Annotated in this window: 41 protein-coding genes (2 of these 41 cut by a window edge); 21 read left to right on the top strand and 20 right to left on the bottom strand. The window is 70.3% G+C overall.

Annotation, left to right across the window (positions count from 1 at the left end; translation table 11 throughout):
* The 5 genes in view from ICC28_RS05945 to ICC28_RS05925 are tightly spaced (at most 50 nt apart) and all read left to right on the top strand, a layout consistent with a single transcriptional unit that may run on beyond the window.
* Positions 1-1604, top strand: the 3' portion of a protein-coding gene (locus tag ICC28_RS05945; RefSeq protein ID WP_188287339.1) for an NAD(P)/FAD-dependent oxidoreductase. Its footprint begins 142 nt before the window's first position; 1604 of the gene's 1746 nt are visible here — the last part of the coding sequence; the start codon falls outside the window, past its left edge; its stop codon occupies positions 1602-1604.
* Positions 1605-1638: 34 nt separating this feature from the next.
* Positions 1639-3309: an NAD(P)/FAD-dependent oxidoreductase gene (locus tag ICC28_RS05940; protein WP_188287338.1), complete on the top strand. Its 1671-nt coding sequence runs from the start codon at positions 1639-1641 to the stop codon at positions 3307-3309.
* 50 nt (positions 3310-3359) lie between these two features.
* Complete coding sequence (locus ICC28_RS05935) at positions 3360-4100, top strand: ABC transporter permease (RefSeq protein ID WP_188287337.1); 741 nt, start codon at positions 3360-3362, stop codon at positions 4098-4100.
* Between the two features lie 22 nt (positions 4101-4122).
* Positions 4123-4860 carry an ABC transporter permease gene (locus tag ICC28_RS05930; RefSeq protein WP_188287336.1) on the top strand — a complete coding sequence of 246 codons (738 nt, stop codon included), beginning with the start codon at positions 4123-4125 and terminating at the stop codon, positions 4858-4860.
* A 37-nt stretch (positions 4861-4897) separates the two neighbouring features.
* Positions 4898-5641 (top strand): ABC transporter ATP-binding protein, encoded by a 744-nt coding sequence (locus ICC28_RS05925; RefSeq protein WP_188287335.1) that lies wholly within the window; start codon positions 4898-4900, stop codon positions 5639-5641.
* A 60-nt stretch (positions 5642-5701) separates the two neighbouring features.
* Here ICC28_RS05925 and ICC28_RS05920 read toward each other — a convergent pair whose 3' ends face one another.
* The 7 genes from ICC28_RS05920 to ICC28_RS05890 form a co-directional block, all read right to left on the bottom strand.
* The gene (locus tag ICC28_RS05920; RefSeq protein WP_188287334.1) at positions 5702-7384 is read right to left on the bottom strand and encodes an NAD(P)/FAD-dependent oxidoreductase; all 1683 of its coding nucleotides are present in this window, start codon (positions 7382-7384) and stop codon (positions 5702-5704) included.
* Positions 7385-7736: 352 nt separating this feature from the next.
* Positions 7737-9416 carry an NAD(P)/FAD-dependent oxidoreductase gene (locus ICC28_RS05915; RefSeq protein WP_188287333.1) on the bottom strand — a complete coding sequence of 560 codons (1680 nt, stop codon included), beginning with the start codon at positions 9414-9416 and terminating at the stop codon, positions 7737-7739.
* 57 nt (positions 9417-9473) lie between these two features.
* A complete protein-coding gene (locus ICC28_RS05910) occupies positions 9474-11210 on the bottom strand; it encodes an NAD(P)/FAD-dependent oxidoreductase (RefSeq protein ID WP_188287332.1) in 1737 nt (578 codons plus the stop codon).
* A gap of 213 nt (positions 11211-11423) precedes the next feature.
* Positions 11424-12935 (bottom strand): MFS transporter, encoded by a 1512-nt coding sequence (locus ICC28_RS05905; protein WP_188287331.1) that lies wholly within the window; start codon positions 12933-12935, stop codon positions 11424-11426.
* Positions 12936-13037: 102 nt separating this feature from the next.
* Positions 13038-19694, bottom strand: a complete 6657-nt coding sequence (locus ICC28_RS05900) for a type I polyketide synthase (protein WP_188287330.1) — start codon at positions 19692-19694, stop codon at positions 13038-13040.
* Between the two features lie 2 nt (positions 19695-19696).
* Positions 19697-25684 carry a type I polyketide synthase gene (locus tag ICC28_RS05895; protein ID WP_188287329.1) on the bottom strand — a complete coding sequence of 1996 codons (5988 nt, stop codon included), beginning with the start codon at positions 25682-25684 and terminating at the stop codon, positions 19697-19699.
* Positions 25677-25970, bottom strand: coding sequence for an acyl carrier protein (locus ICC28_RS05890; protein WP_188287328.1), 294 nt, complete (start codon positions 25968-25970; stop codon positions 25677-25679). Before ICC28_RS05890 ends, ICC28_RS05895 begins: the two co-directional genes overlap by 8 nt.
* 355 nt (positions 25971-26325) lie before the next feature.
* Between ICC28_RS05890 and ICC28_RS05885 the strand changes: the two genes are divergently transcribed.
* From ICC28_RS05885 to ICC28_RS05875, 3 genes are all read left to right on the top strand, one after another.
* Positions 26326-27090, top strand: coding sequence for a thioesterase II family protein (locus ICC28_RS05885; protein WP_188287327.1), 765 nt, complete (start codon positions 26326-26328; stop codon positions 27088-27090).
* A 116-nt stretch (positions 27091-27206) separates the two neighbouring features.
* On the top strand, positions 27207-27482 hold the full coding sequence (locus ICC28_RS05880) for an acyl carrier protein (RefSeq protein ID WP_188287326.1): 276 nt from the start codon (positions 27207-27209) through the stop codon (positions 27480-27482).
* 25 nt (positions 27483-27507) lie between these two features.
* Complete coding sequence (locus ICC28_RS05875) at positions 27508-28851, top strand: NAD(P)/FAD-dependent oxidoreductase (RefSeq protein WP_317453963.1); 1344 nt, start codon at positions 27508-27510, stop codon at positions 28849-28851.
* A 127-nt stretch (positions 28852-28978) separates the two neighbouring features.
* Here the strand turns inward: ICC28_RS05875 and ICC28_RS05870 are convergent, their stop codons facing one another.
* The 8 genes from ICC28_RS05870 to ICC28_RS05835 all read right to left on the bottom strand — a co-directional run bounded on the left by ICC28_RS05870 (position 28979) and on the right by ICC28_RS05835 (position 37934).
* On the bottom strand, positions 28979-29269 hold the full coding sequence (locus ICC28_RS05870) for an acyl carrier protein (protein WP_188287325.1): 291 nt from the start codon (positions 29267-29269) through the stop codon (positions 28979-28981).
* Positions 29270-29370: 101 nt separating this feature from the next.
* Entirely contained in the window at positions 29371-30189 is an 819-nt protein-coding gene (locus ICC28_RS05865; RefSeq protein ID WP_188287324.1) for a 4'-phosphopantetheinyl transferase family protein, read from the bottom strand.
* A complete protein-coding gene (locus ICC28_RS05860) occupies positions 30189-30491 on the bottom strand; it encodes an acyl carrier protein (RefSeq protein WP_188287323.1) in 303 nt (100 codons plus the stop codon). The genes ICC28_RS05865 and ICC28_RS05860 overlap by 1 nt, the downstream gene beginning before the upstream one ends.
* A 17-nt stretch (positions 30492-30508) precedes the next feature.
* Positions 30509-32185: an acyl-CoA dehydrogenase family protein gene (locus ICC28_RS05855; RefSeq protein WP_188287322.1), complete on the bottom strand. Its 1677-nt coding sequence runs from the start codon at positions 32183-32185 to the stop codon at positions 30509-30511.
* Between the two features lie 484 nt (positions 32186-32669).
* Entirely contained in the window at positions 32670-33710 is a 1041-nt protein-coding gene (locus ICC28_RS05850; RefSeq protein ID WP_188287321.1) for an acyltransferase domain-containing protein, read from the bottom strand.
* A gap of 7 nt (positions 33711-33717) precedes the next feature.
* Complete coding sequence (locus tag ICC28_RS05845; RefSeq protein ID WP_015657270.1) at positions 33718-34548, bottom strand: AfsR/SARP family transcriptional regulator; 831 nt, start codon at positions 34546-34548, stop codon at positions 33718-33720.
* A gap of 118 nt (positions 34549-34666) precedes the next feature.
* Positions 34667-36370 (bottom strand): fatty acyl-AMP ligase, encoded by a 1704-nt coding sequence (locus ICC28_RS05840; protein ID WP_188287320.1) that lies wholly within the window; start codon positions 36368-36370, stop codon positions 34667-34669.
* A 679-nt stretch (positions 36371-37049) separates the two neighbouring features.
* Complete coding sequence (locus ICC28_RS05835) at positions 37050-37934, bottom strand: NAD(P)-dependent oxidoreductase (RefSeq protein ID WP_188287319.1); 885 nt, start codon at positions 37932-37934, stop codon at positions 37050-37052.
* A gap of 175 nt (positions 37935-38109) precedes the next feature.
* Between ICC28_RS05835 and ICC28_RS05830 the strand changes: the two genes are divergently transcribed.
* Positions 38110-39315 carry an NAD(P)/FAD-dependent oxidoreductase gene (locus ICC28_RS05830; protein ID WP_188287318.1) on the top strand — a complete coding sequence of 402 codons (1206 nt, stop codon included), beginning with the start codon at positions 38110-38112 and terminating at the stop codon, positions 39313-39315.
* Between the two features lie 121 nt (positions 39316-39436).
* The gene (locus tag ICC28_RS05825) at positions 39437-40333 is read left to right on the top strand and encodes an RNA polymerase sigma-70 factor (protein ID WP_188287632.1); all 897 of its coding nucleotides are present in this window, start codon (positions 39437-39439) and stop codon (positions 40331-40333) included.
* 395 nt (positions 40334-40728) lie between these two features.
* Here ICC28_RS05825 and ICC28_RS05820 read toward each other — a convergent pair whose 3' ends face one another.
* Complete coding sequence (locus ICC28_RS05820) at positions 40729-41274, bottom strand: ABATE domain-containing protein (protein ID WP_188287317.1); 546 nt, start codon at positions 41272-41274, stop codon at positions 40729-40731.
* A 105-nt stretch (positions 41275-41379) separates the two neighbouring features.
* Here ICC28_RS05820 and ICC28_RS05815 point away from each other — a divergent pair, with 105 nt between their 5' ends.
* The 3 genes from ICC28_RS05815 to ICC28_RS05805 all read left to right on the top strand — a co-directional run bounded on the left by ICC28_RS05815 (position 41380) and on the right by ICC28_RS05805 (position 43310).
* Positions 41380-41679 (top strand): hypothetical protein, encoded by a 300-nt coding sequence (locus tag ICC28_RS05815; RefSeq protein WP_188287316.1) that lies wholly within the window; start codon positions 41380-41382, stop codon positions 41677-41679.
* A 79-nt stretch (positions 41680-41758) separates the two neighbouring features.
* Positions 41759-42868 carry a DNA alkylation repair protein gene (locus tag ICC28_RS05810; protein WP_188287315.1) on the top strand — a complete coding sequence of 370 codons (1110 nt, stop codon included), beginning with the start codon at positions 41759-41761 and terminating at the stop codon, positions 42866-42868.
* Positions 42869-42965: 97 nt separating this feature from the next.
* Positions 42966-43310: a hypothetical protein gene (locus ICC28_RS05805; RefSeq protein ID WP_223188441.1), complete on the top strand. Its 345-nt coding sequence runs from the start codon at positions 42966-42968 to the stop codon at positions 43308-43310.
* A 266-nt stretch (positions 43311-43576) separates the two neighbouring features.
* Here the strand turns inward: ICC28_RS05805 and ICC28_RS05800 are convergent, their stop codons facing one another.
* Together ICC28_RS05800 and ICC28_RS05795 are read right to left on the bottom strand one after the other, a co-directional pair.
* A complete protein-coding gene (locus ICC28_RS05800; RefSeq protein ID WP_188287314.1) occupies positions 43577-44023 on the bottom strand; it encodes a PIN domain-containing protein in 447 nt (148 codons plus the stop codon).
* Complete coding sequence (locus ICC28_RS05795; RefSeq protein WP_188287313.1) at positions 44020-44280, bottom strand: CopG family transcriptional regulator; 261 nt, start codon at positions 44278-44280, stop codon at positions 44020-44022. The genes ICC28_RS05800 and ICC28_RS05795 overlap by 4 nt, the downstream gene beginning before the upstream one ends.
* A gap of 669 nt (positions 44281-44949) precedes the next feature.
* Here ICC28_RS05795 and ICC28_RS05790 point away from each other — a divergent pair.
* Entirely contained in the window at positions 44950-46539 is a 1590-nt protein-coding gene (locus tag ICC28_RS05790; RefSeq protein ID WP_188287312.1) for a hypothetical protein, read from the top strand.
* On the opposite strand, the gene ICC28_RS05785 is transcribed toward ICC28_RS05790, so the two are convergent.
* Positions 46455-47414 (bottom strand): tyrosine-type recombinase/integrase, encoded by a 960-nt coding sequence (locus ICC28_RS05785; protein ID WP_223188440.1) that lies wholly within the window; start codon positions 47412-47414, stop codon positions 46455-46457. The genes ICC28_RS05790 and ICC28_RS05785 overlap by 85 nt on opposite strands.
* A 167-nt stretch (positions 47415-47581) precedes the next feature.
* Between ICC28_RS05785 and ICC28_RS40320 the strand changes: the two genes are divergently transcribed.
* The 3 genes from ICC28_RS40320 to ICC28_RS05770 all read left to right on the top strand — a co-directional run bounded on the left by ICC28_RS40320 (position 47582) and on the right by ICC28_RS05770 (position 49655).
* Positions 47582-48013, top strand: coding sequence for a hypothetical protein (locus tag ICC28_RS40320; RefSeq protein WP_223188439.1), 432 nt, complete (start codon positions 47582-47584; stop codon positions 48011-48013).
* 575 nt (positions 48014-48588) lie between these two features.
* On the top strand, positions 48589-48981 hold the full coding sequence (locus ICC28_RS05775) for a hypothetical protein (RefSeq protein WP_188287310.1): 393 nt from the start codon (positions 48589-48591) through the stop codon (positions 48979-48981).
* 5 nt (positions 48982-48986) lie between these two features.
* Positions 48987-49655, top strand: coding sequence for a nucleotidyl transferase AbiEii/AbiGii toxin family protein (locus tag ICC28_RS05770; RefSeq protein ID WP_188287309.1), 669 nt, complete (start codon positions 48987-48989; stop codon positions 49653-49655).
* Between the two features lie 431 nt (positions 49656-50086).
* Here ICC28_RS05770 and ICC28_RS05765 read toward each other — a convergent pair whose 3' ends face one another.
* Complete coding sequence (locus ICC28_RS05765; RefSeq protein WP_188287308.1) at positions 50087-52339, bottom strand: ATP-binding protein; 2253 nt, start codon at positions 52337-52339, stop codon at positions 50087-50089.
* A 1371-nt stretch (positions 52340-53710) separates the two neighbouring features.
* Here ICC28_RS05765 and ICC28_RS05760 point away from each other — a divergent pair.
* From ICC28_RS05760 to ICC28_RS05745, 4 genes are all read left to right on the top strand, one after another.
* On the top strand, positions 53711-54370 hold the full coding sequence (locus tag ICC28_RS05760) for a Crp/Fnr family transcriptional regulator (RefSeq protein WP_188287307.1): 660 nt from the start codon (positions 53711-53713) through the stop codon (positions 54368-54370).
* 156 nt (positions 54371-54526) lie between these two features.
* Complete coding sequence (locus ICC28_RS05755) at positions 54527-55288, top strand: hypothetical protein (protein WP_317453962.1); 762 nt, start codon at positions 54527-54529, stop codon at positions 55286-55288.
* A 51-nt stretch (positions 55289-55339) separates the two neighbouring features.
* Positions 55340-57601 carry a hypothetical protein gene (locus ICC28_RS05750; RefSeq protein ID WP_223188437.1) on the top strand — a complete coding sequence of 754 codons (2262 nt, stop codon included), beginning with the start codon at positions 55340-55342 and terminating at the stop codon, positions 57599-57601.
* 26 nt (positions 57602-57627) lie between these two features.
* Positions 57628-57671 carry the 5' end (the start) of a hypothetical protein gene (locus tag ICC28_RS05745; RefSeq protein WP_223188436.1) on the top strand. Its footprint extends 628 nt past the window's final position, so 44 of the gene's 672 nt are visible here — the first part of the coding sequence; its start codon is at positions 57628-57630; the stop codon falls past the right edge of the window.

Genomic DNA, 57671 nt, shown 5'->3' with positions numbered 1-57671 from the left:
CCATCGGCGAGTCGACCATCCCGTTCACCTCGATGATGATGCGGCTGATGGCCGAGCGGTACGACGTACCGGAGATCAAGCACCTCGCCACCTTCGAGGGCGTCTACGCCCATGTCACCACCCAGTGCGGGGTCAAGCGGAACTTCGGTTTCGCCTACCACCGCGAGGGCGAGCACCAGGTGCCCGGCGAGCGCACCCTCTTCCAGATCCCCAAGGTCCTCAACACCGAGAACCACTACTTCCGGCAGGACACCGACGCCTGGATGCTGACGGTGGCCGCGAAGTACGGGGCGCACATCCGCCAGCAACAGCCCGTCGTGGACGTCGAGTTCGACGACTCGGGGGCGGAGCTGTTGCTCGGCACCGGTGGCCGGGTGGCCGCCAAGTTCGTCGTGGACGCCGGCGGCCACCGCTCGGTGCTGGCCTCCAAGTTCGCGCTGCGCGAGGAGCCGTCGCGCTTCCGCCACCACGCGCGCTCGCTGTTCAACCACTTCACCGGGGTGCGCCCGTTCGACGAGTCCGCGCCCGCCGGTCCGAAGTTCCCCAGCCGCTTCCACGAGGGCACGCTCCACCACCTCTTCGAGGGCGGCTGGATGTGGGTGATCCCCTTCGACAACCACCCGCGGGCCACCAACCTGCTGTGCAGTGTGGGGATCCTGCTGGACCCGCGCGTCCACCCCGAGCCGGATTGCTCACCCGAGGAAGAGTTCAACCTTTTCCTGGCGAAATATCCTGACATAGCACGCCAGTTCGAGGGTGCGCGTCCGGTGCGCAGTTGGGTGCGCACGGACCGGCTCCAGTACTCGCCCCGGCAGACGGTCGGTCCGCGCTGGTGTCTGACCTCGCACGCAGCGGGTTTCGTGGACCCACTGTTCTCGCGCGGCATGTCCAACACCATGGAGACCCTGCACGCGCTGACCCACCGGCTCCTCGACGCGATCCGCGAGGACGACTTCTCCGTCGAGCGCTTCTCCTTCCTCCAGGAACTGGAGCAGGGGCTGCTCGACTTCAACGACGACCTGTGCGCCAACGCGTATGTGTCGTTCGGCGACTGGCGTCTTTGGAACGCCTGGTTCCGGATCTGGGCGCTGGGTCAGATCATCGCCACCTTCGAGGTCAGCCGCGCCTACGCCCGCTACCTCGACACCCGCGACACCGGGGTGCTCGAACCGCTGGAGCACGCCTGGTGGCGCGGCAAGGCGCTGGCGGAGGACTCCCCCTACGCCCCCGTGCTGGAGCTGCTGCACGAGACGAGCGAGCTGTGCCAGGCCGTCGGACGCGGCGAACTCGACGCAGGGGACGCGGCCGACACCGTCATGGCCCGGCTGCGGGAGGCCGACTTCGTCCCGCCCGGCTTCGGCCTCGCCGACCCCGACCGGCTGTGCCTGGACCTGAGCCCGGCAGGGGTGCTCTCCACCCTGCGCTGGGCGCGCCGCCAGGCCCCGCCGGAGATCGGCAGGCTCACCCACGAGGGGCTCACCCTGTTCCTGCGCAAGCGCCTGGGCAGAGGCGAGTTCGAACTCGGCGAGGAAATCAAGCACGCGTTGGCGGCCCGGCCGCTCCTCGGACGCCGACTGCGCGTCCCCGCTCCCGACAAGTACTGACGGGCCGCCCCGGCCCGGCAAGGGGGTGTGTGCGATGACACGCACACCGAACGAGAAGCAACTGTACGACGTCGCCATCCTCGGGTCCGGCTTCGCCGGCTCGATGCTCGGGGCGATCCTGGCGCGCAACGGGGCGAAGGTCCTGCTGCTCGACGCCAAGTCGCACCCCAAGTTCGCGATCGGCGAGTCGACGATTCCCAACATGCTCGTGACGCTGCGCACGATGGCCCTGCGCTACGACGTGCCCGAGCTCATGGCGGTCTCCACGTTCACCGGCTGCCAGAAGGTCATCTCGGCGTCCCACGGGCAGAAGATCCACTTCGGTTTCCTCACGCACCAGGAGGGCAAGCCGCAGGATCCGCGCCAGCTGACGATGTTCAACTTCCCGAAGCTGCTGCTGCATCCGGCCGCCCACATGCTGCGCCAGGACACCGACGCGTACCTGTACCACGTGGCGGTCGGCTACGGCTGCGAGACCCGGACCGGCTTCTTCGCCGACGACGTCGACTTCGACGGCTCGGGGGTCACCCTGAGCAGCTCGGCGACGGGCGAGCAGTTCCGCGCCCGGTACGTCGTCGACGCCAGCGGCTACCAGTCGCCGCTGGCCAAGAAGTTCGGCCTGCGGGAGGACCCGTGCCGGTTCCGGCACCACTCCCGCTCCATGTGGAACCACATGCTCGACACACCGAAGACCGACGACGTCTTCCGCCGTCCGCGCGAGGACAGCCCGCCGGTGCCCTGGTACGACGGCACGGTCCACCACCTCATCGACCGCGGCTGGTTCTGGCTGATCGCCTTCGACAACCACCGCAGTTCACGCAACCCGCTGTGCAGCGTCGGCCTCACGCTCGACCCGCGCAAGTACCCCCGGCCGGCGGACCGGAGCGTGGAGGAGGACTTCTGGTACCACGTGAACCGGTACCCCGACATCGCCCGGCAGTTCGAGGGCATCAAGCCCATGCGGGAGTGGGTGGCCACCGACCGGCTCCAGTACTCCTCCTCCCGCACGGTGGGCGACCGGTGGGTGCTGCTCGCGCACGCGGCGGCGTTCATCGACCCGCTGTTCTCGCGCGGGCTGCACAACACCTGCGAGGCGGTGAACGTGCTCGCCTGGCGGATCCTGCGCGCGGTCGGGGACGACGACTTCTCCGCCGACCGGTTCGCCGGGGTGGACCGCAGGCAGCAGGCCCTGTTCGACGGCAACGACAAGCTGGTGAACGCGGCCTACCAGTCCTTCTCCCACCACGAGCTGTGGTCGGCGGTCTTCCGGATCTGGGCCTGGGGGTCGAACGCGGGGACGTTCCGCGCCCTGGAGGCGTTCCGGCGCTGGCGCAAGGACGGCAAGGAGTCGCACCTGCTGGAGCTGGAGAGCGTGGAGAACCCGGGCCTGCACTGGTCCGACCACGAGGGCTACAGCGAGCTCTTCAACGCCATGGTCGACCGGTGCGACGACTACGCCGAGGGCCGTATCAGCGGCCCCGACGCCGCGGACGAACTCTACGAACGCATCCAGGAGTCGGCCTTCGTGCCGCGCCACTGGGGCTGGACGGAGCGCGAGCTGCGGTTCATCAACCCGACGATGGGCCGGATCACCAAGACCATGTGGTGGGCCGCGACACAGGCACCCGACGACGTGCGCCGGCTGATGCTCGGATTCCTCCGGGAGAGCAGCCGAGAGCTGGTCCGGGGCCGACGCATCCTCTGAGCGCGCGGCGCCCCGACGTCAACGTCCCTGTATTCGAAAGGCCTTCGGCCGTGATCACACGCAACTGTCTGCACATCACCGACAGGATTCTGCGGGAACTCAGGCGTGATTACCGCACGTTGTTCCTGTTCCTCTTCTCCCCGGCCTTCGTCATGGTGCTCGTCGCCGGTCTGATGGCCGACCACCCCGAATCCTTCAACCGGATCGGACTGCTGGTGCTGGGGCTCTTCCCGACGGCACCCGCATTCCTCTTCGCCGCCTTCGCGGTGCAGCGGGAGCGCTACAAGGGCTCGCTCGAACTGCTGCTGTCGGCCCCCGTCACGCGGGTCGACCTGTTGCTCGGCTATGTGTTCGCCTTCAGCGTCCCGGCACTGGGACAGACCGCGATCACGGTGTGGCTGAGCTACGGCCTGCTCGGCCTGGAGAGCGCCGCCGGCTGGTGGGCGGTGGCCCTGATGGACATGCTCAGCTGCGCCCTCGGCGTCGTACTGGGCCTGTTCGTGGTGAACCTCGCCCACGACGAACTGCAGCTGACCAAGGTGCTGCCCGCGGTCGCGCTGCCGCACCTCATGGTCTCCGGTCTCTTCCGTCCCTACGAGGACATGGAGGGCTGGATGCAGGTCATCGCCACCGTCGCGCCGTGGCGGTACGCCATCAGCGCGATCGAGGAACTGCAGCACCACTCGTCCGTCACCTCCGAACTGGTGCTCAACACCAGCGTGACGGTGGCCCTCGTGCTCGCGCTCGGCGCCGCGTGCATCGGCACGCTGTTCCGGCGCCGCACCGCATAGCCGTACTCCCTAGGAGGAAGACGTGTTCTCCCTACCGGCCACGCGAGCCATCGCGCTGCGCGTGCTCCGCGAGGTGTTCCGGGACACCCGCAGCCGTACCTTCGTCGCCGTCGTCCCGGGTGTCCTGGTCGTCTTCGTGCGCTACCTCTTCGACTCCGGCGAGGCGTTCAGCCCGACCGGGGCGATGATGATCGGGGTCTTCCCCGCAATGTCCATGTACATGGTCGCCAGCACGCTGGTCGTGCGCGAGCGCAACCGCGGCACCCTGGAAGCCGTCCTCGCCACCCCGGCGGGACGGCGGGAACTGGTCGGCGGCTATCTCGCGGCCTCCCTGGTGATCTGCATGTTCCAGGCCGTGTTCACCGTGGGCCTCGGCTACTCGCTGGGCGGCGTCCAGACCGAGAGCCCGTGGTGGCTGCTGGGTGTGGTCACCCTGCTCTGCGCCCTCTTCGGCACCGCTCTCGGTCTGGTGTGCAGCGCCATCTGCCAGACCGAGAGCCAGGCGTCCCAGCTCGTCCCCGGGTTCATGGTTCCGCAGCTGATCATCTGCGGGGTGTTCTGGCCGGTCGCCAAGATGTCCGACTGGCTCCAGAGCCTGGAGCGCTGGATGCCGTTCTCCCCCATCACCCGCGCCATGACCGCCGCCCGCGAGCACTCCTACGGCGGCATGGAGCTGGTGACCGAGCTGACCGCCATGTCCGTCCTGACCGCTCTCTCGCTCGTCGGCGCGGCGGCCGTCATCAAGCGCCGTACGGCGTGACCCGCCCCCGCTCCCGCCCCTGGCAACTGGAGGAACAATGACCGCACCAGCCGTACAGATAGAGGACCTGGTGGTCCACCGCGGCGGCAAACTCATCCTGGACCGGGTGAGCTGCGCCGTGGAGCCCGGAACCGTGACCGGCCTGCTGGGCCCGAGCGGCAGCGGCAAGACCACCCTGATGCGCTGCGTGGTCGGCATGCAGAAGACCGTGAGCGGCCGGGTGAGCGTGCTCGGCCGCCCGGCGGGCACCCCGGCCCTGCGCCGTGAGGTCGCCTACGTGACCCAGTCCCCCAGCACCTACGGGGACCTGAGCGTGCTGGAGAACGTCCGCCACTTCGCGGCGCTGTACGGCAAGCGCGCCGCGCACGCCGACGCCGCGATCGAGCGGGTGGACCTGGCCAAGTACACGGGCCAGCTCGTGCGCACGCTCTCCGGCGGGCAGCGCTCCCGGGTGGGCCTGGCCTGCGCCCTGGTCGCCGAGCCCAGGATGCTGGTGCTCGACGAGCCCACCGTCGGACAGGACCCGGTGCTGCGCCGGGGCCTGTGGGAGCACTTCCGGGAACTGGCCCGCACCTCGGGCGTGACGATCCTGGTGTCCAGCCACGTCATGGACGAGGCGGCCCGCTGCGACCGGGTCCTGCTGGTCCGCGAGGGCACGATCATCGCCGACAGCACCCCCGACGAGCTGCGTACCGTCGCCGGTACCGACGACCTCGACGAGGCGTTCCTGCGCCTGGTGGAGCGGCCCGCCGCGCCGGACCTGGTCCGCACCGGGTCCTGACCCGCGCCGACGAAGTGCCGCCGGTCCTCCGCGGAGGGCCGGCGGCACTGTCGTGTGCGCCTATCGCGACGAGGCCGAGGTCACCGAGGTGACGTTGTCGCGGGTCAGCAGGCGGCGGAAGTCCTCGGGGGCGGAGGTCTTCACCCACCAGAGCATCTTCAGCCGCTTGGGCAGGGTGAAGTGGTACACCCGGGCGTCCGGGTCGCCGAAGGCGTACAGCGGCGGGATGAACTTCTCCCGGCTCAGCTCGGCGAAGATGCCGTCGGCGGCCGAGACCGGCGAGAGCTCTCCCTTGCCGACCCGCTCGATGCTGCGCAGGGACCGGTCGACGGTATCCCGCAGCCCCTCGGGAACGTGGAACCAGATGCCGCCCAGCTCGAAGCGCTCCACCGGCGTCCAGTCCCGTCCGGCGCTGGACTCGCAGTCCAGGCGGGCCCGCTTGAGCGAGAGGTCGGCGAGGATCTGCCACAGCAGCCAGACACGCGAGAAGGCGTTCCAGAGCCGGAACTCCCCGGCGGCGATGCGCGCGCACCGCAGCCACCGGTCGTTGAAGGCGCTCAGCTCGTCCTGGAAGGCGGCGACGCGGGCGAACGGCGCGGTGGAGAAGTCGTCGCGGCGCACCGCCGGCACCAGCACGCCGGCCAGCGCGTGCACCACCTCGGCGGCCATGGTGACGTCCCGGGACAGGAACAGGTCGTTGCGCACGGCGGTCCGCTCCAGCGCGAACCAGCGGTCCCCGTAGGTGGTGGCGGCGGTCCGCTGCCACAGCGGCACATCGGTCCAGGGCCGTACGGCCGTGGCGCCGGCGAACTGCCGGTCCAGGTCGGGGAACTGCTCGACCACGGCCCGGAACGCCTTCTCGGGCTCGTCCGGGAGGCCCTCCCAGCGGCCGGGGTCGAGGCTGAGCGTGACCCCGGTGGCGGGGTTGGCCCCGGCGGAGTGGTTGTCGAAGCGGACGAGCTGGATCCAGCCGCCGTCGAACAGATGGTGGACGGTCCCCTCGGACCAGGCGGTGGTGCGCGGGTACTCCGCGGTGGAGCGCACCTCCTCGTACGGGGCCACCCCGGTCATGTGGGTGGCGATGACGCGGGAGCGCAGGCCGAGCCTCGGCTCGGGGTCGTCGCCGCCGTTCCTCGCCACCAGGAAGGAGCCGGGGCCGCTGACGTCCACGACGTAGCGGGCCTTCCAGACGTGCCCGTCGACGGTCTCGACGCGCCCGCCGTCGTCCTCGGTCCACGCGTCGGTCACGTGCACCCCGTGCGGCAGCACCACGGCGCCGTACTGGTGGGCGATGCGCTGGGTGTAGGCGTCGACGGTGCGCCGCTCCAGGTGCCACTCGGCGTGCTCGCCGGGGACGTTGAACTGGACGCTCTCCTCCGGGTTCTGCGCCTGGCCCCGCCGGTGGTAGAGGAAGCCGAGGCTCTTCTTGATCCCGCTGTCCCGGCGGACGTCCGCGGGCAGGTCCGGGAAGAGGCCGAAGGCGGCGATCTCCGGGATGTCGAAGCGCTTGGCCAGCAGCAGGAAGACCTCGGCGGTGTACGGCACGGTGGTCTCGCCGGAGGGCTCGGTGCGGTCCTCGGCGCTCGGCACCACGAGCACGCGGACACCCTGCCGGGCCAGGACGGCGGCGAGCAGTCCGCCCGCCATGGTGGCGCCCAGCACGGCGACGTCGTACTTCTCCCGGGGGTCCGCGGGAGGAGCGGTGCGGTCGCCGGTGGCGGGCACGGTTCGTTTGATCTTCATGGAGTCAACTCCCCTCGGTTCACGGTTCGCTCCGGTCCCTCATGCGAGGCCGTGGTCCGGACGCTGCGCCGCGCCGGGCTCCGGGCCGGCCGGGAACCGGTCGGCCCCGGCCGTGTCCACGAGGGGGAACAGGGTGTCGCGCCGCGGCCGGCGGCCGCGGGAGCGTTTCGTCGCGACCCTGGTGGCACAGCCGGCGAGGGGGCCGCGGGCGCCGGGGCGACGGTGCGCCTCGGCCGCCGGCGGCCCCTGGGGCGGTCCCGCTCCGGCCGGCACGGGCGACCGGCCGGAGCGGGGCGGGCGGATGTCGCGCCGGCTGCGACGGCGTCCGTCCGGCCGAGCGACATGCGCGCCATCAGAAGATGCGCCTGCCCTTCAGCTTCGCCTTGATCGCCTCGCGCCCGTTGCCGGTCATCATCCGCTTGACCACCGGGTCGGCCTCGGTGTGCAGCCAACGCGCGGTCTTCAGCAGCGTCTTGGGGCCGGGGATCATGAAGCGCAGGTCCCGCTCGGCGAAGCCGAAGTTCTTCGGCACGAAGTTCGCGCCCTCGATCTGCTCGTAGATCGTGTCGGCCGCCTCGCGCGCGGTGGTCCGGCCGGCCTCGTAGTCCAGCACCTGCCCGACCATGAGGTCGTACAGGCCCTTGTAGCCCTCGTGGTCCGGCCAGTACAGGCCGAGGTGCGGGGCCTTCTCCAGGTCCTTGAAGTGCTGCTCGTTGCCGTCCTTGAAGTACTTGAACAGGCCCTCGGAGAGCCGGTAGGTGCCCGCGTTGGCGCCCCAGGCCCACATCCGGTAGACGGCCGTCCACAGGTCGTAGTCGTTCCAGGAGATGAAGGAGGCGTTGACCAGCGAGTCGTTGTAGTCGAACAGGCCCTGCTGCATCCTGTCGACGTAGTCGAAGCGCTCGCGGGAGAAGTTGTCGTCCTTGACGGCCTCCAGCAGGCGCCAGGTGAGGCTGTTGATGGCCTCGGCGGTGTTGGACAGGCCGCGGGAGTACAGCGGGTCGATGAAGCCGGCCGCGTGGGAGAGCAGGAACCAGCGGTCGCCGGCGCACTGCCGGGAGGAGTACTGGAGCCGGTCGGTGGAGACCCAGTTGCGCACCGCACGCGCGCCCTCGTACTGACGGGCGATGTCGGGGAAGCGGGAGGCGATGTGGTGGAACTCCTGCTCCGGCGTCATGTCGGCCGACTTGGGGTACTTGCGCGGGTCGAGCGTGAGGCCGACGCTGCACAGCGGGTTGCGGGACCACTCGTGGTTGTCGAACCCGATCACCCAGAACCAGCCGCGCTCGAACATGTGGTGCACGGTGCCCTGGTACCAGGGCGAGGGCGGGGTGTCCTCGGGGCCGCGGTGGGTGAACAGCTCGTCGGTGGGCCGCACCTGGGTCATGTGGTTCCACATGGACCGCGAGTGGTGGCTGAACCGGCAGGGGTCCTCACGCAGGTTGAACTTCTCGGCGAGGGGGGAGCGGTAGCCGCTGGCGTCCACGACGTACCGGGCGCGGTACTGCTCGCCCTCGGCGGTGCTCAGGGTGACGCCGCTGTCGTCGAAGTCGACGTCGGCGACCCGGAAGTTCTGCCGGGAGTGGGCACCGTACTTCAGGGCCACGTGGAACATGTACGAGTCGGTGTCCTGCCGGTACAGGTGGCTCGCCTCGTGCAGCAGACCCGGGGTGCCGAACTGGTTGACTTCCTTGGGGTCCTGGTCCTGGCCCTCGTGGTGGAGCAGGAAGCTGAAGTGCTTCTTCACCCCGAACTTGGGGCCGAGCACCTTGGTGCTGTTGGTGAAGGTGGCCAGCGTCTTGATCTCGGGCACGTCGTAGCGCTCGGAGATGGTGCGCAGGCACACCAGGGTGTACGGGATGGTGGACTCGCCGATCGCGAAGCGCGGGTGGGCGGAGGCGTCCAGGAGCAGGACCTTGACGCCGTTGCGGGCGAGGACCGCGGCGAGCATGGAGCCGGCGATGCCGGACCCCAGGATGGCCACGTCGTACACCGGCGCCGGTCCACTGACCAGGGCGGGGCTGTCGGACACGGGTAACTCCTCTGGCTTGTCGGGCTGCTGGTCTTCACGAACCGGTTCGGGTGCGGGTCACTCGGGCTCGGGAACCCGGAAGGCCCGCCCGATCACCGGCCAGCCCGCGGCCATGTGCTTGAACTCCTCGGCGAGGTGGAACTCGTCGCGGTCGAACCGCTTCTTCATGAAGAGCGTGAGCCCTTCCCAGGTCAGGTCGCCGATCTCGCGGGGTGCCCTGGTCCGCGACCAGTGCAGGGTCTGCGCCAGCTTCAGCGGGTTGACCTCGGTCCAGTGGTTGTCGGGGTCGGCCAGGCCGAACACCGGCGGGATGAAGTCGGCCTCGCCCAGCAGCTCGATGATGCGGTCGGCGGCCTCGCGGTGCTCCCGGCGTCCGTGGTGGACGTCCTGGATCGTCTCGCTCATCTCCTTGAGCAGCTTCCGGGCCGGCGCGTAGTCGGGGACGGCCCCGTCGGGCGCCTGGCGCTCCAGCCGCTCCAGGACCTTCGGGTCGTGGTCCTCCAGGAAGCGGGCGTAGGCGCGGTTGATCTCGAAGGTGGCCAGCGCGGTGGCGAGCACCCAGCTGCGGAAGTAGGCGTTCCAGAGGAACCAGCTGCCGGTGGAGGTGTAGGCGTTGGCGACCAGGTCGTCGTTGAAGTCGAGGAGGCCCTGCTCCAGCTCCTGGACGTACTCGAACCGCTCCACGGCGAAGTCGTCGTCCTTGATGGCGTCCAGCAGGCGCCAGCCGAGGGCGTGGATGATCTCCATGGTGTTGGACAGGCCGCGGGAGAACAGCGCGTCGACGAAGCCAGCCGCGTGCGAGGTCAGGCACCAGCGGTAGCCGACCGTCTGCTTGGAGGAGTACTGCAGCCGCCCGGTGCGCACCCAGTCACGGACCGCGATGGCGTTCTCGAACTGGGGGGCGATGTCCGGGTACTTGGCGATGAATCTGCGGAACTCCTCCTCGGGGGAGCAGTCCGGCGTCGGGTGGATGCGCGGGTCGAGGTTGAGGCCGACACTGCACAGGGGGTTGGTGGCCCGCGGGTGGTTGTCGAAGGGGATGACCCACATCCAGCCGCCCTCGAACATGTGGTGCAGGGTGCCCTGGCTCCACGGGCTGGGGTTCTTGTGGGCGTCCTTGGGGACGGTGTCCTCGTAGGGCTTCACGTTGATCATGTGGGTGAACAGCGAGCGCGACTGGTGGCGCAGTCGGCTGGGCTCCTCGCGCAGGCCGAACTTCTCGGCCAGCGGGGAGCGGTGGCCGCTCGCGTCGACCACGAACTTCACCCGGACCGGGTCGCCGGTCGTCGGTATGACCGTGACGCCGTCGTCGTCGAACTCCGCGTCGACGATCTTCGTCTGCTGGCGGACCTCGGCGCCGTACTTGATGGCCACGGTCAGCATCCAGGCGTCGACGTCCTGGCGGAAGAAGTGGTTCTCGGTGTGGGTGATCTTCGGGATCGGGAACTCGTTGGTCTCCAGGGGGTTCTGGCGGGCGCCCTCACGGTGGTAGAGGAAGCCGAAGTTGCGCTTCACACCACAGTTGGTGGAGATCTTCGACTGGACGGACTCGAAGGTGGTGAGCCACTTGATCTCGGGCACGTCGTACCGCTCGCTGACCAGCCGCATCAGCATCGAGGTGTACGGGATGGTGGACTCACCAATGGCGAAACGGGGGTGGGTGCCCGCGTCGAGGACGAGCACCTTCGCGCCATTGCGGGCGAGGCAGGCGGCCAGCGTGGTGCCCGCCAGGCCCGACCCCAGGATGGCCACGTCGTACTGCGGCGCCGTGGGGTGCTTCGAGCGAGTCGGCATGAGCCTCTCCTTGGTCGATCCGGGCATCCGTTCCGGCCAACCTATGGCCAGAGGCTCAAGCTCCACTCACGTGCGAATCGGGGCCAACTGGACCGGCCGCGGGGCTCGTGTCCACGGCCGGTCGGAGCCGTGCGGGCAGACGGAAAACGCGACGACCGGACTCCGCCCGGAGGGGCGGAGCCGGCCGTCGCGCTGGTGGTGCCGAGCGAACCGTCAGCCCATGTGGGCCATGGGCGATCCCTCGACCTCACCCGGGTTGGGCTTCGGCGTGTTCATCAGCGCGGCGATGATCACCGCACCGAAGACCATGATCACGGCGGCCCAGGTGAAGGCCGTGGTGAACCCTTCCGTCATGGCCGCGTGCACCACGGCCGGATCCTTGCCCTGCGCGGCGCGCTCGGCCAGGTACTCCGAGGCCGCGTCCGCCGCCAGGGTGGAGAGCAGCGCCGTACCGATGGAACCGCCGATCTGCTGTGCGGTGTTGACGGACCCGGAGGCCACACCCGCGTCCTCGTCGGCGATCCGGTAGGTGGCGTAGTTCATCGCGGGCGCGATCACCAGACCCATACCGGCACCCTGGATGTACAGGGCGGGCATGACCATGGCCCAGTACGAGGAGTCCGGCTCCAGCGCGGCCAGCCAGAAGAGCGCGCAGGACGCGATGAGCATGCCGGGCACCACCAGGGCACGCGGCGGCGCCTTGGGGATCAGCTTGGTGGACAGCCCGCCGGCGAACATGCCGACGCCGAGCGGCAGCGGCAGGAAGGCCAGTCCGGTCTCCACCGGCGAGTACCCCTTGACCAGCTGGAGGTAGAAGGTCAGGAAGAACAGCGCGCCGAGCATGGCGATCATTGCCACGCCCACCGCGAGGTAGGCGCTGCCCCGGGTACGGTCGGTGATCACCCGCAGCGGCAGCAGCGGGTGGCTGGAGCGGGACTCCACCGCGACGAACGCCAGCAGCAGGAGCGCGCCGAGGGCGAACAGGCCCAGCACCAGGCCGGAGCCCCAGCCCTCGGACTCGGCCTCGCTGCACGCGTACACGATGCTGACGAGGCCGCTGGTGACCAGCAGCACGCCGGGGATGTCGAACCTGGCCCGCACCGCGGCACGCTGCTCCGGACCGAGGTACAGCACACCGAACGCGGCGATCACGGCGATCGGTGCGTTGACGTACATGCACCAGCGCCAGTCCAGGTACTCGGTGAGCAGACCACCGAGCAGCAGGCCGATGACGGCGCCGCTGGCGACGATGCCGCCGAAGATGCTGAACGCCTTGGCCCGTTCCTTCTGGTCGGTGAAGTTGACAGAGATCAGCGAGAGCGCGGTCGGGGCGAGCAGGGCTCCGAACACGCCCTGGAGGGCACGCGCGGTCAGCAGCAGTTCGATGTTGCCCGCCGCCCCGCCGAGGCAGGAGGCCAGGGCGAAGCCGGCCAGCGCGATCACGAAGGCGCGCTTGCGGCCCGTGTAGTCCGCGATGCGGCCGCCGAGCAGCAGGAGGCTGCCGAAGGCCAGGGTGTACGAAGTGACGACCCACTGCCGGTTCTCGCTCGAGAACGCCAGGTCGGCCTGCATCTCCGGCAGTGCGATGTTCACGATCGTGATGTCGAGAACCACCATCAGCTGCGCCAGGCAGATGAAGACGAGGGCCGTCCAACGCTTGGGGTTCGCTAACGGGGCCGCTCCGACGGCGGTACCGCCGGGGACCCGGTCTTCGGATGTGGTCATGGGGGGAGATGCCTTTCTCCGTCGTGTTCCGCGACCTTGCGCGGGACTGTTGCTCGGCCGAACGGCCCGCCCGCCAGGGCGGCGGACTCACCGCGACAGAATTCACCCGTTGATGGATTCATCCTGCCATGAATTATTCTCCGCGCGCGACGGCGCAGGCAAGTACCCCGTTTGGACCATCCAGCGGAAATAGAGCGACAGCAGGGACTCGTCGAGCGGGGGACAAGCGATCCCCGAGCCCTCCAGGGCCTGGACGGTGTGCGTGGCGTCGTAGTCGATGGCCTCCTCGCCGCCCACGACGAACTCCTCCACCACGCCCATCACCGGGTGGAGTTCGTTGTCCTGCACGGCGAACGACTCCTGGAGCGTGCTCCACCACTCCTCCACCGCGACGGTCCGGAAATCCCAGCCGTACCGCTCCATCGCCAGCAGCAGCTCCTTGAAAGCGGCCTTCTTGCGATTGACGAGGTGGTACGTCCGCCCGAATGCGTGCGGCTGCCCGGAGATCCGCACCAGGGCCGAGGTGACGTAGTCGACCGGGGTCATCTCGATCTCCAGATCGAGGTCCGGAGCCTTGCCCAGCTGGACACAGCCCTTGATGACCCGGGTGGTGAAGTGCGTGGTCAGACAGGCCCCGGTGCGCGAGTCGCCGAGCACCCGGCCCGGCCGGTGCACATCGACCGGGATGCCGCGCTCCTGCGCCTGGCGCACCAGCAGCTCCGCCGCCCACTTGGTCTGCACATAGCCGGTCACCAGCTTGCCGGCACCCATGATGTCGTCGTCCTCGGCGATCACGCTCCGGCCGTCGGCGGGGATGCCCCAGATGCCGTACGTCGACACGTACGACACCGGGATCTGCCGCGGGCCCGCGCAGGCCAGGCGCAGGATCTCCTCGGTGCCGCCCAGGTTCGCGGCGCGCAACTGGTCGTAGGTGTAGGAGAAGTTGACCCAGGCGCCGTTGTGGTAGACGGCGTCCAGCGAACCGGCCAGCCGCTCGAAGTCCTCCTGCGACAGGCCCAGTCGCGGCTTGGCGAGGTCACCGGGCACGACCCTGATCCGCTTCTCGGCGTCCTCGCGCCAGGGGAGGTACTGCTCCAGGTTCTGCCGGACCCGGGCCAGGCCCGCCGCCGGTTCGTCGCACCGGACCAGGCAGTGCACGACGGCCCCGGTGGTGGCGAGCAGCTCGTCCAGGAGGTAGGCGCCGAGGAAGCCGGTGGCGCCGGTGAGCAGCACATGGTGCGGGTCGGTGTAGCCGTCGCCGACCGGGCCGGCCGGCACGATGGCCGGGTCGAGCGCGACGTCCGCGGCGATGAGCTCCGGTTCCGTCATGTCCGCGGCCGGCTGCGGCGTGCCCTCCCCGTCGCCGCCCAACTCGGTGTCGAGCAGCCGCACCCAGTCCTCCAGCGTGGTCCGCTCGAAGAACTGTCCCGGCCGCACGCTGATGCCCAGATCGCCCTTGCAGCGCTTGACGACCTCCATCACCATCAGCGAGTCCAGGCCGTGCGACATCACGTCCGCCTCCGGCACCACCGTCTCCGGCGGCACCGCGAGCACCTCGCCCAGCACTTGCTGGAGATAGCCCGTCAGCACGGTCGCCCGCCCGGCCGGGGCGGCGCCCTCCAGGGCCTGGAGCACCGCCGTGGAGGTGCCGCCGCCGGTGCCCTCGTCGATCTCGACGGTCCGCAGCACGGGCCGGTCCGCCCGCGCCTCCATGACCGGCTTGTACACCGACCAGTCGGCGGCGCAGACCACGGCCTGCGGCGCGTCCCCGGCGAGCAGCGCGTCCAGCAGCCGCAGGCACTGCGGGGCGGACAGCGTGCGCAGACCGGTGGAGGTCAGGAACTCCAGGACGTCCGCGCCGAACAGGTTGGACGCCAGCTCCCACGGGCCCCAGCTGACCGTCAGCGCGGCCAGCCCCTGCGCCTTGCGGTACTCGGCGAGCGCGTCGAGGAAGGAGTTGGCGGCGGCGTAGCTGGTCAGGTGCTGCGAGCCCCAGGTGGCGGCGATCGAGGAGAAGCCCAGGAAGAAGTCGAGCTCGAGCCCCTCGGTCAGCTGGTGCATCAGCCAGCCGCCGACGATCTTGGGTCGCCACACCGCGTCGTAGTCCTGCGGATCGGAGACCGGGATGTCCCGCAGGAACTGCGGTACGGAGGTGCCCGCCGCGTGGATCACCCCGCGCAGCGGCATCAGACCGGTCGCCAGACCCTGCATCACCGGCAGCATCTCCTCGACGTCGCAAACGTCGGCGGCCACCACCTCGACCAGTACCCCGGTCGCCTCCAGCGACGTCACGAAGTCGACGCGTTCGCGCACGGAACCGGTGAGGGTCGGGTCGTTCCACTGCCGACGGGGCGGCAGCGGCGTACGGCCGAGGAGAACGATTTTGCCCGCGCCGTGTTCGGCCAGGTTCCGGGCCAGCACCTGGCCGATGCCGCCGAACGCGCCCGTGATCAGATACGTGCCCGAGCGGTCGATGCGCGGCCTGCGCCGCAGTTCCTCCTCGGTGAGCGTCAGCTTCACCAGCCGGGCCACCCGGCGGCCGCCGCCGCGCAGCGCCTGCTGGTCCTCGGCCGCGGTGTCGGCGAGCGCGTCGGCCAGCGCCGCGCCCTCGTCGCTCTCCCCGGCCTCCGGGTCGAGGTCGACCGCGCCGGCCCAGTGCTCGGGGTGCTCCAGCGCGACCACCCGGCCGAGTCCCCACAGCGTTCCGGCGAACGGCTGGGGCACGCCCTGCTCCGGCAGCGCGGGCACGGCCCCGCGGGTGACCAGGCTGAGCCCGGTCCTGGTGCAGGCCGACCGGGCCGTCAGGCCCTGGACCAGGGCGACGGCGGCCAGTTCGGCGCGGTCCCGGAACGCGGTGAGCGACTCGGCGTCGGCGGCGTCCGGGCGCGGCGCGTCCAGGCCGGTCATCAGCACCACCCGGTGCGGGGTGACCCCTTCGGGCAGCCCGCGCAGCCAGTCGTCGAGGTCCGGCGCGCCGGACTCCTCGATCCGGCAGTGCGCGCCGCGGGCCCGCAGCGCCGTCGCCAGCCGGCGTGCGGTGCCGGTGCGGTCGGGGATCAGCAGCCAGCCCTGGCCGGACAACTCCGGCTCGGCGGGGGCCGGTTCGCTCTCCTGCCACTCCAGCCGGGTCAGCAGCTCCTCCGGGTGCCGCCAGGGCGCCGGGGCGGCCGCGGCCGTCGCCGGTTCGCCGACGACCTGGAGTTCGCGGATGCCGCCCAGGTAGGCGCCGTCCTCGGCGAACAGGTCGATGCTGCCGCAGGCCGTGCCGGGCTCCTTGCCGGGCTGGGCGATGGCGCGCACGTACCGGGCGTTGTGCAGCGAGTCGAGCGTGGCCTCGACGACCCGGCGGGTGAAGCCCGCCTCGGTCAGGCCCGCGTCCCAGGAGAGCGCGGCGACGGCCGCGTCGAAGACCGCCACGGCGTGGTCGGCCAGTTCGCCGCTGTCCTGGTCGAGGGCGACCAGCACACCCGCGTCGCCGCGGTGCGCGGAGATGACGGACCCGATCAGGGCGTCCGACAACGAGGCCGTCTCGTAGTGGAGTTCGTCGCCGTACTCGTGCCCGGCGAGGGTCGGCGCGGTGCCGCCGGAGTGGCGTGAGCGGGTGCTCGCCCGGCGCCGCAGCACGGAGTGCGCGTGCAGCGTCCAGGGCGCTCCCGCGGCCGCCTCGGCCGGACTCTGGCTGAGCAGGTCGACGATCGCGCAGCCGTCGTCGTCCGTGGTGACGGTGATCTGGAGCACCCGGCCGTCGCGGTTCATCGGGATGCGCTGCCGGACGTCGAGCTTCTCGATGCAGCTCCACGCGCCGCCGAGCGCGTCCCCGGCCGCCTCCCGCGCCACCCGGCCCAGCGAGCCGACGGGCAGGAAGCGGAAGCCGTCCGAGCCGGTGCGCGCGTGGCGGTCCCAGTTCGGGTCGTCCAGCTGGAGTTCGTAGGTGGGTACGGCGCTGTGCAGCCGTACCCCGATGTGCGGCAGCCGGACGCCGCTGGCCTTCGGGGCGGTCTCCCGGCGCGGCTCGTACCAGTACCGGTCGCCGTGCCACGGGGTGACCGGCAGGGCCACGCGTCGAGGAGTGCGGCCGGAACCCGAGTGCACCGCCGTCCAGTCCACGGTCTCGCCGCGCAGATGCAGCAGACCCAGCGCCCGCTGGACGGCGGTGCGGTCCTCGGGTGCGCCGGCCCTCGGCCGGTACAGCGACGGCACGAAGGTGCAGTCGCCGTCCAGGCCGGTGCGCTCCCCGATGCCGCTGAGCACCGGGGCGGGGCCGATCTCCAGGAAGGTACGGGCGCCCTCGGCGTGCAGGGCGGTGAGGCCGTCGTGGAAGCGCACGGTGCCGGCCGCGTGCCGCACCCAGTACTCCGGCCCGCTGTCCTCGGCGGTCCAGGGGCGGCCGGTGTGGTCGGAGACCAGCGGCAGGGTCGGCATGCGGTAGGTCAGCGACTCGGCGACCTCGCGGAAGTCCGCCAGCATCGGCGCCAGCAGCGGGGAGTGGAAGGCGTGGCTGACGGTCAGCCGGGTGGTGCGCGTGCCGCGCCGTTCCAGCGCCGTGCGCACCGCGTCCACGTCGGCCGCGGCACCCGAGATCACCACGCTGGAGGGGCCGTTGACCCCGGCCAGCGACACGGTGTCGCGGTAGCCGGCGATCGCCGCGCGGGCCGTTGCCTCGTCGCAGTCCAGGGCGGCCATCGCACCGCCGGCCGGCAGCGCGGCCATCAGGGCGGCGCGGGCCGCGACCAGCCGTACCGCGTCGGGCAGGTCGAAGACGCCCGCGACGCAGGCGGCGACGATGCCGCCGATGCTGTGGCCGAGCAGCCCGCTGGGCCTCAGACCCCAGGACTGCCACATGCGGGCGAGCGCGTACTCGACGGCGAACAGGGCCGGCTGGGTGTAGCGGGTGTCGTCGACGGGTGAGTCCCCGCCGGCCTCCGGCCAGACCACGGAGGCCAGCGGGCGCTCCAGGTGCTCGTCGAAGAGGGCGGCGGCCTCGTCGAACGGAGCACGGAAGGCGGGCTCGTCGGCCAGCCCGCGCGCCATCCCGGCGTACTGGGAACCCTGGCCCGTGAACAGCCACGCCGTCTTGCGGTGCTTGTGCACGGGCAGTTCGGCGGTGACCCCGCCGGAGAGCCGCTCGCCGCGCGCGAACGCCTCCAGCGTGTCGGCGAGTTCACCGGCGGTGGAGCCGGTGACGGCAAGACCGTGCCGCTGCCGGGACCGGCCGACCTGGCTGGTCCAGCAGACGTCCGCGAGCGCGTCGGAGGTGACGCGCAGATGGGAGCCGTACCGGCCGGCCAGCTCGGCGAGCCCCTGCGGGGAGTTCGCGGACAGCGTCAGCACCTCGGGCCGCCCGTCGTCCGCCTCGGACACGGCCTTCTGCGGTACGGCGCTGATGACGGCGTGGGCATTGGTGCCGCTCGCGCCGAAGCTGCTGATGCCGCCGATGCGGGGGCGGTCGCCGGTGGAGCCCCAGGGGCCGCCGTCCTTGGTGACCTCGATGTGCAGCTTGCCCCAGTCGACGTTCGGGTTGGGGTCGTTGAAGTGCAGGTGCGGCGGCAGTTCGCCGTGCTGGAGGGCGAGGACCAGCTTCAGGACGCCCGCGATGCCGGCCGCCGACTCCAGGTGTCCGATGTTGGTCTTGATCGAGCCGACCTTCAGCGGGCTTCCCGCGGGCCGGTTGCGGCCGATGACGGCCTCCAGGGCGCGCAGCTCGATCGGGTCGCCGAGCGCGGTGCCGGTGCCGTGCGCCTCCACGTAGTCCACGTCGCCGGGGGCGATGCCCGCCTGCTCCAGGGCGCCCCGGATGACGCCCTGCTGGGCGGCCGGGTTGGGCACGGTCAGACCGCTGCTGCGCCCGTCGTGGTTGACGGCCGAGCCGCGCACCAGGGCGAGCACCGGGTCGCCGTCGCGCTGGGCGTCGGACCAGCGCTTGAGGACGACGACACCGGCACCCTCGCCGCGCACGTACCCGTTGGCGCCCGCGTCGAAGGTCTTGCAGCGGCCGTCCGGGGAGAGCCCGCCGAACTTGCTCATCATCACGAAGCCGTACGGGGAGAGCATCAGGTTCACCCCGCCGGCCAGCGCCATGTCGCACTCGCCGGTGCGCAGGTCCTGGCAGGCCTCGTGCAGTGCGACCAGGGACGAGGAGCAGGTCGTGTCGACGACCTTGCTCGGTCCCATCAGACCGAGGGTGTAGGAGATCCGGCCGGCGACGAAGCTGGGCTCGCCGACGAGCTGGTAGGCGTCGACGTCCCGGATGTCGCCCTCGCTCTGCCGGAGCCGGGCGTAGTCGGTGGTGGAGACACCGAAGTAGACGCCGGTGGCGCTGCCGGTCAGCCGGTCGGGGGCGTAGCCGGCCCGCTCCAGGGCCTCCCAGGCCACCTCCAGCGTGAGCCGCTGCTGCGGGTCCATGCCGACGGCCTCGCGCGGCGAGATGCCGAACACGCCCGGCTCGAACAGGTCGACGCGCTCGTCGAGGAAGCCGCCCTGGGTGACGTACGCCTTGCCGGGCTGGTCGGGGTCGTCGTCGAAGACCGCCTGCGCGTCGCCGCGCTCCGCCGGGAACTCCCGGATGGTGTCGGTGCCGTCGGCCAGCATCCGCCACAGCGACTCGGGTCCGTCGGCGCCGCCCGGCAGCCGGCAGCCGACGCCGATGACGGCGATCGGCTCGTCCAGGGTCCGGCTGCGGGTCTTCGTCAGCTGGGTCTGGAGCTTTTCGATGGTGCGGACGGCTTCGACGAGTTTGGCCCGGTAGTCCGGGGTCGTCATGGTCAGTCTCCCTCGGTCAACAGGGCTTCGGACGACGCCAGGGCGCCGTCGAGGCGGCTCAGCAGGGCGTCGTCGTCGAGGTCTGCGGGGTCTTCGAGGCCTTCGGCCGGCTCGTCCGGCTCGGCGGCCCCGGCCGGTTCGGCCTGGTCCTGCGGTGCGGTCAGCACCTCGTCGACGACGAAGCGCGCGAACGAGGCGACGTTGGGGCACTCGAACACGACGGTGCCCGGCAGTTCGACGCCCAGCTCCCGCTCGGCCCGCTGCTTGAGGTCCTGGGAGAGGACCGAGTCCATGCCGAGGTCGAAGAAGCCCTGGTCGGGCGCGACATCGGCGTCCTCGCCCAGTACCTGGGCGACGAGGGTGAGCAGCAGGTCGACCAGCCGTTCCTCACGGCGGTCCGGCGGCAGCCCGAGCAGCTCGGCCGCGAGCGCGCCCGTGGGCTCCGTCGCCGTGGGCTCGGGGGCGGCGGGCTGCTCCGGCTGCCTGCGGGGCTCGGCGCTGTAGGGGGTGTCCACCCAGAAGGCCTTGCGCTGCCAGGGGTAGGCGGGCAGCGGCACCGGGCGGTGCGGGCCGGGCACCAGCCGGTCCCAGTCGACGGCGACGCCGTTGGCGTGCAGGGCGCCGGCCAGCTCCAGCAGTTCGACCGGGCCGATGTAGGCCTTCTCCACTCCGCTGGGCTGGCGCCGGCGGGGCGCGGTGAGCTGGGCCGGGGCCGCCTCCCCGGACTCCGCCGCCGCGTCCAGGGCGGCACCGAGCATGCGGATCGCACGGCTTCCGGTGCCGATGTCGAGCAGGACGTCCAGGCCGGCCGTGGCGACCTCGCCGGCCAGCGAGGCCCAGCCGTCGGCGGCCGAGTACCGCGGCACCGCGGTCTCCTCCGCCGGGGCCGGGACGGGCACGCCGGCCGCGAGCAGCCGGACCGCGTTGACGAGCGTGAGGTCGCCCGCGACCACGGCGGCCGCGTACTCGCCGATGTCCCAGCCGACGACCGCGTCCGGTTCGACGCCGAGCGCCCGCCACAGGGCGGTGGTGGCCAGGTGGCCGGCGAACACCTCGCCCGCGTGCTCCACGCTGCCCGGGTGCGCCGGGCCCTCGGGTTCGCCGAGCTCCTCGCGCAGGGCCGCGCGCGCCTCGGCCAGTACGGCACGGTAGGCCTCCGCGCCCGCCGGGTCGCCGGCCAGGACCTCCTCGTTCGGGGTGAGGTCGGCGGGGGTGCGGCCGTAGACGAACATCACGGTCGCCTCGTCGCGGGCCTTCACCGGGCGGGCCCCGTCCAGGGAGCGGACGAGTTCGTCGCGGGTGCGGCCGACGGCGGTGACGCGGTGGGCGAGGTGGGCGCGGCGGGCGCCGGAGGTCCAGCACAGGGCGGCGAGTTCGCTCTCGTCGGCCGCGAGGATCCGCTCGCGCATCCGCCGCACGGCGTCGGTCAGCGCGTCCGGCGTCACCGCCGACACGGTGAGCACACAGGGCCGCGCGGGCCGGGTCACCGGGGGTGCCGGCTGCTCCGGCGCCTCCTGTACGAGGACATGGGCGTTGGTGCCGGTGAAGCCGAACGCGCTGATGCCCGCGATCCGGGGCCGGTCACCGCGCGGCCACGGCACGGGTGCGCCGGCCACGTCCAACGGCAGCCGTTCCCAGTCGAGTTGACGGGTCGGCGTGGTCAGGTGGAGCTGGGCGGGGATGCGTTCCCGGCCGAGCGAGAGCACCGTCTTGATCAGGCCGGTGACCCCGGCAGCGGCCTCCAGGTGGCCGACGTTGGTCTTCACCGACCCCACGACGAGCGGTCGGCCGTCCGGGCGCCCGGAGCCCAACGCACCTGCGAGCGCGCGCAGTTCGACGGCGTCGCCGAGCCGGGTTCCGGTGCCGTGCGCCTCGACGTAGGACACCTCGTGCGGGGCGACGCCCGCGTTCTCCAGGGCGGTGCGGATGACCTCTTCCTGGGCGGTGCCGCTGGGTACGGTGAACCCGCCGCTGGCCCCGTCCTGGTTGACCGCGCTGCCGCGGATGATCGCGTACACGCGATCACCGTCCCGCACGGCGCTCGAGAGCCTCTTGAGTATCACTACACCGGCGCCCTCGCCGCGGCCGTAGCCGTCGGCCGAGTCGTCGAACGTCTTGCAGCGTCCGTCCGGGGCGAGCGCACCGGCCGCCCCCATGGAGAGGAAGACCGTCGGCGTGGCCATGACGTTCACCCCGCCCGCCAGCGCCAGCCGGCTCTCCCCCGCGCGCAGGCTCTGGCAGGCCAGGTGCACGGCGGTGAGGGAGGAGGAGCAGGCGGTGTCCACGGCGATGCTCGGACCGCGCAGCCCCAGGAAGTACGAGATGCGTCCGGCGGTCGCGCTGAAGGAGTTGCCGGTGCCGTAGTACAGGTCGACGTCGGACTCGCGGCGGGTCACCAACTGCTGGTAGTCGGTGGTGTTGAGGCCGACGAACACCCCGGTGCGGGTGCCGCTCATCCGGTCGGCCGGCACCCCGGCGTCCTCCAGCGCCTCCCAGGCCACCTCCAGGAACAGCCGCTGCTGCGGGTCCATGGTGCGGGCCTCGCGGGGCGAGATGCGGAAGAAGGAGTTGTCGAACCCGTCGACCTCGTCCAGGAACGACCCCCGCGCGGGTACGCCCTCCAGCGCGGCGGCGTCCCACCGCCGCGCGGGCACGTCACCGCTGGCGTCGACCTCGGCGTCGAGCAGCCGCCAGAAGTCCTCGGGCCCGGAAACCCCGCCGGGCAGCCGACACCCGATGCCGATGACAGCGATGGGCTCCAGCTGCTCGTCATCGGGGTCGGGGGTGGCGCCCTGAAGGGGCGCGGGGCTGTGCCCGTCAGCGGCTCCGCCGCAGGGCGCGCTCACCCCAGACGGCGCCGCAGCAGACGTCTCACCGACCGTGGCACCCTCCTCCTCGGCAGCCGCTACGACCGGCTCCTCCGGAGTCAACGTCATGATGTAGTCCGTAAAGCCATCGATCGTGCCGTGCGCCAGCGCATCCGCCCCGTCCACGGCGACCCGCAGCTCCTGCGCCACCCGCCGGGCGAACTCCGCGACGGAGATCGAGTCGATCCCCAGCTCGAAGAAGCCCCGGGTACGCGGCAGCCGCTTGCGCGGACCGTGCCCGAGCACCTTGGCCAGCACGTTGTGGACGGTCGCGGCGACCTGCTCGCGGTCGTGCGAGGCCGGCGCGGCTTCGGGCACGGCGACCGGCGCCGGCTCGGCAGCGACAGGAGCCGGAGCCGCAACCGCAGCCGGAGCCTCCGCAGAGGCCTCCGCACTGGCCCCCAGCTCGGCGACCACCCGCCCCGCGGAGTCCACCAGCCGCACCTCGGCCCGCAGACCGTCGAGGCTGTCCTGCCGCTCGGCCGGCCCCGCCCCCTGCTCACCGCGCTCGACGCCCTCCAGCCAGTACCGCTCGTCCGCCCAGCGGTGCGGCGGCAGCGTCACCGGCGGCACCGGGGCACCGTGCACGGCGGCCCAGTCGAGGCCGATGCCCGCCTCGTGCAGCGTGGCCCGGGAGCGGGCCAGGACCGTCGGCCCGGGCTGGGCGCGGTACAGCGAGGAGACGACCGGCCCGCGCCGCTCGCGGTGGGCCAGCGACGCCTGGAGCGGGCGGGCCAGCACCGGGTGCGCGCCGATCTCGACGAACGCCGTCTCGCCCTCGGCGAGCAGCGCGTCGACGACGGGCCACAGCCGTACCGGTTCGCGGATGTTGGCGGCCCAGTAGGCGGCGTCGAGCGGCACCGGGTCACCGGGCACCGCGGTCGACAGGAACGGAACCGTGGGCGTGTTCGGGGTCAAGTCCCGCAGCAGGTCGGCGAGTTCGTCGGCGTAGGGCTGCATCAGCGGGGAGTGGAAGGCGTAGTCGACCGGGAGCTGGACCACGTTCGCGCCGGCGTCGGCCAGTTCGCGCACCGCGGCCTCGACGGCGGCCTGGGGACCGGCGACGACGACGGAGGCGGGCCCGTTCTCGGTGGCGACGCACACCTCGGGGTGGCGGGCGGCGAGCCGCTCGCGTACCTGGTCCGCGCCGAGCTCGACGTTGGCCATCCGGCCGGTGCCGGCGGCGCGGTGCATCAGCCGTCCGCGGTGGGCGACGAGCCGTACGGCGTCGCCGAGTTCGAGCGCCCCGGCGACGTGCGCGGCGGCGACCTCGCCCATGCTGTGCCCGATCACCGCGTCGGGGCGCACGCCCCAGGACTGCCAGAGCCGGGCCAGCGCGACCTGGACGGAGAACACCGCGGGCTGGGCCACGTCGGTGGCCCGTACCCGGGCGGGGTCGGCGTCGCGCAGGACGTCGTACAGGGACCAGCCGACCTCGGCGCGCAGCAGTTCGTCGCAGGCGTCGAGGGTCTCGCGGACCACGGGCTCGGTCTCGGCGAGGTCGAGGCCCATGCGCGGCCACTGCGAGCCCTGGCCGGAGAAGACGTGGACGACCTTGGGGGCGACGTCCGCGGCCCGGCTGCCCTCGGCCTCGGCGAGCGCGGCCGTCAGTTCGGCGGCGTCCTTGCCGACGACGGCGATGCGGTGCTTGTGGTGGGTGCGGCGCACGGCGGAGGCGGCGGCGACCGGTCCGACCGGGTCGGCGAGCGTGCTCGCGTAGTCGGCGGCCAGTTGCCGCAGCCCGTCGGCCGTGGTGGCGGAGACGAGCAGGGTGTGCGGCCCGTCGGTGTCGACGGCCTCGGTCCGCGGGGCGCTGCCGAGCACCACGTGGGCGTTGGTCCCGGACAGCCCGAACGCGCTGACGCCCGCGGTCAGCGACTCGTCGGTGTCCGGCAGGGTGACGTGGTTGACCGGGACGAGCGTCCCGGACGACTCCCAGTCGATCATCGGTGCCGGGTAGACGTGGTGGATCTGCCCCGGGACCGTGCGGTGCCGCAGCACCAGCATCGTCTTGAGCAGTCCGGCGATGCCGGCGGCGGAGTCCATGTGCCCGAAGTGCGCCTTGTGGGAGCCGACGAGGAGCGGCCGGTCGGCGGGGCGGGTGCGGCCGATCACCTCGGTGAGCGCGGAGATCTCCAGCGGGTCGCCGAGGGGGGTGCCGGTGCCGTGCGCCTCGACGAAGACCGGCTCCTCGGGCGCCACGGAGGCCGACTTCAGTGCCGCGCGCAGCAGTTCCTGCTGGGCGAGGGCGTTGGGGGCGGTGAGCCCGGCGCTGCGTCCGTCCTGGTTGACCGCGGAGCCGCGGATCAGCCCGTGGATGCGGTCGTGGTCGCGTACGGCGTCGGCGTAGCGCTTGAGGACGACGACCCCGCAGCCCTCGCCGCGGACGATTCCGTCGGCGCGGGCGTCGAAGGGGCGGCACCGGCCGGTCGGGGAGAGCGCCTGCACCTTGCCCATGAAGACGGAGAGTTCGGGCGCGACGATCACGTTCACGCCGCCCGCCAGCGCGGTGTCGGCCTCGCCGTTGCGCAGCGCCTGGCAGGCCAGGTGGACGGCGACGAGCGAGGAGGAGCAGGCGGTGTTGACGGTCATCGCGGGCCCGTGCAGGCCGAAGGTGTAGGCGATGCGTCCGGCGGCGAAGCTGAACTCCTTGCCGGAGGCGAAGTACGGGTCGATGGTCTTGATGCCGGAGGTCCGGGCGTGCAGCAGCAGGTAGTCGGAGCCGAGGATGCCCATGTGGACGCTGGTCCGGCTGCCCTCCCAGGCGCCGCGCGGCACCCCGGCGTCCTCCATGGCCTCCGAGCACACCTCCAGCAGCAGCCGCTGCTGCGGGTCCATGCCGCGGGCCTCGCGCGGGGAGACGCCGAAGTAGTCGGCGTCGAACCGGTCGATGTCGTCGAGGAAGCCGCCCTCGCGGCAGTAGGTGGTGCCGGGCGTGTGCCGGTCGGGGTGGTGGAACTCGTCGCTCCAGCGGTCGCCGGGGACCGGCGTGACGACGTCCACGCCGTCCATCAGCACCCGCCACAGCCCGTCGAGGTCGCGCACGCCTCCGGGGAAGCGGCAACCGGCCCCGACGACGGCGATGTCGTCGGGGCGGGGCTCGTAGGGTCGGTTCTCAGCCATGGACCGCTGTTCCTCCCATTGTGAGCTGCTGCCGCCGGCCGGCCAGGTATCCGGCGAGCGACCGGATCGTCGGATGCCGGACGAGGGCACGCGGGTCCACCTCGTCGCCGAGCCACTCCGCCAGGGCCGTGGCGATCACCAGGCTGTCCGCGGAATCGATGTCGAACTCGTCGAAGCACAGGTGGACCGACACCATCGCCGGGGGCAGCAGGGTCCGTTGGGCAATCTGCTCCACCAGCCAGTTCTCCACCGCTTCTGGGGTGATCTCCCTCGCAGGTCCGCTCACCGTGGCACCTCTCATCCTCAAGTGCGGCCGAAAGCGACGGTAGGGAGACGGACTCAAGGCGCCCTAGAGAGAACTGCGGACGGCCGCCTCCGGGCCGTGACCGGGAGGGCGTGACCGGAGGAAACCGGGCTTCGCCTCGGCGGGGTGCCGGCACCGGGACACGTCCGGCCCGTCGAACCGGGCGTCCGGCCTGCCCGTTCACGCATCCGCCGACCGCCGCATTCCGGCCAGCCCGGAACGGACGCCGGGCGTCCGGTCTCGAACCCCTGTCGACGGCGGCTTGAGCGGATCCTGTTGCGATCCCGGTCGAACCAGTCAGAGCCGACATCCGTCCGACCGCGGAAGGAAGCACTCCGTGACCAGCGAACCCGCCCTCACTCTCTTCTGCCTGGCGCACGCCGGCGGCAGCGCGCACCCCTACATCCGTCTGGCGGCGGACCTGCCCGACCGCGTCAGGCTGGTCCCGCTCGAACTCCCGGGCCACGGAACCCGGGTGCGCGAACCCCTGCTGCACGGCCTGGCCCCGCTGATCGACGAGGTGGTGCGGCTCGTCGGCGAGCAGCGGGAGGGGCCGTACGCGCTCTACGGCCACAGCTTCGGCGCGCTCCTCGGCTACGAGGCCGCCCGCGCCCTGACCACCCTGGGCACCCCGCCGGAGCTGCTGCTGGTCTCCGGCCGCAACGGCCCCACGGAGCCGCTCTCCCACCGCCCGTTCCACCATCTGCCCGACGACGGCTTCGTGCACGGGCTGCAGCGGATCGGCGGCCTGCCGGAGGCGCTGCTCGCCGAGCCGGAGCTGCTGCGGTTCTACCTGCCGGCGATCCGGGCCGACCTGAAGGTCGTCGAGACGTACACGCACGCGCCCGGTCCGCGGCTCGCGGTGCCCGTGGCCTCCTTCGCCGGGCGCAAGGACGTGCTGACCGACCCGGCGTCCGTGGCCGCCTGGTCCAGGATCACCACCGGCGTCTTCGACTTCACGCTGGTCGACGCCGGCCACTTCTTCCTCCAGGAGCCGGAGTTCAGGGCCGCCCTGTCCGCCCGGCTGACCCGGTTCGCCGAGCAGCCCCGGCGCTCCCCCGCGGCCCGTGGCACCGCCTCCCGGGCCGGGCAGGCCGGGTGACCGGCGCGGACACCGCGAGGCAGACCCGAGTGAACCTCAACCGACACGGCCCAGCATCTGCGGCAGTACGGCTCTTCTCCCCCCACACCTAAGACCGAGACCAACAGGAGGCCCCAGTGGCGGCGCTGTCCCATGAAGAGATCCGTCGCAGGATCAGCGAGTACATCGAGCAGCAGTTCCTCGGTGAGAGCGAGGTGTCCGAGCTGACGGACGACACCCCGCTGCTGGAGTGGAGCGTCCTGACCTCCATGAACACCTCCCTGCTGCTCTCGTTCATCAGGACCGAGCTGGGGGTCGTGGTGCCCCCGACCCACATCACCGGCCGGAACTTCGCGAACCTGAAGGCCATCACGGACATGGTCCATTCCCTGGCCCCGCAGCCCGCTGCCTGAACCGACCGAAGGAAGAGAGAGCATCGTGGACGCACAATTCGACGTCGCAGTCATCGGCGGCGGCCCCGCGGGATCGACCGTGGCCTCGTACCTGGCCAAGGCCGGGCTGTCCGTAGCCGTGTTCGAGGCGGAGAACTTTCCTCGCGAGCACGTCGGCGAGTCCCTGGTCCCGGCCACCACCCCGGTGCTCCTGGAGATAGGGGCCATGGAGAAGGTCGAGGCCGCCGGCTTCCCCAAGAAGTTCGGTGCCGCCTGGACCTCCGCCGAGGACCGCGACATCAACCACAACGGTTTCCGCGGCCTGAACCACGACTTCCGTGCCGCGGAGGTCCTGTTCAGCGAGCGTGACCAGGACGGCGTGGACCGCGACCACACCTTCCACGTCGACCGCAGCAAGTTCGACCACATCCTCCTCAAGCACGCCGAGGAGCTGGGCGCCAAGGTCTTCCAGGGCGTCCGGGTCGGCAAGGTCGACCTCGACGGCGAGGTGCCGGTCGTGGAGGTGAAGGTCGGCTCCTCGTCGACGCACATCACGGCGAAGATGGTCGTCGACGCGAGCGGCCGCCAGACCCGTCTGGGCAACCAGCTCAAGCACAAGATCCCGGACCCGGTCTTCAACCAGTACGCCGTGCACACGTGGTTCGAGGGCCTCGACCGCAAGGCCCTCGCGGTCAACAAGGACCAGGCCGACTACATCTTCATCCACTTCCTCCCGGTCATCGACACCTGGGTGTGGCAGATCCCGATCACCGACACGATCACCTCGATCGGCGTCGTCAGCCAGAAGAAGCGGTTCCAGGAGTACGGCGGCGACCGCGAGAAGTACTTCTGGGACACCGTGGCCTCCCGTCCCGAGCTGCTCGACGTGCTGAAGAACTGCGAGCAGGTCAAGCCCATGAAGACCGAGGGCGACTACAGCTACGGCATGAAGCAGATCGCCGGCGACAACTACGTCCTCATCGGCGACGCGGCCCGCTTCGTCGACCCGATCTTCTCCTCCGGCGTCAGCGTCGCGCTCAACAGCGCCCGCCTCGCGGCCAACGACATCATCGCCGCCGCCGAGGCCGGGGACTTCAAGCACGAGCGCTTCGCGGCCTACGAGAACAAGCTGCGCAAGGCGGTGGGCTACTGGCACCGCTTCATCGAGGCCTACTACCGCCTCAACATCCTCTTCACCGCCTTCGTCCAGGACGACCGCTACCGGCTGGACATCCTCAAGATGCTCCAGGGCGACGTCTACGACGACGAGGAGCCCAAGGCCCTGGCCGCGATGTGGGAGATCATCGAGGCCGTGGAGAGCGACCCCACCCACCTGTGGCACCCGTACCTGGGCAGTCTGAGGTCCCCCACAGCCGCGCCCAGTTTCTGATCCCCCCGGCCCTCCCCCAGCCGGGGAGAGCGTCAGAGACCTGGAGCGCAAACCGCCGGCCGCGTTCCTCCCCCGGGTTCTCCGGGGAGGGACGCGGCCGGCGCATGTGTGCGCCCCGCCGTCAGGGTCAGGCGGCGCGCGCGTGGGCGATGACCGTCAGCAGGGCACGGGGGGTGGGGGCGTCGGCGACGATGGTGTCGGGGAGCCCGACGCCGTACTCGCGCTTGATGCGTCCGGTCACCTGGAGGAGGGCCAGCGAGTCGTAGCCGAGCCGGTAGAACGGCGTGTCGAGCACGTCGTCGGCGTCCAGGTCGACGTGGTCCGGGACTCCGGCGCTCTCGCGCAGCAGCCGGAGCAGATCGGCGAGGGTGAAGCCGGCCGGGGACGCCGGTGATGCCTGGGAGTCGGACAGGGCCATGGGTGCCTCCTTGAGGGATCGGAAACCGTGCTGGGGGAAGGGACGAAAACGGAGCGGGAGGAGCGGAAGGAGCGGAAGGAGCGGAGGGAGGAGCGTGCGGCTCAGAGCCGGCCCAGCAGCACCGTGAGCAGGCCCCGGTCGAGGGTGGTGTCGGCGGCGGTGTCCTCCGCGGCGCCGAAGCCCTCGTCGCGCAGCGCGGCGCTCACCACGTAGTCGGACTCCAGGGCGTGCGTGCCGAAGGTCCACTCCGGCCCGGTGCCCGGCGAGCCGTTCGGCCGCTGGAGCCGGATCCGCGCGTCGTCGAGGGTGAAGCCGAACTCGGTGAACCGGAAGCGCAGCCCCTGGCCGATGGCCTTGCTGTACGCCTCTTTCAGCGTCCACAGCCGGACGAGGGCGCTGTTGCGCATCTCCTCGGGCAGGGAGTCCAGCAGGGCGCGCTCGTGCGGGGTGCAGGCCTGGAACTCCACGCCGGTGCCCACCATGGGGCGTTCGGCGCGTTCCACGTCCACGCCGAGCAGGCCGCGCCGGGTGACGCCGACGACCATGACCTCCTCGGTGTGGCTGAGGCTGATGTCGATCTGGTCGCAGCCGCGCAGGTAGGGCCGCCCGCCCGGTTTGTACGCCAGCTCCACCGACTCGGGGCTGCTGGCCAGTACCCGGGCCGCGGTGTGCTTCAGCAGCAGCCGCGAGGCGAGGAAGCCCTCGCGCACCTTGCGGTGGGCCAGACGTTGGAAGCGGCCGTAGTCACGGGGGCCGAGCAGCGGGCGCAGAACCCTTTCTTCAGTCTCCTCCGGAAGCCAGTCGGCGACCCTGCCGTAGGTGACGACCGTGCCGCGCTCCGCCAGCGGCCGCAGAACCTCGTCCCAGGAGCCCTCGGGACCGGACACGAGCACGGGTGCCCCCGCACCGGGAACGGCCATCAGACGCCTGCCTTCATCAACCGGTCGCGCAGATAGGCGACCAGGGTGCCGACGGACTCCATGCTGTCGACCATGTCGGGCAGGGAGAGCACACCGAGCTCCGGAACGGCCTGCTCGACGCGGTACTTCAGCTGCATGATCAGGACCGAGTCGAAGCCCAGGTCCTCCCGCAGCAGCGAGTCCGTGCCGACCTCGGCCAACGGGTCGTCGATGACCCGCCGCACCGCCTGGACCACCGCGGAGATCAGATCTCCGGCCGAGTCCGCGGCATGTGTGTCGGCGGCGTGCGCACCGTGGCTCATGGGCCGTTTCCTTCCGGTCAGGACGCCTCTAGGCACGTCTCGTACAGGTCGTAGGAACGCCGCTGCTCGTAGCGTTCGAGGACCGCGTCGAAGAGCCGCTGCTCCACGGCCTCGTGCGGGGCCTTCGGTACGTCGAGGCCCAGCAGGACGCCCAGCCGGTGCAGCGCCCCGGTGATCCACGCGGGGTCGGCCAGGAAGGTGCCGGGCCGGGCGCCTCGGTGCTCGCGCCACACCCCGAGGCTGGCCGCGGCGGCGCAGACCAGGGCGTAGCGGTCGGTGAGGGCCAGGGTGTCCGGGGCGGACAGACCGGCGCCCGGTTCCATCCGGGCGAACCGCTCGCGCAGTTGGCGCAGTTCGCCGAGGAAGGCGGCGCCGAGTTCGCCCAGCTCCCCGTCGGCTCCGGCGCAGTCCTGGAGGACGGGGACGACCGGGTCGGAGGTGCCGGCGGCGGCCAGCGCCCCGAGGTCGGCCGGGGGCAGGTCCTCCCAGGGCCGCAGCAGCCCGGCCGGCGGCTGGTCGTCGACCAGCCAGGAGTCGCGGGCCAGGTGCGGGAGCTGGGCGACCAGCATGGCCTGGCGGGCAGCGGTACCGGCGTGGCCCTGGCCGAGCAACGGCAGGTCGCGCACCATCCGGCCGAACGCGCCGTAGCGGCCCTTGCTGTCGAAGTAGGCCTCGCCCAGCACGGTGGACAGATCGTGCGCGGAGTCCTGGAGCAGCTTGGGCACGGTGTAGGCGGCGGCGGCCGCGCAGGCGCTGACCCGGTCGGGCAGCAGATGGATGCCGCGCGCGGCCGCCAGCGCGACGCTGTCGCTCACCAGCAGGTCCAGCAGCGCCCCGGTGAGCACCTCGCGTCCGTACGGCGACCGCAGCGGCCCGTAGGGGTCCTGGTCCTTGTGCTCCACGGCGAACCGCACGGCGGTGCGCAGCATGGTGTCGGCCGCGGCGACGTACACCGAGGGCAGCAGGGCGCGGGTGACGACCGAGCAGCGCACGACCAGGGGCATGCCCCGGCCCGGCTCGCCCACCACGGCCTCGTCCGGCACGGGGCAGTCGGAGAACTCCAGACCGCCGAACTCGATGCCGTCCAGGCCCACGGTCCGGTAGCGGTGCAGGGTGCGCAGGGCTCCCTCGGGCAGGATCTCGCGGTCGATCAGCAGGATCTCGTGCGTGCCGTCCTCGGTGCCGGCGACGACCGTCAGGCCGCGGGCGCGGGCGTAGTTGCACACGGCGGTCTTGGCGCCGTCGAGACGTCGCCGGCCGCCGTCGCGGCGCAGCGCGAACTCGTCGCGCACGAAGTCGTTGGCGTGCGCGACGGCGGGCCGCGCGACGGCCATCCGACCGCCGCCCAGCAGCAGCGCGGCGGTCCACTCGCGCTGCGCGGTGTTGCCCGCGGTCCACACGGGGGTGGCGGCGAAGAAGCAGTTGAGCCCGTATCCGAACCCGAGCGACAGATCACGCCGCAGGGCGGGCCGGACCACCCGCCCGAGCCCGTCGATCCGCTCAAGGCGCCCGCCGAACTCCGCCGGCACGAACTCGGCACCGAACTCGCAGTCGTCCAGGACCCGTTCGGCCCGTACGAACTCCTCACCGCCGACCGCACCGGACCCGAACGGCGCCAACGCCCGCTCCAGACCGTCCGTACGGCTCCGGATCCGCGCCTCGGCCGTGGTCGCACGCACTGCTGCTCGCTCCACCGGGTGTCACTCCTCGCGGTCCGCCGATCCAGTCGCCCCTCGTCCGGCATGCCCCCATCAGCACCCGCACGAGAACGAACCAAGCCTCGACGCTGCCGCTCAATTCCTGGTGGACAGCCCCTGCCGTGCGGCCCGGTGGAAGCCGACCGCGCAGTTCCCCGCGCCCCTCCAGGACGCCATCCCCCCCCAGCCTGCCACTCAACCTGCGGGCCGGTGGGGGCCGTTCGCGCAGTTCCCCGCGCCCCTTCAGGGCGCCACCCCACCGTCCACCGTGCAGGCACACGTACCACCTGACCCGGCCCCCACCCCAGCAGGCGGTGCTGGCCCATGCCGCTGAGCCTGCGGGCATGCGTGCCGCCTGGGGCGGCACGGGTGGGCGCAGGCGGCGCCCCGGTAGCGCCGGGCCGCGCGACCCACCCCCGCGCCGGCGTCAGCCAGCGGTACCCCGACTCGCGCCTACGCCGGCACCAGGCAAACGGAACCCCTACCGAGCCCCCTCCCCCCGCGGCCGTAGCCGCGCCACCTTCGCCGCACCCTCACCCGCACGCTCACGCTCCCCCTCACGCTCCCCGTTCCGCACGCCGGACTCCCCTCGCACCAGACAGTCCAACGCCTCCCGCAACCGCTCCCGTTCCTCGTAGACCGACCCCCCGGCACGACCGTCGAGCAGCGACACCGCCCGATGCCCATGCCGCCGCACCTGCACGGCGAGCCCATGCCCAGGCCCCACCTCCGCACAGAACACCGGCCCGTCAGCCCCCAGTTGCCCCATCGCCGCATCCAGCAGCACCGGCTCCGAAGGCTGCAACGCCCAGAACTCCGGATCAACGGCAAGCTCGGCCGACAGCCGACCCCCCGCCCTCCCGGACAACAACGGCGTACGCGGCACCCCGAAGGCCACGGCCCGAAAGTCGGGCCATGTCCCCCGGCAGGCGTCAGCGACCAGCGGCCCGTGCAACCCCGCCGGCACCTGCACCCGCATCCACGTCAACCCGGCTTTCTCCAGCTCCCGTTGGGTGGCCCGAAGCCCGAACTCCCCACCGGACACCACGGTCTGCCCCGGCCCGTTGCAGGCCGCGACCACCACCCCGGCCCGCAGACAGGGCACCACCGGCCCCGGCCCCGCCGCCACCGCGAGCGCCCCACCGGCCGGGGCACCGGCCAGCGCCTCGGCCTGCACGACGACGAGCCGTACAGCGTCCGAGAGAGCCAGCACCCCGGTCTGGACAGCGGCGACAAGCTCGCCGACACTCTGACCGAGGACCGCGCCGGGACGCAGCCCCCGATCCCGAACCGTCTCGCTGAGCGCGTGGCAGACCGCGAACAGCAGCGGATGCACCTCGTCCATGGTCCGCAACTGCGCACCCGAGGCCCAGAGCCGGTACAGCCGTTCCCCGTCGTCACCCAGCAGGCCGAGGACGTCGTCCATGGCCGAGGTGAACGCGGGCTCGTGCCGGTACAGGCCGTAACCCATCGCGGGGTACTGCGCTCCCGCCCCCGGCAGGAGCAACGCCAGCGGCGTCACGGATCCGTCAGTACCGGCCGGGCGCCCGCACTCGGAAGAGCGAGAGCGGCTGGTCCAGCCGGAGTTCGGAGGAGGAGTCGAGCAACGCCCCCTGCAAGGACTGGAGTTCGTAGCTGGGATCAAGCCCCAGCTCCCCCGCGAGCACGTCCCGCAGCCGCTGGTAGACCTCGAGCGCCGTGGTGCGACGCCCGGCCCGGTACAGCGCGAGCATCAACTGCAGGTGGATGCCCTCGTGCAGGGGATGCCGCGCCGCGAGCCCGAACAGCTCGCCGATGATCTCGTGATGGCGCCCCAGGAGCAGGTCCGCCTCAATTCGGCGGCACAGTATGCCCATTCGGGACTCCTCCAGGCGGGTCACCTCGACGTCCAGCACCCGTCCGCACTCCACGTCGGCCAACGCCGGCCCACGCCACAGCGACAGCGCCTTGCGGAACAGGTCCGCCGCCGCCTCGTAGTCCCCTTTCTCCAGAGCCCGATGACCGCCGCCGGAGAGCCGCTCGTACTCCCGTACGTCGACAGAACCGCCCTGCGTGTCGAGCAGATAGCCGCCGGGCTGGGTGACGAGCACGCTTTTCGCACCGAGCGGCATGTCAGGCGATGGGCCTCCGATCGCGGAGGTGATAAGGTTCCGAAGCTGAAGAATATACGTCTGTAGCGTCGTCGCGACGCTGGGCGGCGGGGTCTCGCCCCAGACCTCCTCCACCAGCATCCCGACGGAGACGGGACGGTCTGGATTGAGGGCCAGTACCGCCAGAACCTTGCGTGGCTTGACCGCGGAAGGCACCACAGACTTGCCGGTCTGCATCACTCTGCACGCGCCGAGCACTTCGATGTCCATCGGCATCCTCTCTGTTGCCTGTATTCCGCTGCTGGCATGAGCAGCGGGTGGTTCCGCACAGTGATCCGTTGATGACGTGATGGTCACGCGATAGTCCGGTGAGCGGCTCGACACGAACTCAGCTCGGACTCAAGTCGGCCTCGAAGACCGGCACTTCGGGATAGAGCGGCCGGATGCCGCCGTTCCGCAGCAGCCCGCGCATGGCCGACCGCTGCAGCTTGCCGCTGGTGGTGCGCCGCACCACGCCCAGCCGTACGAGCAGGACCATGGCGTCGGGGATTCCGAACTCCCCGTCCAGATGGGTCTGTACGGCCTCGGCGAGCGACGGCAGTTCGCCGTCGAGGAGGCCTGTCTCGCGCACTTCCTGGATCACGATGAGCCGGTCCCGCTCCGGCCCCGCGGTGACGGCGGCCGTCACCCCGAACAAGGGGTTCAGGCCCTGCACGGAGACCTCGATGTCCTCCGGGGCGACATCCACCCCGTTGACGACGACGCCTTCCTTGAGCCTGCCGATGACGAACAGCTCGCCGCTGTCGTCCACGGCGCCCAGGTCGCCACTGCGCAAAAACGATCCTTCGTGATGGGAGGTCACCGCGCCGAAGAACTCCTCCGTCTCCGCGCGACGGCGCCAGTAGCCCGGCGCGACCGTCTCGCCCCGGATCCATATCTCGCCCACCCGGCCCGGCGGGAGCACCTGCCGGGTCTCGGGGTCGACGATGCGCATCTCCGCCCCGTGGGGCCGCCCCACGCCGACCAGGGTCCGGCTCCGGCCGCCGGCCACGGTCCCGTCGAGCCGGCCGGCGGCGAGAGCGGCACTGTCCACCCGGCGGGACAGGGGCGGTCGCCCCGGGGCTCCGCCGGTGACGAGCAGGGTCGCCTCCGCCAGTCCGTACGCGGGGTAGAACGCCTCGGGCCGGAAGCCGGCGGGCGCGAACTTCGCCGCGAAGGAGCGCAGGGTGGCCTCCCGCACGGGTTCGGCACCGTTCACTGCGACCCTCCAGGAGCCCAGGTCCAGCTTCTCGGCCTCCTCGTCCGAGACATCGCGCACGCACATGTCGTACGCGAAGTCCGGGCCGCCGGACAGGGTGACGCCGTGCTCCGCGATCAACTCCAGCCAGCTGAGCGGCCTTCGGATGAAGGACCACGCCGGCATGAGCACCCCGCGGGCGCCGAGGTGGAGCGGGTGCAGCAACTGCCCCACCAGACCCATGTCGTGGTACGAGGGCAGCCAGCCGCCGATCACCGAGCGCTCGGAGGTGCCCAGCGCGCGGGCGATGGCCTGCTGCCCGGCCAGCAGGTTCCGCTGGGTGATCAGCACCCCCTTGACCTGGGTCACGGAACCGGAGGTGTACTGGATGAGCGCGAGGTCGTCGTCGTTCTGCGCGGTCGGCCGCCAGTCGCCCGGGTCCGGCAGGGCCGCCCGGTCGGCGGCCAGGCACACCAGATCGCTGCCCGCGAAGAGACGGGAGAGCTCGGCGGCCACGGCGGAGTCGGCGAGGGCCAGCGAGACGTCGGCGTCCTTGGCGATCGCCGTCAGGCGCCGTACGTTGCGCCCGCCGTCCAGCGGGGACGGACAGGGCACGGCGGTGGCTCCGGCGTAGAGGCAGCCCAGGAGGGCCGAGACCTGGAGCGGGCCGTCGCAGTGCGGCAGCAGGACGCGCTGCCCGGTTCCGCCCTGGGACTGCACCCAGGCGGCCAACGAGCGCGCCTGCCGGTCGAGTTCGCCGTAGCTCAGGGTCTGCTCGGCGGGACCGGGGGCGCTGTCTCTGGAGCGGGCGCCGACGAAGCGGAAGGCTTCGCGGGCCGGATCCACAGCCTCCATGCGGCGCCGTAATGCGCCAAGAAAACCACCCATTGCGAACCGCCCCCGTCCGACTCATTGGCGCGAAACTAACGGCCGATGCTCAAGGAACGCATGACCTCTCCTTGACCTCCGGACGCGCTCCGGTGCCTGAGTCCGCATCATAACGAGGGAAGATGGCGCTGCGGTACGGGTAATTCATGACCTGTTGAAGAATCGATCCGGTCGACTTCTGTCCGCGATGCGACCCGGCACCGCGCTGAACTTGGCAAGTAACACTCGGAGGCGGCTCGTCCGGATCCTGACGGAAGTTTAAAAATCGCGAGCAGGGCACGATCGAACCCCTCTTCGATCTCCACCGAGGGGCGGGAAGGGGCCGAGAGCCGAACGAGCGACCCTTCAGAAGAGGGTCCGCAACCGGCGCCCGCGCGACCGGAGAACGCCCGGAACCATGATACTTTCCGCTTCAACTGGCTTGAAACATACGAGAGTTACAGCCCCGGAAAAACGGCGACGGACAGGCGCCCACCCGATCACCCCCTTGGTCACACGGCCGCGCGCACCATCCCCGCCCCCCGGACCGGGAGCAGCCGCCGAGACACCCCCGTCCGCGAACGGGCACCCGCGACGGCCGGATCGAAGCACCCCGGCAGCAAGCGAAGCGACCCGACCCTTTCACCACCACCGACACCACTCCCCCTCAGCCCGCCTCGTCGAAGCTGGCGTAGTACGCCGCCGCCATGTCCTCGTCGCCGTGCCCCTGGGCGGCGGCGCGCTCCAGACGTTCGGCGCCGGCGGCGGCGACGTCGAGGCGGATGCCGTGGGCGGTGCCGGCCTCGACGATCAGGCGGGCGTCCTTCGCGGCGGTCGACACCGCGAACTGCGCGGGCGTCAGCCGGCCGTCGAGCACCAGGGCGGACTTCGCCCGGAGGTACCCCATGTCCAGCGGGCCGCCGCCGATGGCGTCGAAGAAGCTCTGCGGGTCCACGCCGAGCGCCTGCGCCAGGGCCAGCGTCTCGCCCATCGCGTTGGTGGCCGCGAGGACCCAGCTGTTGGCCACCAGCTTCAGCCGGGTCGCACTGCCCTCGGCGCCGTCCTCGCCCGTCCACAGGGTGCGGGCACCGACCGCGTCGAAGACCGGCGTCACGCGCGGGCGGCCCTCGGCCGGTCCGGCGGCGAGGACGAGGAGCTGTCCGGCCTCGGCGGGCGCCCGGGTGCCGAGCACGGGGGCGTCGTAGAAGAGGAGTCCGCGCTCGCGGGCGAAGGTGGCCAGGCCGGTGAGCGCCTCGATCCCGGCGGTGGTGGACTGCGCCCACGCGGTGCCGGGACTCAGTGCGGGCGCGGCCCGGCGCATGACCTCCAGGGCGGCGGGGCCGTCGTAGAGCATGGTCAGGACGGTGTCGGCGCCCTCGACCGCCTCGGCGGGACTGCCGGCGACGAACACGCCCTCGGCGGAGAGCGGTTCGGACTTGGCGCGCGAGCGGTTCCAGGCGCGTACGGCGTGTCCGGCCCGGGCGAGGTTGCGGGCCATCGCCGCGCCCATGATGCCGGTGCCCAGCACACTCACGGTGAGCTTCTCGGTCATGACGTCACCTTCCTTGCGTCTGCCGTTGGTCTGTCGGGATCGTCACCGACCTTCCCGGACGAGGCACGGACCCGACCGCCCGGAGCCGATACAGCAGTGATCTGAGTCACACCATGTCACAGCGGTCGTGGCGCCGGTGTCTTCAGGTCGACCCCTTGAAGACGGAGGAGACACCATGGACCGCACCACCAATGTCCTCGTGATCGGCGGCGGGTACGCCGGAGTGATGGCCGCCAACCGCCTCACGCAGCGCGCCGACGTGACCGTGACCCTGGTCAACCCGCGCCCGGACTTCGTCGAGCGGATCCGTCTGCACCAGCTGGTGGGCGGGTCCGACGACGCGGTCGTCGAGTACCGGGACGTGCTGGGCCAGGGCGTCGGGATCGCCGTCGACACCGTGGCCCGGATCGACGCGGCCTCGCGCTCCGTGACCCTGGAGAGCGGCGCCACGATGGACTACGACTACCTGATCTACGCGGTGGGCAGCGGCAGCACCGATCTGAACGTGCCCGGCGCGGCCGCGTTCGCCCACCCGGTCGCCACCTTCGAGGAGGCGCGGCGGCTGCGGGCGGCCCTCGACGACGCGCCCGCGTCGGCCGCGGTGACGGTCGCCGGGGCGGGCCCGGCCGGCATCGAGACCGCGACCGAGCTGGCCGAGGAGGGCCGTACCGTGACCCTGGTCTGCGGCGGCGTCCTCGGCCCGTACCTGCACCCGCGGGGCCGGCGCTCGGTCGCCCGGCGGATGGCGCAGCTCGGGGTGACCGTGGTCGACGGCCCCGGCAGCAAGGTGACGGAGGTGACCGAGGACGCCGTACTGCTCGCGGACGGCCGTACGCTGCCGAGCGCGGTGACGGTCTGGACCGTCGGCTTCAGCGTGCCGGACCTGGCCGTGCGCAGCGGGCTGAGCACCGACTCGCTGGGACGCCTGCTCACGGACGAGACGCTGACCAGCGTGGACGACGAGCGCATCGTCGCGGCCGGCGACTCGGCCGCGCCGTCGGACCTGCCGCTGCGGATGAGCTGCCAGGCCGCGATCCCCATGGGCGCGCGGGCCGCCGACACCGTACTCAGCCGGATCGCGGGCGAGCGGCCCTCGACCCTCAACCAGGTGTTCGCCGGGCAGTGCATCAGCCTGGGCCGCGGCGCCGGCATCTTCCAGTTCGCCCACCGGTACGACGTAGCCGTGGGGTTCCACATCGGCGGCCGGACCGGCGCGAAGGTCAAGGAGTTCGTGTGCCAGGGCATCGTCAAGCACCTGGCCGGCGAGGCGGGCAAGCCCGGCTCGTACCGCCTGCACAAGGTCTCGGGAGGCTCCAAGCGACAGGAACTCCTGGCGGCCCGGCGCGACGAGACCACACCCAAGGCCGACCGAGCGGCGTAGAGGCTCCGTCGACGGACGGAGAGGGCCGGGCCCGTGAACGACCGAACGGGGAGGGCGAAGACATGACCGACCGAACGGGAAGGGCGGAGCCATGAACGACCACACGAGCAGGGCCGAGCGGATGAGCGACCACGCCGCCGACCCGGCGACCGAGAGCTTCGTCGCGCACCGCAACCTGCTCTTCACCGTCGCCTACGAGATGCTCGGCTCCGCGGCCGACGCCGAGGACGTACTGCAGGAGACCTGGCTGCGCTGGGTCGGCGTCGACCTGGAGCGGGTACGGGACCAGCGCGCCTACCTGGTCCGGATCACCACCCGCCAGTCGCTCAACCGCCTGCGGACGATGGCCCGCCGCAAGGAGGCGTACGTGGGTTCCTGGCTGCCCGAACCGCTGCTCACCACGCCCGACGTGGCGGAGGACGTCGAACTCGCGGAGAGCATGTCGATGGCCCTGATGCTCGTCATGGAGACCCTGACGCCGACCGAGCGCGCGGTCTTCGTGCTGCGCGAGGTCTTCGACGTCGGCTACGACGACATCGCGGCCGCGGTGGACAAGACGCCCGTGGCCGTCCGCCAGATCGCGCACCGCGCCCGCAAGCACGTCGACGCCCGCCGCCCCCGCCGGTCGGTCTCCCCGCGCACCACCCGCGCGGCCCTGGAGTCCTTCCGGCAGGCGATCGAGACCGGCGACCCCCAGGGCCTCCTCGACGTACTCGCCCCGGACGTCGTCCTGATCAGCGACGGCGGCGGCGTCAAGCAGGCCTCCCCCCGCCCGATCACCGGCGCCGACAAGGTGACCCGCTTCATGCTCGGCGGCCTCAGCAAACTCGACCGCCCCCTCTCCGTCTCCTTCACCCTGATCAACGGCAGCCCGGCCCTCCTGGTCCACCTCGACGACGAACTCGACGGCGTCCTGGCCCTCCACGTGACGGACTCCCGCATCACCGGCCTCTACTACGTCCGCAACCCCGAGAAACTGACACACGTGGCCTCGGACAAACCCCTCGGCCCCCGCTGAGCCGGCCTCCCGGGCGCCGACGCCGGGTCAGCGCATGCTCCCCACCGGCCTCCGGGAAGCGGCGGACCGCCTGCCGGGCGACCCTCCGCTCCTCAGCCACCTCGGCCGCACCCCCGGTCCCGGAGTCGAGCCCCAGACACTCTTCACCACTCACGCCGCACCACTCACGGCTTTAATTCTTGAATCCGTGATCAACGAGGGGAGCGCGCCCCAGAGAAGAGGCTGCGGGAGACCAGCGTCGGCCGCATCCCGCCGACCCATCCCCTCTCCACGCCGAGGACCACCTCGACCGATCCACGCACACCCCGCCTCCCCGCACCCCGCCTCACCGCACCACCCGACCCGCCCCCACGGCGACCTCGTCGACGGCTGACGAAGGGAACGAACGGCCGGCTTCAGTCCGCGCGGTGCTCGCTGCGGCGGGCGGCGCGCGCCCGGTTGCCGCAGCCGATCGAGCACCACGCCTGATCCCGTCTGCGCGCGAGGAAGAACATCCCGCAGCTCGGCGCGGGGCAGCGCCGCAACCGCACCTGCTCCGGCCCGGCAGCCAGCACGAGCGCCTGCCGCGCGACCGCCGCCGCCACCGGCCCGCCGGCCTCCTGCTCCGCGAGACGACCGGCGTCGTCGACCCGGAACGTCACCGGGGCGCGTGCGGCCAGCGCATTGAGTCGCACCCGCGCCGGCCCCGGCAGCGGCGTCTGCCGCGCCGCCGCGTCCAGCGCGGCCCTGACCGGGGCGCGCAGCTCCACCAGATCCTCCAGAGGGAGGTCGGCGAGCTCCCGGTCGCACACTTTCTCCCGCCAGGACACCAGGAGTTCGGGATCGACCAGCAGATCGACGTCGCCCCCCGCGTGACCGGCTCCGACGACGACGGTGTTGGCCACGTCCAGTACCGGCCGCTCACCGATCCACGGCATCTCGCGCAGGTTCTTGAGGGACATGCCACCAAACTACCGGACCCACGGATTCCCTGTGCCAAATCCGTGATAGCTTCCATTCACGGATTCAGAGATCCAAATCCGTGAGTCCACAAGCGAAGGGTTCCCATGAGCACGACAATCGAATACGTCCGCTTCGCCTGCGCCGACCCCGAGCAGCTGACCGCCCACCGCGCCAGGCTGATCGCCCTGCTGCGCGAGCGGTACGGGTCCGACTTCCTCGGCGCGCACCTCGCCCGGTACGAGGACGGCTCCCTGCTCGACCTCATCCTCTGGGCCTCCCCGGAAGCAGCCGCCCGCGCGGCGGCGGAGATGCCCGGAGACCCGGCCGCCGGGGAGTTCTTCAGCCTGATCGGAGAGGTCCACGAGATGCGGCACGCCGAGGTCCTGCACAGCACCCAGCCGTAGCCGAGCCGGTACCGGAGGCGCACTCGATGCACACAGGGCGAGCGCGCCTCCGGTACGGCCCCGAGGAGATGGGACAGCCGTGCCCACGGCCGACGAACTGATCAACGCACACACCACCGAGTTGCTGGCCTCCGTCATGGCGGCGGCGGGCGCCGCACCGGCGACCGCCCTCCGCGGCTGCGGAGCCCTGCTGGAGGGCCTGACTTTCAGCGGACGCGTCACCGCTGTGAAGGAAGCCGTCCTCGCCGACCTTCCGGATCCCTACCCCGCCTTCGCCGAGGTCGTCCACGCGGCCCTGTGCCGACCCGAGTTCACCGGCTGGATGACCTTCCCCGTCAACGCGGCCGTCGCCGAACGCGCCCTGGCGTCCGACGTGTTCGAACCGGCTCTCGATCTACTCGCCGCCCTCACTCCCCTGCTCACCGCGGAGATGGCGGTACGCCCCTTCTTCAGCGCCGATCCGTCACGTGCCCTGGAGCGGGCGGTGCGGTGGACCGGCCATGGCGATCCGCACGTCCGGCGCCTGGCCAGTGAGGGCACCCGCCCGCGCCTGCCGTGGGCGCCCCGGCTGACCGCGTTCGTCGCCGATCCCACCCCGGTCCTGCCCGTTCTGGACGCGCTGTACCGAGACTCGAGTGAATACGTCAGGCGGTCAGTGGCCAACCACCTCAACGACATCAGCCACGACCACCCCGGCCTGGCCGTCGCCACCGCCGCCCGCTGGCTCGCCGAGCCCGCACCGACCACACCGTCCCTGGTCCGGCATGGCCTGCGGACCCTCGTCAAGGCCGGCGACCATGACGCGCTGGGCCTCCTCGGCCACGACCCGGACGTCCGGGTCCGGGTCGTCGGCCCCGACGTCCGCACGCCCCACGTACACCTGGGTGAGGACCTGGTCTTCCACTACGAGGTCACCAACACCGGCGCCCGTCCCGCACGGCTCGTCATCGACTATGTCGTCCACTACCGGAAGGCGAACGGCAGCCTCTCCCCCAAGGTCTTCAAACTCACCAGTCGCGACCTCCTCCCGGGTGAACGCCGCGCGGGCGTCCGCCGCCACCCGCTCCGGCCGCTCAGCACACGCCGACACCACCCCGGCGTGCACCGCGTACAGCTCCAGATCAACGGCCGGCCCTACGACTCCCGCGCCTTCACCCTCCACATCCCACCGGAAGCCACCCTCGGGTGAACGCCCTCGAAGGGCTCCCGCGCGGCACGTCAGCGACGCCGTCCTCGGCCCCCGCCCCCGCCCCCGCCCCTGTCCGAGAGGATCGACGATGCATGCCATGTCCCCTGCGCTCCGGCGCGTGATTCTGATGATCGCGGCCATCGGCCTGGTCACCGGCTGTTCCCAGCGGTACAACGACGAGCGCGGCAAGGGCGACGCGCCGGTCCAGGGCCGCTCGGGGGACAACACCCCGGCCGAGGTCTTCAACATGCCCGACGGCTTCGGAAACGTCGCCACCAAATGCGTGGGAGCAGGCAAGCGTGCCTACGTGACCACCGGCTGGGTGCACCTGGACGACCCGCCCGTGGTCGTCCCCGCCAACACCGTCGTCGTCGACGATCCGACCTGTCGGTCTCCCAGACCTCCCCGCGCCCGGAAGCCCGCCGTGAGCCGTGCGCCGTAGCCCCGCCCACACCCACCCCGACCTGCTTGATCTCCGTGTCACCTCGGAGCTGCCGGGCAAGCAGATCAGGAGCCCTTTGTCGTCGGCTCCAGAATCGCCACGCACTCCACACGATGCGTCATCGGAAAGGTGTCGGCCGGAACGGGGCTCAGAAAACACCAGGTCAGAGCCGGTTTCCCGACTCAGCGGCCTTCGCACGGGCGCCCAGAGCGTCAAATGAGCGTCAGGGCTGGTGGAAACGACTCCTCACACGTACGCCGCCGGCTTCACAGGGGAAGGTCGTCGTCCGGGAGTACCCGGAACGCCTTGTGGCGGCCGAGCGGGCGCACCGCGCGGAAGTCGCGGCGGTCGAGCGTGAGCACCGCGTCGGTGTCGTAGTCGGCGGCGAGGGCCACGTTCACCGCGTCCGCCAGATCCAGATCGAGGTCCCGGTAGCGGGCACGCACGGACTGGGCGACCCCCAGGTGGTCCTCCGTGATCTCAGGGACGACGATGCGACCGCGTCGCATCCAAATCCGGATGTCGTCGACCGCGCTGAGCGCGGCTTCGCGACCGAGTTCCCGGGTGGCTACGTGATCGATCTCGGCGAGCAACAGAGGTGACATCACCAGCAGGCCGGCGGCCATGATCGCTTCACTGGACGCCTGATGCTCGGGGTGGGTGGAGTCGAGGGCCGCGAGGAGCCCGGAAGTGTCCGCAATGACGATGATCACGCGGCAGTACCGGCCTCGGTCTCACGGCATACGGCGTCGGCCACCGTGTCACGCACCTCGCTCTTGCTGAGGGTTCGACCAGCCCCCTCGAAGGTGCGGGAGAAGAGAGGCTCGTCCCAGACGCGGTTGGCCATGGCCGCGAGGTGGATGCCCTGCCGGATGATCTCGGCCTCACTGATGCCGCGCCGCTTGGCCGCCTCCTTGATGATGGCGAGGTCCTCGGGGTCGGCGTAGACATTGGTTCGCTTCATGGACATGTACCAAGACTAGCGTATGTACCAATCTGATGTATATGCCTGACGGGCGACGCCAGAGGGATCCTGCTGACCAGTCCACCGCCGGCTTGGAGGCCGCTGAGGTGTGACCGTGGGTGCGGCGAGCCGCGAAGCACTGCGACGGCATTCGCCGGCGACCTCGTACGACATGAACAACCCGCGCCAGCGCATGAGCCTGTACCGCACCGTCCTGCACGGGGGCCTGCCGCGGTACCTCATGCAGGATCTGCTCGTCCAGCGGTGGCCGGTTCTGCGCAAGCTCGTCGGTCGCACGGTACGCAGCGTATGGGAGGACACCTTTCCTCAGCCCCCGTCTCTCGCGCCCGAGCAGCCGCGTACCGGTCGCGCCGAAACTGCACGCGCTGCGCCTGGCGGACGGGATCCCGCCGAGCCCTGCTATCCGCTCGTCGTTACGCCAGTAGGCAAACCTCACGGGCGCCGACCGGGCCGACGGCCTCGCGGCTCTTGTGTCGAAGTGGCCGACGATCCGGGCCTTGGCCGAGCACGGCACCGAGCCGTCTCCTACACCAGCCGCCGTTGGCGGTGGGCCGGACCGACGTGTGGCACTCGTACGAGCGACCCATGCGGTTCGGCTGTGGACCGCCCGCTCTACGTTGGCCACCTTGCCAACCGTCGAGCGAAGTCGGAGCCATGAAGTACGCAGTGTCCGCGCCGCAGAACGCCTTGCTGCGCGAGATCGCATCGACTTCCGAGGCGATGCGGATCCCGCCGACACGTACGCAGACGACTTGGGCGCTGGAGCAGCGCGGGCTGATCAAGAGGACCTGGCATGGCAGCAGCCACGTCGCCGTGGTGACGGCGGACGGCCGCTACTACCTCAAGCACGGCGCGCACCCCCGACAGGTGCAGGCCGAGAAGGATCGGCTGGAGGGCGGCGCGGCGCAAGCCGCGCTGGCCCCGACCTGCGGAGCCGAGCTGATCTCCCGCCTGAAGTCCGCATCAGGAAAGATCACGGTCGCTGATCCCGCTCCTCGGACCCGGGGCCGCTGGCGGGCCGCCTACTACGACGCGCTTCATCACGGGCACGTACCCGAAGGCCACAAACTGCGGTGGAACGGTCGCCGGCGCGGCGACTGCGTCTTCACTCTGGCTGACGAGGCGGCCGAGAAGGCTGCTCAGCCTCCTCCGGTGCCGGCCATCGAGGTGCCAGAGGTTCTGGAGCGTCCGCATCCGTTGGTCCGCGCGACGCGCAAGGCGATGGGCCGCTCTCAAGGCACGGTCGATACACGGGGAACGGCCGAGTTCATCCCGCTACATGTGTCGCGTCCGCTCGCCGACCGCGCTCTACGGATCATGCACGCGTTCCTGACCGAAGCCGAAAGCCGCGGATACTCCGCCGAAGCCCAGACCGACCTGGAACGCGGTGAGGCTGTACACACACTGGCCGTCGTGATCCGGGGGCACGCCTTCCCTGTGGCCCTCACCGAGAGGACGACCAAAGTCCCGCATGAGCCGACCCTGAAGGAGCTCCGCCAGCAAGAACGCAATCCGTGGATCCGACTGCCCAAGTACGACGAGGAGTTCAACGGCCGCCTTGCCCTGGGTGCACCCGCCAAGAGCTGGTATTCCTACTCGTGCAGCGACGGAGCGCGATGGACGCTGGAGTCCCGACTGGGTCTGCTGCTGCAGGACCTCGAAGACCGCGCTGCGGAAGCCGCGCGCCGAGACCGGGAGCAGGAACTCCTCGAAACCGAACGGCGACGCCGGTGGTACGCGGCCGTCAAACAAGCCCGTGAGCGACAGATCGAGCAGCACCGGGCCGAGTTCCTCAGCGCACAGGTCGGAGCCTGGCAACGTGCCGCCGAGATCCGCGCCTTCTGCCAGGCCGCGCGCGCCAGAACCGAGAGCACCCTGGCACCGGCCGAGGAAACATCCTGGCTGGAGTGGACTGAGGCATATGCGGCACAACTCGATCCGCTGCAGCGCCAGTTGAACGCTCCGCCGGACCCACCGGCGACGCGGGAGACGCTCCGCGAAATGGCGAAGGTGGATGGCTACGCCTATCCGTGGCCGTTCGATGCCGACGGCCATTGGACCCTGCCACCTGACCCGCGGGCCGACGGGCCCTGTAACCCGCGCCCCCTTCGTCCACAAACGGCTTCACCCCGTCTGCGGGGAACGGGGCGAAGGATCGTTTATGCAGCGATGGTGAGCGGCACTTCCATACGCTCCCACGCGCCGAGCACGGCCTTGTGCGCGTCCGGCTGCAGGTGGGCGTAGCGCTGGGTGGTCTGGAAGCTCTCGTGGCCGAGGAGGTGCTGGACCTCGTAAAGGGAGACGCCTTTCTGCACGAGCCACGAGGCGCAGGTGTGCCGCATGGAGTGCGGCGGGTAGTGCGGGACGAGCTGCTGCTCGCCGTCATCGTCGAAGTAGTACGCGCCGCTGACGGCCGGCCACCAGGTCTGCCGTCGCCAGTTCCCGTCGTTGAGGAGACGGCCTGCCCGGCCCTTGGTGAGCGTGGTGAACACCACGGCATCCCGGTCGAGCCGGTGGATGTGACGCTCGAGCGTCTCCAGGACGTGGGGTGGCAGCGGTACCTCACGGCGGCTCTTGGAGCTCTTCGGGTACTCCTTGATACCGCTCTTGGTGTTGACCTCCACGACGAACAGGCGCGAGCGGCGCTGGTCGATGCGGTGGCGGTGAAGGCCGGAGAGCTCGCCCCACCGCAGTCCGGTGTAGAAGCCGAGAAGGCACATCGTCCGCCACACGGTGGGCAGTTCGTCCAGGATGCTCTGCGCCTGGTCGAGGGTGAACCACTGCGGTGGCTTGACCGCAATCTGGGGCAGGTCGATGCTGCGGCAGGGGCTCACCGCGATCACGTCGTCGTCGACGGCCGCGCGCATGATGGAGGACGTCAAGTTGTAGGACCGCTTGATGGCGGCGGCACCTACTCCCTTCTCGATCAGGGAGCGGATCCAGCTCCGCATGTCCATGCGGGTGATGGCGCGCATCTCCCAGTCGGCCCAGTGGGGCATGACGTGGTTCTTGATGCTCGACGCGTCTCCCCGCAGGGTGTGGGGTTCGACCACGCGGGCGTCCCACCATCGGTCGTGCCACTCGCGGAACGACGTTTCACCGGCACGCGGGTCACGCATGCCGCCGCGAGCGAACTGGGTCTCCATCTCCAGCCCCCAGGCTCGCGCCTGAGTTTTCAGGGGAAGCGATTCGCTGAATCGATCGCCGAGCCGGTTGCGCACCGTCGCTTGCCACTTGCGGGACTGTAAATCGTTCGGTGTAACTCCCAATCATGGAAGATGCATCGGTGACCAGTGAGAACGTAGCCGAGCACGAGGCTGTCGAGCCGGCAGCGGATGTGTCGGCGAAGGCCGTGGACGACCAGCTGATCGACGAATTGGTGAGCCAGGCCCAGGCTGAGGGCCTGCACGGGGAGGCGCTCCGTGTCCCCCATACTTCTGCCTTCATTTTCGACCCGGTCGCCGAGTTCGATTCGGATGCGCGTGCGTGGGAGTCCTCTGGGACTTCCGGCTTCATCAACCTGCACGATCATGAAACAACTGAAAGACCATTCGCGCAGGTCAGCGATCAAATCCCCCTCATCGTGGCAGGTCACCGCGTTAGCCGGTCTCTTCCGGGACATCTGACCGACAGCAGCCAGCAGCTCGGCGCTCTCAGCTTCGCCGCCTGTTGGCGTGCCATCGATGCTCAGCACATTGACGCGACCCGACCTGCCTGACACCTCATCAGAACGATCGTCAAATGAGCGTCACTTCAGCGTCAAGATATCGCCCGTAACGCCCACACCGCACATAATGCGCACGCTCAAAACCGCAGGTCACGACCCCTTTGCCGCAGGCTCCAAAATCGCCACGCACTCCACATGATGAGTCATCGGGCAGGTGTGTGGTTTGCGTCAATCCGGGAAACGTGCAGGTCAGAGGCGATTTCGAGGGCGAAATCCAGCCTTCCGGAGGCCCTCATGCGTCATACGTGCGTCACCACCACGGCGATGCGCCAGACGGGCGCGGCCCCGACCAGTGTCCTGCCCGCAGGCTACGCGGCGGAAGGCCGTGCTGGTGGGCCCGTGCGAGTTGCCGCTCTCTCGAATGTCCATGGAAGCGCCCTGGCTTGCAGCGCCAGATCAGCGGGGCACGGGGCAGTGACAGGAGCCGCGGGCGCAGGGAGAAGCAGTAGGCACCCGGCCACTGCAATGGTGGACCCACCACCGCCCCCCGGCTCGCCCTCGTTCGTTACGGAAGCCGACTCGCATGTCATGACCCACGCCAGTGCTCAGACGGCCATAATGGAGTCATGCCCGCCAGCCCACAACACCCCACACCCATGCAGAGCGTACTGTCGGGCGAGGTCGCTGAGGACCTCGCGCTGTACCGGGAGAAGTTCCGGCGTCGTCTGCCGGAGTCGCTGGACGAGTTGCACGGCCCGACCCACGGGGTCGTGGAACTGCCGCTGCACCTGGCCTGGTCCGGGATGACCTCATACGACCTGGGCAAGCCGCGCCAGCGCATGGGCCTGTACCGCACCGTCCTGCACGAGGGCCTGCGTGACGACCTGCCCCGCTACCTCAACCAGAACGTGCTTCTCCATCTGTGGCCGGTGCTGCGCACCCTCGTCGGTCGCACTGTGCGCACCGTATGGGAAGACGCCTTCCCCCAGCTCGCCTCCCGCACCCGGGCAGCCGCGTGACGGACATGCCGGAGCTGCACACGCGGCTTCTGGCGGATGTGATCGCGCTCGGCTCGCCGTATCCCCTGGTCCTCACCGGCGGCTATGCGGTGCGGGCGCACCGACTCGTAAACCGCCCGAGCCAGGACCTCGATGTCGCCACCGAGAACCCGGCGCCGATGGCCGACATCGCCGCCACGCTCCGCGTCGGCCTGGAAGCCCGTGGCTGGAAGGTGCACGCCCTGGAGACCGCCCCGCTGTCCGCCCGCTTCACCGTGACCGACCCGGCCACCGGACAGGAATGCGAGGTCGACATCCTCAAGGAGATCTTCTGGCGGCCAATCGCCCGGAGCCCGTACGGGCCCGTCCTCGCGGAGGAGGACGTGATCGGCACCAAGGTCCGCGCCCTCGCTGACCGCGGAGCACCCCGCGACCTGATCGACGTCTTCGCAGCCTCCCGCCGCTGGTCCAATGCCGAACTTGAGGAGTTCGGCCGCCGCCACGCCCGTGGCCGCTTCGAGCGCGAAGACCTCCAGGCGAACCTCACCGGCGCCGAATGGACCGACGATGAAGCCTTCGCCGCCTACGGACTCGACGATGCCACCATCGCCGCTCTGCGCACCTGGGCCGTGGAGTGGGCCGACGACCTCGCAGCCCGGCTCCTCGAAGAGCCCGGCGCCCCGGACATCGACTGAGCGGGCCGCACGTGCACGCCCTCCCTCAAGCACGGGGGCATGCGCCGCGCACCCAAGGCCACGCTCGCCGCACTCGCCGTCCCCCAGACTGAGCCCGGCAGGCTCATCCGCTATCCAGCCGTACATGGGCAACCCGACCAACCAAGATCGTCCCACATGCGTCCCACCTTCCGGCGCCAGCGGAAGGGCGGCGAGCGCGACAGGAGCAGCTCCGCGACCGAGCATTTCGAATCGGGACTCGCCAGACTCATCATCCCTCAGCAGGATGAAAAGGCTGTTCTGCTCACTGTCGTACTCAGCGTTCACGCCACCCCTAGGCCACTGATCCTCAATACGTGATGTCGGTCGGCGAGTGGCGCGGCCGTCGCCATCTGTCAACCCCCTCCGAACACAGGAACTCGGATAGCCCCATTCACGGTAGCGGCAAGTGATCAAGGACCTATCAAACCCAGGAGGGTCTGAGTTCTTGTCGCTTCGTCATCGAACCCGAGGTCCGTGTATATCTGTATGGCTTCTCTCAGCGGGTCAAAAGCGCTCAGGCGCTGACCAGACTCGATCAGAGCCATGGCCATGGCTACGCGGGCCTGCGCTTGGAGTGCCGGATTTTCGGCCCGTACGTATGCTGCTACTGCCTGTTGGTAGTAAGTGGTAGCCCGTTCAGGAGCGACAGACTTCGACAACTCGGCCCTGATCAGGAGGAGTGTGCCTTGCTGATCTGGTTCGTCGAGAGAGCTGATCGTCTCAAGCGCACGCTCGCAGGCGGTGAGGGCCTCATGGGTTCGGCCCTGCGCGTGGAGCGTCCAGGCCATCGTTCCCAGTGCCGTCGCCTCGTGCACGGCGTCACCGAGTTGTTGAAAGAGCGAGGCTGCCCCCTCCGCGGCTGCTGTGGCCTCGGCATGGTCCTCAAGATCTTGATGGACCAGGGAGATATTGTTCAGCAGTGTTGCCTGTTCCCTCAAGTCTCCAGCGTGCTGCTGGAGTGTCATCGCCGCGCGAAACTTCGGCAGAGCCTCAGCAGGACGCCCTACCTCACGCAGCGCCAGACCGTGGCTGTTGAGAACCCTCCCCAGCTCACTCTGATCGTCGAGATCGGTAAACAGTTCGGCCGCCCGTATAAAGGACACGAATGCATCCTCGTAGCGGTCTACTTCCGTGAGGGCGATCCCAAGGTTGTTGCTCGCCTTGGCCTCGCCCGACTTGTCTCCCGTGAGGCGGGCAGTTTCGACAGCGATGGTGGTAACGGCAATGAGGTCGTCGAAGTATCTACGCCGGGTCAGGTAGGCGTAGAGGCGTATCGGAAACCCAATGGCAATGTGCTGGTGCCCGGTGACACTGGCGGCGGTTACGGCGGCCGTCAGGTTGGAGCGTTCGGCGTCCAGCCAGGCTAGAGCTTCATCCCTGGTAGCGAAGGTCCCGGTCGGAAGCGGCCCGCGCGGGCCGCTCAAATGGTCGTCAGCAGCGCCCGCGGTGGCGAAGTAGTACTCCAGCAGCCGTGTTTGAGCCTTACGGTACGACTCTGCAGGGCGCTCACCATGGCCCTGGCCTGGCTCAGCGCCCGCCGCCGTCACAGCGGCGGCCTGTTCGCCGGCGTAGTCGCGCACGAGGTCGTGCATGGTCCACCGGCCGCCGCTCCGCTCGACCAAGTGGGCCCGGACCAGTTCGCGAAGGGTGGTGCCCACAACCCCAGGGGGCTGACCAGCGAGCGCCGCCACGCCCGCAAGCGAGATATCGGGTCCGGGACTGAAGGCCAGGAGGCGCAACAAGTCGGCCTGCTCGTCCGTGAGGTGCCGATAGGAGAGATCGAAGGAGGCGCGCACGGCGCGGTCGCCATCATCCAGATAGTCCAGGCTGGAACGAGCCTGGGCGAGTGCGGAGGCCACTTCGGCGACACTCTGCTCGGGCTCCAGCACCAGGAGGGCAGCAACGATATGCAGGGCCAACGGCAGATAACCACACAGCCGCGCTACCTCCGCAGCACTCTCGCCGGCCTCGGCAACACGTCGGTCCGCAGGGTCGGCGGTGCGCAGAGCCTGCCGCAAGAGTTCTAATGCGGCTTCAGCATTGAGAATCTTCAAGTCGATCAGACGGGCTCCCAGTGTGGGCAGGGTGTGACGGGAGGTCACCAAGACACGGTGGCGGCGAACACCTGGCAGGAGTGGGAGGACCTGATCCTGGTGGGAGGCGTTATCCAGGACCAGGAGGAGAGGTTCACTCTGTTCGGCAAGAAGCGAGCGGTAGAGGGAACACTTCGCATCGGTGGTCGCGGGCAGGTCCGTGTCGCGCATGCCGAGGACTTCGAGGAGGGTAAGGACCGCTTGGTCGGTGGTGACCGGGTTGTCGTCGTAGCCGCGCAGATCGATGAAGAGCGTGCCGCCGGGAAACCAGCCGTTCTGAGCCGCCCGGTGAGCGACATGCAAGGCGAGCGAGGTTTTACCTATCCCTCCCAAACCAGACACGGCGCAGATCAGCGCGGGCAGCTCCGCGTCGGAAGCCGGATCAATCAGGGGAAGCAGCCGACTCAGGTCATCTTCCCGGCCCGTGAACACGAGCGGTGCTGCTGGCATAGGCGCGACGGCAGTCCGAACTGGACCAGGGTGATAGTGGTGCTCTACCTTGCCGGTGACTGAGTCGTGGAACACGCTATCCGACAGGTCAAAGTGGTCACCCTCGTACGTATTCGTCATCGAACACCCCCGTTCCACCGGCACCATATTAGGGACTCTGAACCGCTCCGGGATCGGTGGAGGCTCCGGACTGCCCACCGGACGTGGCCACCGGAACCGGACGCGGTCGGGGGCCAGTCGCGGACTCGCTTGGCGAACCGCCCGCTGTCGCGCCGTCACCGCCCCCTGGCAGCAGCCATCCCAGCATCGCCAATACGAGCCCTCCGATCGCGAAGGCCGCCATGGCCGTCAACGGGACCCGGCGTCAGCGCGGTGGCGCTAGTGCTGGCCAGCCGCTCCGCTGGTACGGCGCGAGCTTTGCCAGCGCGTAGGTGACACCACACCGCCGGACGATTCTCCAGCAGGTCCGGCCGTAGCGCCCAGGGGCCGGACTGTCGTATGGGCTCGGCCAGCCCAGGCTCCAGCCGTCGACGTCGATCTCGCCGAGTCAGGAGCTCTTTCCAACGGGTTCCAGGATCGCGACGCACTCCACGTGGGAGATCATCGGAATCACGTCAGGACCGGAGAACGAGAGAGGATCTGCAGGTCAGGCACCCATTTTTCGGCTCGCTGAACGGGCCTTCAGGGGTCCGAGCGTCACGGCCGCCCAGCTCGGACTTCGCAAGGCGGGCGACTGCTTAGACCGGGCCAAGCCGAGAGCGCTGCTGACATCGAACTCGACCGTGCGCTCCCACGTCAGTACTACCGACGCTCCCACGGCTACCGCCTTCGGACGGTCGAGGAGTGAGGAACCCAGCGCTCCTCGTGCCCTGCGGTAGGCAACACGCCTTGGCTGCCGCGCGCAAGCTGGCCACTGCCAAGACAAACACGCGACAGCTGCGGAGGGTGTGGGCGTCATGCACGAGCCATTGGGACTTCCGTCGGAGGTACAGCGGCTGCAAGGGCATGCCGAGCGTGCCCTTGTCGAGGTGCAGCGGGCGGATACGAAAGCCACGGCGTTGTGCGGGATAGCCGGTGGTTTGCTGGCCGCAGGGGTTGCCGTGCTGTCGAGTGCAGATGGCATGCCCTTGCTTGCGGTGAGCTCCCTAGTACTGATGTGCCTGTTACTGATAGCCGCGACAGGGGCAGCGTTGCTCACCCTGCGACCCGTAGTCCCGAGGACGGGACTATGCGCCGAGTTGATGACCGAGGCGGCCGTACACCACCAGGTCGGTGTGAGTCCGGCCGCGCGTGGGGAGCTTGAACGGCATCTCGAAGCCCGCCGGCTACAGGTGCTCGCCTGGCTGGCAGACAGGAAGCTGCGATCAGCTCGCCGGGCCGTGGACTTTGCCCTAGCAGCTCTCTTGATGGCTGGAATATATCTATTGAGCAACATTCTGGTTAGTTGAGACGATCACCTAAGTATGTCGGGGCCGCACAGCAGGGGGACGTGTGTATCAGCCGCATGCCACGGTGATCGGCGACAAGTTATGGGCACAGCTGAAAGCGCTCGCACCGCAGCGCGTCAGGCCCGCTCGGAGTGTGCTACTCCGCCAGGGGGATCCAGCAACACACGTGATCGTGCTGGAATCCGGGTCAACGCTGATCACTCTTGCCGGGGACTGCGGGGGAAGAACACTCCTTGCCGTGCGCGGTGCCGGCGAGTTACTCGGAGAGCTGGCCGTGTTGGACTCCCAGCCACGCACCGCCACAGTCATCGCCGCGGAGACCTGCCAGATCCGCATCATCTCTGCCGCCGTCTTCCTCACGTTCGTCGAGGAACATAATCTGCTCGCCCCTCTGCTGCGCCATGCCATCGCCAGAGTCAGGGAATCGGAAGCCGTCCGGCTCGAACTGGCCACCGCTTCTGTGCCATTGCGCTTGGCATCGGCCCTGTCCCGGCTGGTCGAAGCTGCATCCAATTCAGCATCGGATCTCGCCGTGCGGCTGACGCAGACAGAGCTGTCGCAGATGATCGGCGCGTCCCGCAATGCGGTGGTCAACGCCCTCAAGCCCTGGCGCGAGCAGGACTGGGTCCGCACCACCTCCGGTGGCGGGCTCCTCGTTCGCGACATCCATTCGATCCAGTCGCACGCGCGTACGCAGGCGTGACGGGCCGCACTTGAGTCGTGCCCACTGATGGGCAGCGGTGGGCGTCCCATCGGATCAGCATGGGCACTTCCCTGACCGCCTGTGCTGAAAGGACGGTGTTCGATGGATGCGCCGGTTCACGCAGAGCCCCTGGATGTGCCCGCTGAACTCGCTCTCGTGGCCATCGACATGGAGAAGTACAGCCAGATCGCCGAGGCGAAGATGGCTGCCGCCCGGTGCGACGTGGACGACATCGTGGCGACCGTGCTCGCCGAATGCGAGCTGCCCGATCCACAGGAACTGCACGACGGGTACAAGGACAGCGGCGATGGGGCGATCCTGCTGTTCCCGCCCTCAGCGCTGGCGCGGCTCGTGGACCCGCTGCTGGGCCGGCTCAATGCGGCGTTGGTGCGCTACGAGCGGCAGAGGCTGGCCAGTAGTCCGCTCCTGCGACTACGCGCCAGCGTGCACGTCGGCCCTCTGTCCCTCCCCGACCACCGCGGTAGTGCCATCAACGAGACGGCTCGGCTACTCGACTGCCAGGCAACCCGCCAGGCACTGACCGCTGCGAAGGACTGCGGTGCCTTTCTCGCAGCCGCCGTCTCCGAGGTCGTCTACCAGCGGACCGTGCACGCGGGACGCACGCCGGATCTCGGCCCGTACCACTTCCTCAATGCGGTGGCCCGCGTCAGCGACAAGCCCGACTTCGCGCAGCCCTGCCGGGTCCACGTGCCGGGCTTGACCGGAGCTGCCGTACGCCCCTACCTCGTCGATGCCGCATCGTCGGCCAATGGTCCCGCCTCCACCCCACAACCGAACGATGCGCCGGCGACACCCGCTGCCAACAGCGGCGGCACGTTCCAGTTCCACGCTCAGGTCAGCGACGCGACGATCGCCGACCACATCGGAACCGTGCGGATCGACCGTCGCCAGCGGTGAGCACCCAACCACCTCACCTTCCGCTCCCCACACTCACCCCGGAGCTCCCGTATGCCTGACTCCCCGCTCGACCCCAACCACTCCGAGACCACCGCGGCGACCAGCGAACCCGGCGAAAAGCAGTACAACGGCTCCGGCAGCTGGCTGCAGCGTCGCTGGCGTCCGGGCGCCGTCCCCCCCGATCACCCGGACGCGAACCTCGCCAGCCCATCCCCGTCCCCCGCTCCCCTGTCGACGAATGGTGCTCAGCCCGCGCCTCAGCTGCACGAAACCGCTGGTGCAGCAACACACCTCCATGGGGACGTCGACGTCGTCGCCAACGTCATCGAAGAACTGATCTTGGAGACCCGAAAGCGGGATTTGCTTGAAGGCGTCGACTTCAGTCGCGAGAGGCTGCTCGATCAGCCGTTCGTTCGGAGTCCACATTGGGACACGGTCTGGGAGCAGATACTCAACCCCGTCACCGGTCGTCCTCGCCAGCCCGTGATCGTCATTGTCGCGCCCCGTTCATGCGGCTCCACCACCTTCGCTCTGCGATTGTTGGCCGAGCACACTGCTGATGACACCACCGTGGTCCAGTTGGACGCGGATTGGGATACCCCCCGTCAGGGGCGTCTGCCGCTGGAGAAGGCGCATGCGTACCAACTCGATCTCAAGCACCCGGAAAACGACCAGGTATCCGCCGACTTCCTGAACGCCCTATCGAAACACGCCTCCCACCTCCGCGATTGCCGTTCCTATCTCGCGCTGACCGTCGCGCAGGACCTGTGGAAGGATCACCGTCTCAGCGATCGCGACGGCATCCAGGTCGTTCACCTGCGCGAGGCGCCCAATGCGCAGCGTGTGGTTGAGGCACATCTGTCCGCCTACGGCTACGACCAGCTGATCACGTCGCTGCGATCCATCCCCCAGGTCACCACGTCCTTGCGCGGACTGACAGCAGTGGCCGCCGTACGGGCCGCTCATACCGTCGTGATGGCATGGAAGGAACACACCCACACCAACTCCCAGCAGTCGCTCGTACAGTCCGACGGCGAGGGCGAAACCCAGGTCACCCTGGAAGACCGCATCATCGCGGCGCTGACTGATTGGCGCGGTGAACTCGACGGCCGGTTCGGTGAGACGAACAGCCTGCACACCCATGACAACCCTTCGCTCACGGTGGAGGACCGTTGTCTGCTGCTGGCCCTGGCCGTGCAGCAGTCCGCGCCCATGCCTGTCGTCGCGCGCAGTGCAGCCGCTCTGCTGGCAGCCATCGGGGACACCGCCGACGCTCCCGGCGCAGCACCGGTAATCTCACCGACCCTCAGTGCCCTGGCCGGGCGGGGGATGCGCCGGCGCATCCAGGATGTCGGGGGCCGAGTCGGCATGCAGGACACAGTGGTCTTCGACCGGCCCGCTTACGGACGCGCAGTGCTGGAGTACGTCTGGGACAACTACGACGTCATGCGCAAACCCTTGCTGACCTGGCTCGTCGCGACAGCCCAGAACGCCGATCCGGAAGACCATGCAGTGGCCGCGCTGGCCGGACTTACCGTGCGGCACGGAACGGTGGACTACCTCACCGCGCTGGGCGAACTCGTCGGCCGCAGTCAGCCAGAGGTGCTCGGTGCGGTTCTGGAAAGCGCCGTTCGCGATGAACACGTTGGCCGTCTGGCGTGGGAAGCGCTCTACGGGTGGGCGGAACAGAAGAGTTACGCACCCGCCGTGATTGCACTGTGCCGACGCGTCCTGGAGGACTCCTCCGTCCCCGCGTCTTTGGCCAAGCGGGCAGTGGTGCGGCTGCGCCGCGTCGCGCACAAGAACACCGACACCGCAGTAGTCAGCCAAGTCCTGGCTGCCTTCGACGATCTGGTCCAACACCCTTCCGTCGCCGAGCGACTTGCCGGTGAGGTCCACGGCTGGCAGCAGGGCAAGGTCTCCGCACGCAGCGGCTCACTGGCCTTCCTCGCGCTGATGACCGTCCATCATGACAGCGCACCGTGGCTCGTATGCGCGCCTCCCACGGAAATCGACGTACAGCGAGCCGTCCACGACCTGCTTTCCTCTGCGGACACCGCTGCCCAGGTCATATCGCGTCTGACGGACTGGATCCGCTCCTGCGCCGGTGACCCCAGCGCCTACACACAGCTGCGCGAACAACTTCTGCCGGCCCTACGCGGCCACAACATGTTCGAGGCCGGCATGAAGCTCATGAACGAGCTGCGTGGCATCTCCACGGCTGAGGGCGTCAGCGTGGCTGACGACTTCTACAACCATCTCGTCGACGGCCGTCTGCACACGGTCTTCCCGCTCGAAGAGAACATCTCATGAGGTGGCCGTGGCACCGCGCCGTCCGTATGAGTACGTCCGCCCAGCCACGGTTCCTGCCGAGTGCCACTGA

Origin of the sequence: Streptomyces sp. TRM68416 (genome assembly GCF_014596915.1) — a bacterium.
Taxonomy (GTDB): Bacteria; Actinomycetota; Actinomycetes; order Streptomycetales; family Streptomycetaceae; genus Streptomyces.
The sequence above is the reverse complement of the archived record's forward strand: the minus strand, read 5'-3'. Positions and strand labels throughout refer to the sequence as shown.

Coding starts and splice junctions, on each gene's coding strand:
- ICC28_RS05805 (WP_223188441.1), top strand. CDS start 42,966: ATGTCCCCTGCGCTCCGGCGCGTGATTCTGATGATCGCGGCCATCGGC.
- ICC28_RS05895 (WP_188287329.1), bottom strand. CDS start 25,684: ATGGCTGAGAACCGACCCTACGAGCCCCGCCCCGACGACATCGCCGTC.
- ICC28_RS05845 (WP_015657270.1), bottom strand. CDS start 34,548: ATGGACATCGAAGTGCTCGGCGCGTGCAGAGTGATGCAGACCGGCAAG.
- ICC28_RS05790 (WP_188287312.1), top strand. CDS start 44,950: ATGAAGTACGCAGTGTCCGCGCCGCAGAACGCCTTGCTGCGCGAGATC.
- ICC28_RS05825 (WP_188287632.1), top strand. CDS start 39,437: ATGAGCGACCACGCCGCCGACCCGGCGACCGAGAGCTTCGTCGCGCAC.
- ICC28_RS05940 (WP_188287338.1), top strand. CDS start 1,639: ATGACACGCACACCGAACGAGAAGCAACTGTACGACGTCGCCATCCTC.
- ICC28_RS05785 (WP_223188440.1), bottom strand. CDS start 47,414: ATGCGTGACCCGCGTGCCGGTGAAACGTCGTTCCGCGAGTGGCACGAC.
- ICC28_RS05750 (WP_223188437.1), top strand. CDS start 55,340: ATGCCTGACTCCCCGCTCGACCCCAACCACTCCGAGACCACCGCGGCG.
- ICC28_RS05860 (WP_188287323.1), bottom strand. CDS start 30,491: ATGAGCCACGGTGCGCACGCCGCCGACACACATGCCGCGGACTCGGCC.
- ICC28_RS05765 (WP_188287308.1), bottom strand. CDS start 52,339: ATGACGAATACGTACGAGGGTGACCACTTTGACCTGTCGGATAGCGTG.
- ICC28_RS05835 (WP_188287319.1), bottom strand. CDS start 37,934: ATGACCGAGAAGCTCACCGTGAGTGTGCTGGGCACCGGCATCATGGGC.
- ICC28_RS05815 (WP_188287316.1), top strand. CDS start 41,380: ATGAGCACGACAATCGAATACGTCCGCTTCGCCTGCGCCGACCCCGAG.
- ICC28_RS05865 (WP_188287324.1), bottom strand. CDS start 30,189: ATGGCCGTTCCCGGTGCGGGGGCACCCGTGCTCGTGTCCGGTCCCGAG.
- ICC28_RS05900 (WP_188287330.1), bottom strand. CDS start 19,694: ATGACGACCCCGGACTACCGGGCCAAACTCGTCGAAGCCGTCCGCACC.
- ICC28_RS05770 (WP_188287309.1), top strand. CDS start 48,987: ATGCCGGAGCTGCACACGCGGCTTCTGGCGGATGTGATCGCGCTCGGC.
- ICC28_RS05870 (WP_188287325.1), bottom strand. CDS start 29,269: ATGGCCCTGTCCGACTCCCAGGCATCACCGGCGTCCCCGGCCGGCTTC.
- ICC28_RS05910 (WP_188287332.1), bottom strand. CDS start 11,210: ATGCCGACTCGCTCGAAGCACCCCACGGCGCCGCAGTACGACGTGGCC.
- ICC28_RS05925 (WP_188287335.1), top strand. CDS start 4,898: ATGACCGCACCAGCCGTACAGATAGAGGACCTGGTGGTCCACCGCGGC.
- ICC28_RS05830 (WP_188287318.1), top strand. CDS start 38,110: ATGGACCGCACCACCAATGTCCTCGTGATCGGCGGCGGGTACGCCGGA.
- ICC28_RS05905 (WP_188287331.1), bottom strand. CDS start 12,935: ATGACCACATCCGAAGACCGGGTCCCCGGCGGTACCGCCGTCGGAGCG.
- ICC28_RS05820 (WP_188287317.1), bottom strand. CDS start 41,274: ATGTCCCTCAAGAACCTGCGCGAGATGCCGTGGATCGGTGAGCGGCCG.
- ICC28_RS05840 (WP_188287320.1), bottom strand. CDS start 36,370: ATGGAGGCTGTGGATCCGGCCCGCGAAGCCTTCCGCTTCGTCGGCGCC.
- ICC28_RS05920 (WP_188287334.1), bottom strand. CDS start 7,384: ATGAAGATCAAACGAACCGTGCCCGCCACCGGCGACCGCACCGCTCCT.
- ICC28_RS05795 (WP_188287313.1), bottom strand. CDS start 44,280: ATGTCCATGAAGCGAACCAATGTCTACGCCGACCCCGAGGACCTCGCC.
- ICC28_RS05775 (WP_188287310.1), top strand. CDS start 48,589: ATGCCCGCCAGCCCACAACACCCCACACCCATGCAGAGCGTACTGTCG.